The organism is Streptoalloteichus tenebrarius, from assembly GCF_024171885.1.
GTDB classification, from domain to species: Bacteria; Actinomycetota; Actinomycetes; order Mycobacteriales; family Pseudonocardiaceae; genus Streptoalloteichus; species Streptoalloteichus tenebrarius.
Map to the genome: position 1 here is coordinate 56,351 of NZ_JAMTCP010000023.1, position 47,059 is coordinate 103,409.

The following is a 47,059-nucleotide window of genomic DNA, read 5'->3' on the forward strand; positions in this document are numbered from 1 at the left end:
CGCCCATGGAGATGCCGGCGACCGCGAACGGGCGGTGCGCGGCGCCACCCAGCCGCCGTTCGGCCAGCCAGCGCGGGACCTCCTCCAACAGCATCGTCATGGGGTCGTCGTCGGGGCGGTTACGGTGCCAGTAGCTGTTGCCGCCGTCGACCGTGACGAAGGCGTAGGGCCGGGCGGCGCCCTCCGAGACCGCGCTGGAGAGCATCTCGGGCAGGGTGCCGATCGCGCGGGCGTTGCCGAACCGGCCGTGCAGCATGAGGCAGACCGGCAGGTCCCGCCTCGGGATGTCCCTGGGGTAGATGGTGACGAGGTCGATCTCCCGTCGCCGGGCCGCCGAGTACACGCGGTCGATCACGACGCCGGCACGCGCGGGGTCGGGGCCGGAGGTGGCGGCGCGCCGGGCGACCGACGGGGGTTCGCTCTGGCGGGTGGCGCTGGTGAGGACCAGACCGGCCAGCGCGGTGGTTCCGGCGGCGACGGTCGTGCCGAGCAGCACGCGTCGGCTCATGCCGCGCCGTGTCGTGTCGCCCCGCTCGCGCATCCCCCACCTCCGAGCCGTCCGGCTCATCGTGCGGCACCACGCCGCCCATGAGCCAGCCCGATGCCCGACCTGACACCGAGTTATGACCGAAGGGTGGGAATCCGGCCGCCGGGTGAGTCGGAAAACCGGCTAACCGGCCGATGTGGCGCGCAGTTGTCGGATCTCCGCCTCCGAGTAGCCCAACCAGGTGAGGATGGCGTCGGTGTGTTCGCCGAGCGCCGGAACGGCCGCGGCGGTCCACTCCCAGGACCCGGAGGACACCGGGGGCGTCAGCATCGGGACCGGGTCGGCCTCGGGCACCGGGACGCGCCGCCACCGGTCCCTCGCCGTGAGCTGCGGGTGGTCGAGCAGGTCGAGCACGCCCCGGGTGCGCGCCGCCGGGACGTCGGCCGCGTCGAGGGCGGCCAGCAGCTCGTCCGCGTCCATCCGGTCGAACACGAGCTGGAGTTCGGCGTGCAGGGCGGACCGGTTCGCGACCCGGTCGGACACCGTCCGGAAACGCGGGTCGTCAGCCAGCTCCGCCCGGCCGAGCACCTCCGCGCACAACCGGCGCCACTGGGGCTCGTTCTGCACGGCGAGATGGACCGCGCCGCCGTCGGCGCAGGAGAACGGGCCGTAGGGCGCGATGCTCGCGTGGTGCGCGCCGCTGCGCGGGGGCACGACTCCCGTGCCCGCGGCGTAGAGCAGCGGCTGGTGCATCCACTCCGCCAACGCCTCCATCAGGGACAGCCGCAGCGTGACGCCCTCCCCGGTGCGCTCGCGGTGCAGCAACGCGGCGAGGACCGCCGCGTGGAGCTGGACCCCGGCCGCGATGTCCGCCACCGAGATCCCGGCCCGCGCCCGCACCTCGCCCTCCCCGGTCAGCTCGATGAGCCCGGTCTCGGACTGCGCCAGCGCGTCGAACGCCTTCCGGGTGTCGTAGGGCCCTCCCTCGCCGTAGCTGGACAGCTCGCCCACCACGAGTTCGGGGCGGGCGGCGCGCAGGGTCTCCGCGTCCACGCCCAACCGCCGGGCGGCGGCGGGCGAGTAGTTGCACAGCACCACGTCGGCCCTGGCGAGGAGGCGGTCGAGCACCCGGCGGCCGTCGGGGTGCCGGACGTCGAGGGCGATCGACTCCTTGCCCACGTTGGTCCAGGCGAAGTAGGACGAGACCGCGCCGCACGCGCGGTCGTAGTCCCGCGCGAAGTCCCCGGAGCCCCGCCGCTCGACCTTGATCACCCGCGCGCCGAGGTCGGCGAGCAGGCGGGTCGCGTACGGCACCGCCACGGCGTGCTCCAACCCCACGACCACGGTCCCGGCTAACGGCTTCACCGTGCGGCCTCCATCTCCTGATCCGCGCCGACCACGACCCGCTCCGCTCCGGTGTAGACGTTCATGGTCTCGCCCCTGAGGAAGCCGACGAGGGTCATGCCCTGCTCCTCGGCCAGCTCCACGGCCAGCGACGACGGTGCCGACACCGCGGCCAGCACCGGTACCCCGGCCATCGCGGCCTTCTGCACCAGCTCGAACGACGCCCGGCCGGACACCAGCAGGACGCAGCCGGCCAGCGGCACGCGTCCGTCGAGCAGCGCCCAGCCGAGCACCTTGTCCACGGCGTTGTGCCGCCCCACGTCCTCCCGCACGGCGAGCAGTTCGCCGTCGGCCCGGAACAGCCCGGCGGCATGCAGTCCTCCTGTGCTGGCGAACACGCGCTGCGCCTCCCGCAGCGCTCCGGGCATCCCCGCCAGCGTTCTGGCGCTCACGCGCGCGCTGTCGGACGCGGGGGAGAAGCGCGTGCGCAGCCGGACCGCGTCGAGCGCCGCCTTGCCGCAGACACCGCAGGAGGACGTGGTGTAGAAGTTGCGCTCCACACCCGGGTCGGGCGGTGGGACTCCGGGAGCCAACGCCACGTCGAGGACGTTGTAGGTGTTGCGCCCGTCCGGCCCCTTGCCCGCGCAGTACCGGGCCGCCGCCACGTCCGAGACCGCGTGGATCACCCCTTCGGTGAGCAGGAAGCCGTGCGCCAGCTCGACGTCGTGACCGGGGGTCCGCATGGTCACCGCCAGCGCCTGGCCGCCGACCCGCAGCTCCAGCGGCTCCTCCACGGTCAGCGCGTCCGTGCGGCGGACGACGCGGTCCCCGTCGAGACGCAGCACCGGGCGCCGCGTCGTGACCCGACCCATGCCCATTCTCCTTCGGTGGTTCGTCACCCGGACGGGGCCGGGCACTACGGACGATCACGATCCGGCGGTTGCCGGTGGGCTGGCGGCCACGGGAACCAACCTCTTGCCAACCTCTGTTGTGATCGTTTAGGCGGTGGGGAGCGCGCAGGCCCCCCGACGCGCTCCCCAACACAGAACCGGTACTGCCCGGCCGCCGCCAGCAGTCGGGTGGAGCCCGCTACGGTGCGGTAGCGGGCTCCAACCGGACCACGACCGACTTCGAGGTCGGGGTGTTCGAGACCTCCGCCGTGGAGTCCAGCGGCACCAGCGCGTTGGCCTCGGGAAAGTACGCCGCCGCGCATCCCCGCGCGGTCGGGTAGGCGACCACCCGGAACCGCTCCGCCCGTCGCTCCACGACCGCCGCGCCCTCGGTGTCCGTCGGACCGCTCTCGCGCGCCGCGCCGTCCCGGGCCCACTCGCTCACCAGGTCCACCAGCTCGCCGTCGCCGAAGCCCAGCTCCGCCAGGTCGTCCGGGTGCACGAACACGACCCGACGGCCGCCGGAGACACCGCGGTAGCGGTCGTCCAGCCCGTAGATCGTGGTGTTGTACTGGTCGTGGCTGCGCATCGTCTGCAACAGCAGCCGACCGTGCGGGACCTTCGGCGCGTACAGCGGGTTCACCGTGAAGTTCGCCTTGCCCGTCGCCGTGGGGAAGCGGCGCTCGTCCCTCGGCGGGTGGGGGAGGATGAAGCCGTCCGGCTGCCGCACCTTCCGGTTGTAGTCCTCGCACCCGGGGACGACGCGGGCGATGCTCTCCCGGATCAGGTCGTAGCCCCGCTCGAAGTCCGCCCACGGCACCGGGTGGTCGTCGCCGAACAGCGCCCGCGCCAGGCGCGTGATGATCGCGATCTCGGACAGCAGGTGCGGGCTCGCCGGCCGCAGCCGGCCCCGCGACGCGTGCACGGTCGACATCGAGTCCTCGACCGTGACGAACTGCTCGCCGGTGGCCTGCTCGTCGCGGTCCGTGCGGCCGAGGGTGGGCAGGATCAGCGCGGTCCGGCCGTGCACGACGTGTGAGCGGTTCAGCTTCGTCGACACCTGGACGGTCAACGAGCAGGAGCGCAGGGCCTCCTCGACCACCTCGGTGTCCGGCGTCGCCGCGACGAAGTTGCCGCCGAGCCCGAGGAACACGCGGGCGCGCCCGTCGCGCATCGCGCGGAGCGCCTCCACGGTGTCGAAACCGTGCTCCCGGGGGACCTCGACGCCGAACTCCGCCTCCAACGCCGCCAGGAACGACTCCGGCATCTTCTCCCAGATGCCCATGGTGCGGTCGCCCTGCACGTTGGAGTGGCCGCGCACCGGGCACACCCCCGCGCCGGGCTTGCCGATCATGCCGCGGAACAGCAGCAGGTTCACGACCTCGCGGATCGTGGGCACCGAGTGCCGGTGCTGGGTCAGGCCCATCGCCCAGCACACGACCGTCCGCTCGGACTCCGCCAGCATCCGCCCGACGCGGGCGACCTGCTCACGGGGCAGGCCGGTCGCCGCGTCGACCTCGGCCCAGTCGACCGCGCGCACGTGCTCTGCCCACTCCGCGAAGCCGTGCGTGTGCTTCTCGACGAACTCCCGGTCCATCACCGTGCCGGGTGCCGCCTCCTCCGCCGCGAGCAGCAGGTGCCCCAACGCCTGGAAGAACGCCTGGTCGCCGCCCAGCCGGATCTGACAGAACTCGTCGGCCAGCGGCGTGCCCCCGCCGACGACCCCGGACGGGCGCTGCGGGTTCTTGAACCGCATCAGCCCCGCCTCGGGCAGCGGGTTGACCGCCACGATGCGGGCGCCGTCGCGCTTGGCCTCCTCCAGCGCCGTCAGCATCCGGGGGTGGTTGGTGCCGGGGTTCTGTCCCACGACGAGGATCAGGTCCGCCGAGATCAGGTCGTCCAGGCTGACCGAGCCCTTGCCGACGCCGATCGTCTCCGTCAGCGCCGCGCCCGACGACTCGTGGCACATGTTCGAGCAGTCCGGCAGGTTGTTGGTGCCGAAGCAGCGGACGAGGAGCTGGTACAGGAACGCGGCCTCGTTGCTCGTGCGGCCCGAGGTGTAGAAGACGGCCTCGTGCGGGCTGGACAGCGCGCGCAGCTCGTCGGCGATCAGCCCGAACGCCTCGGACCAGGCGATGGGCTCGTAGTGGGTCGCGCCGGGGCGCAGCACCATCGGGTGGGTCAGGCGGCCCTGCTGGCCCAGCCAGTAGTCGGTGCGCCCGGCCAGCTCGGCCACCGGGTGCTTGGCGAAGAACTCCGGCCCCACGCGGCGGAGCGTGGCCTCCTCGGCCACCGCCTTGACCCCGTTCTCGCAGAACTCGATGGCCTTGCGGTGCCCGGGCCGCTCCGGCCACGCGCAGCCGGGGCAGTCGAACCCCTCGCGCTGGTTGAGCAGCCGCAGGGTGCGCACCGTGCGCGTCGCGCCCATCTGCTCGAACCCGCGCTGGGCCGAGACCATCACGCCCGTGACCCCCGCCGCCCAGTCCTTGGGCTCGCGGATCTCCAGCTCGGCCTCGTCGATGTCCCGTTCCGGCGGCTTGCGGCTCATGCCGCCATCCTCCGCCCGCTCCCGCCCCCTGCACCAGTGACCCGCCCCCGCCACCTCCCCGCGACGGGGCGGTGTGACCCAGCTCGCCGTACCTCGCGGCCGGGTGGCCGCGTTCGAGAACGCCCGCGAACACGCCGTCGAAGCCCTGAGGTCCGCCGAGCGCGCCGAGGCCGCCGCCCGCGAGGAAGAACGCAAACATCGCGAGGAGGCCGCGAAACAAAGTGGTGGTGGGGACCATCCGGACCTGACGTCGGAGGAAGAGCGACTGCTCTACTCGATGGGTGGTCCCGACCTGGTTCAGGAGTATCGGGAGGGACTCGCCGGTGCCAACAAGTCGATCCTTCAGTTCTTGAAGGAGGTGGGCGCCGAGGTCCTACTCGAGGTCACAGGCATCAACGATCTCAAGAAGTGTTTCGGCGAGGGCAACATCGCGTCCTGTGTCTGGACCGTCGTGAACGCCGCCTCACTCGTCCTCATCATCGCGAAGCTGCCGTCGGTCGCCGCGGCGATCGGGAGGGTGATCGGAGGCGTCGCCAAGTTCCTTGAGGGAACCTCGTGGGGAAGAAGGATCCTCGAGAACGGGCGCCGGGTCATAGGGGAGGCGCGTGTCGCCTGCTCGCTGACAATGGGAACGGCGGGAAATTCTCACCTCTTCGCCACGGCGAGCGCGAACCCCACGTGTCCCAGGTTCTCCGTGGACTCCAATGGCGAGATCGTCGACCTCGTCACGCCGAAGGGCAGGATCGAGCTGCCAAAGAACCTCGACGGCGGCACGGCGCAGGAGGTGGGCAACCGGATCTGGGGAGGACATGGGCCGAAGATTCCCCGGGAGCTCATCGGGAAGCGCGGCCCGGAGGAACTCAGGAGAGCCGCGACCAAGCAGGACGCGCAGCGCCTTCAGGACTTCTACCGGTGGGTGGAGATAAATATGCCCAACAATCCCACGGCCCCGTCCCGCGTAAAGTTGTGCCAGGAGGTTATCGACGCATGGGGAGGCTGACCCACGTGGGCGGAGAGATCGTTCGACTGAAGGTCGGTGTTTCTGACGAAGCAGCGGGGACCGTGGGGTTCGAGCCGGTGGGAATGTTCTACGAACTTGGCCCGGGAGAATACCTCTACGCCTGCCTGAACGAGGTTCAGCTCAGGTCTCTGGAGGTGACCTCCTGGTCCGGGGGCGTCTCCCTCTGGGTGCGGGGCGAGTTCGTGGTGCTCGACAGTCGGGGCAACGTCCTCGACGAAATCTGGGGTGGATGAGGAGCCACGTAGCCCCACGGGACCGAAAGAGACGTGGGAAGGGAGGGAGCGATTTCTGGGGACGTAACTTCGGGTTTCCCGACTGATGGCCGTGGCCATGAGAGTGTTCCGAGTCCGAGTAGGCGCACGCCCCACCTTGGATGTTCCCGACTGGAGGAGGTTCGTGTGACATGTTCAAAAATCTCCGACGCGCGAGTTTCAGGAGCTCGTCGGACCTTGAGTCCGAGATGGCGGGTGTCAGTGTGAGAAGAAAATCTGTTTCGACCAGGAAAATTTTTGTTCTCCTGGTTGGGTTACTCTCTCTTTCTGTTGTCACCTCAACGCTTCCTGCGGCGGCGAACGAGGGTCCTGCGGCCAACGCGTCGGCGGAGCAGCCGAAGCAGACGGAGACGCCGGCGACGTTCGATGACAAGGTCCGGGCGGCCTCGGCGTTGGGCATCGTCGCGAGCAACGAGCTGCTCGTGCTGAACGACCGCAACTTCGTGTTCGCGTTGTGGCGGCAGGCCAAGGGCGCGGAGGTGCGCGCCTCGGCCGAGCTGGCGCTGGGCGGCACGGACGCGGACTGCGCCACGTGGATCAAGCTCGGCATTCACGACGCGGTGAAGCGGGACCAGAGCAACGAGCAGCGGGACGCCGAGGCGGCGCGGATCGCGCGTGAGCTGAAGCGCAACGCCGCGATGGTCATCGGCATCGAGCCCACGGCGGAGATGCTGGTCCTGAGCTACAAGGACTTCGTCTACGACCTGTGGAAGCGGGCGTCGGGGCCGAAGGTGAAGGCCGCGGCGCTGGACGCGTTCGGCAAGGACGAGGCCGGCCAGAAGGCGTTCCTGGCCGAGGGCATCCGCAAGGCCCACGAGCAGGACCAGCTCGACGCCATCGAGAAGGACCAGCAGGCCAACGAGGCGGAGAAGGCCCGGCAGAGGGACCGCGCCGCCAAGCAACGCGCGATGCGGCAGGTGCTCGGCGTCGAGCCGACCGACGGCATGCTCGCGCTGTCGGACGACAACTTCATCCGCGAGGTCTGGAACCGGGCCAAGCCGGACACCGAGGTGCAGTCCGCCGCCGTCGCGGCCCTGCGCAGCTCCGACCCGGCCGTGTGGAAGCGGTTCATCGACACCGGCATCTATGAGGCCAACGACCGCGACAAGGCCAACGAGCTGCGCAAGCAGGAGGAGGCCGACAAGCGGCGCCTGCTGGAGATCCAGACCAGGGCCGAGAAGAGCCTGGTCCACCCTGGTCTGGTCGACGCCGCCAAGGACGCGCTGGCCGCCGGGCCCGGCGCCGTCTCGTGGTTCCTCCGCATCGGCCAGTACGGCAACGCCCTGGTCCAGTCCCTCCAGGCGGACACGGTCGGCGTTCGCGGCTGGTACATCCGTCACAACTCGGACGGCCCCGCCCGGATCGATCCCGGCAACCCCGTGCCGGCCAAGGGGCTCGGCGCCGACGCCCACTGGCGCGTCCTGCCCGGCCTCGCCAACACCGAGTGCCACTCGTTCGAGGTCGCCGATCGCCCCGGCGTCTACCTCCGCCAGGAGAACCTCCGCGTGCTCGTGGCCAAGAGTGACGGCAGCGAGCAGTTCCGCCGGGACGCCACCTGGTGCTCTCGCCCCGGTCTGATGGGCGAGGCGGTCTCGCTGGAGTCCTTCAGCGCCAAGGGACGCTTCCTGCGGCACATCAATGCCGAGTTGTGGGCGGCCAACGACAGCGGCGAGCACTGGTTCGACAACCCGAAGCTGTTCAAGGTGGACGCCTCCTGGCGCGTGCACGGCTGGTACCCGGTGTCCACCGGCATCAGCCTCCGCTGGCTCAACGACGACACCCTGCGGCGTCGGGTCGGAAAGCCGGTCGAGGAGGAGAAGTCGGACGGCGACGTGCGGTGGCGCAACTACGAGAACGCCAGGCTGTACTGGACGCCGCAGACCGGCGCGCAGGCGATGCAGGGCGGGATCCTCGCGAAGTACGACCAGCTCGGCGCGCACAAGTCCGGCATCGGGGTGCCCACCACCGACGAGGCCTCGACGCCGGACGGCACCGGCCGCTTCAACCACTTCAGCAACGGCTGCTCGATCTACTGGACGATGCCGACCGGTCCGCACCTGGTGTGCGGCGCCATCCGTGAGAAGTGGGCGCAGCTCGGCTGGGAGCGCGGTCTCGGGTACCCGACGACCGACGAGTCCGCGGCGGCGGACGGTGTCGGCCGGTTCAACCACTTCACCAACAACGCGTCGATCTTCTGGCTTCCGGAGGTCGGCCCGCACGCGGTCTCCGGCGCGATCCGGGACAAGTGGTCGCAGCTTGGGTGGGAGCGTTCGTACCTGGGCTACCCCGTGAGTGACCAGGTGGACAGGGACGGCGTGCTCGTGCAGGAGTTCCAGCACGGTCGGATCGAGCACGACCCGAGGACCGGTAGGACCACCGACGTCCGCAAGTGACTTCCGTCGCCCCGGCCGCGTGACGTGATCCCGGCGCGGGTTGCGAGGTGAACGGCAGGGGCGGTCGTCCTGACAGGAAGCTGTCGGGATGACCGCCCCTGTCTTCGTTGACCGCTGTCCTCGTCGGCCAGGGGCACGGCGGGGTCAGTTGCCGCAGGCGTTCTCGTCGCTGATGGGGTTGGCGGGGTCGAAGTAGTAGGCCGAGTCGTGTTTGGCCGACCTGCCGTGGAGCCGGCGCTCGGAGATCGAAGGGGCGAGGAAGCCCTTCTTGATCTCTCCGCAGGCCATCGAGTAGGTGAAGCCCTCCGTCTTGGCGGGCCAGAGGCCCTTGATGCCGTTCCCTACGAGGTAGGTCGCCTCCCCACCGTTCGAGGGCCACGATGTCCATCGGCCCGGTCGGCTTCTCGTCGCCAGGGTCGAAGGCGTAGGCGATGACGTGGTTCGTGTGCACGGCGAGGGTGCCGTGCTCGCCGGGCTCGACCCACATCCGGCCGTTGACCTTCGGCTCGACCGGGAGGAGCCGGTGGCCCTTGCTGACCCGGGTGAGCAGCCAGGAAGTCTCGGCCACGTTGCCCTCGGCGAGCTTCGCGCGGATTTCGGTCAGGCTCTCCGGGTCGAGCTGCGCGAGGACGGGGTCGGGTGTGTGGTTCTCCAGGACCTGGCGGTCCAGGCGCGCGGTGGTGAGGAACCGCCGCACCTTCTCGGTTGCCTCGGCGACCTGCTCGGGCGAGTAGCCGGCGACGGGCGCGGACGGCGGGGCGACGAAGCCGGCGGCGCCGTCGGCCCATCCCTCGGCCGGGGTGCCGGCGAAGGGGCGGGCGAGGTCGACCTTGCGCACCGCCTCGACCGTGGACGGGGCGGTCGTCGAGGTGTGTCCCGTCGAGGTGCTCGGCGCGCTGACGGCGAGAAGGCTGTCGAGCCGACCGGACTGGTGGAGCGCCAGCCCGCCGGCGAGGGCCACGGCGGACAGGACGGCGACGACCTTGGGAAGGTGTCGGCGCGTCCCCGCGCGGCGGCGGGCCCGACGCGCGTCCCGGAAGGCGCGTCTTCGCGCCGCCCGCTGCCAGCGTTCGTCCTGGAGATCAGGGTGTTCCTCGATGGTCACGTGTGTCCCCCACAGTGATGAAGATCGGCAGAACCCTGGGCCGGGAGCCGGCGCGGGCGGCGGGGCAGGGGTGCGCGACTCTGGTGTCGGAACTGCCGTGCGGGCCACAATCGGGGGTTCGTAAACTCTCCGCGTGACCGAGACCCTTCCGCAGCAGGCCCGTGCCGACCTCCCGCCCCAGTGGAACCCGGCGGAGGTAGAGGGCGAGCTCTACGAGCGGTGGGTCGAACGCGGCTACTTCACCGCCGACGCGAGCAGCGACAAGCCGCCGTACACGATCGTCATCCCGCCGCCCAACGTCACCGGCACCCTCCACATGGGGCACGCGCTGGACCACACCCTCATGGACTCGCTGACCCGGCGTCGCCGCATGCAGGGCTACGAGGTGCTGTGGCTGCCCGGCATGGACCACGCCGGCATCGCCACCCAGAACGTGGTGGAGCGGGAGCTGGCCAAGGAGGGCCGGTCCCGGCACGACCTGGGCCGGGAGGCGTTCGTCGAGCGCGTGTGGTCGTGGAAGGCCGAGTACGGCGGCCGCATCCTCGACCAGATGCGCCGGCTGGGCGACGGCGTCGACTGGAGCCGCGAGCGGTTCACGATGGACGCGGGCCTGTCCCGCGCCGTCCAGACGATCTTCAAGCGGCTCTACGACGACGGCCTGATCTACCGCGCCGAGCGGATCATCAACTGGTGCCCGCGCTGCCGCACCGCGCTGTCGGACATCGAGGTGGAGCACAGCGAGGACGAGGGCGAGCTCGTCTCGATCCGCTACGGCGACGGCGAGAACGCGATCGTCGTGGCGACCACCCGCGCCGAGACGATGCTCGGCGACACCGCCGTCGCGGTGCACCCCGACGACGAGCGCTACCGGCACCTGGTCGGCACCGAGGTGGAGCTGCCGCTGACCGGCCGGCGCATCCCGATCGTGGCCGACGCGCACGTCGACCCGGAGTTCGGCACCGGCGCGGTCAAGGTGACCCCGGCGCACGACCCGAACGACTTCGAGATCGGCCAGCGGCACGACCTGCCGTCGCTGACCGTGATGGACGAGCGGGGCAACATCACCGTCCACGGCCCGTTCGAGGGCCTCGACCGGTTCGAGGCACGCCCCGCGATCGTGGCCGCCCTGCGCCAGCAGGGCCGGATCGTCGCCGAGAAGCGCCCCTACCTGCACTCGGTGGGCCACTGCTCCCGGTGCGACACCGTGGTCGAGCCCCGGCTGTCCATGCAGTGGTGGGTCAAGGTCGAGCCGCTGGCGAAGGCCGCCGGCGACGCCGTGCGCGACGGCCGCACCACGATCCACCCGCCGGAGCTGGCCAAGCGGTACTTCGACTGGGTCGACGACATGCACGACTGGTGCATCTCGCGGCAGCTCTGGTGGGGCCACCGCATCCCGGTCTGGTACGGGCCGAACGACGAGGTCGTCTGCGTGGGGCCCGACGAGCAGCCGCCCTCGGGCGAGGGCTGGCGGCAGGACCCCGACGTGCTGGACACCTGGTTCTCGTCGGGCCTGTGGCCGTTCTCCACGCTGGGCTGGCCGGAGCGCACCGAGGACCTCGACCGGTTCTACCCGACCAGCGTGCTGGTCACCGGCTACGACATCCTGTTCTTCTGGGTCGCCCGGATGATGTTGTTCGGCCTGTACGCCATGGACGGGCGGCAGCCGTTCGACAACGTCTTCCTGCACGGCCTGATCCGCGACGCCCAGGGCAAGAAGATGTCCAAGTCGCGGGGCAACGTGATCGACCCGCTCGACTGGCTGGACCGCTACGGCGCGGACGCGCTGCGCTTCACCCTGGCCCGCGGCGCCAACCCCGGCTCGGACATGGCGCTGGCCGAGGAGTGGGCCGCCGGCTCCCGCAACTTCTGCACGAAGCTGTGGAACGCCAGCCGGTTCGCGATGATGAACGGCGCCACCGTGGAGCGCGAGGTCCCCGCGCGCGACCGGCTCACCGACGCCGACCGGTGGATCCTGGACCGGCTCGACGCCACCGTCGCCGAGGTCGACGAGCTGTTCGAGGGCTTCCAGTTCGCCAAGCTCTGCGACGCGCTCTACCACTTCACGTGGGACGAGTTCTGCGACTGGTACGTGGAGCTGGCCAAGGTCCAGATCGCCGAGGGCGGCGACCGGGCCGAGGCCACCAGGGCCGTGCTCGGTCGGGTGCTCGACGTGCTGCTGCGCCTGCTCCACCCGGTGATCCCGTTCGTCACCGAGGTCCTGTGGACGACGCTGACCGGGCGGGAGTCGCTGGTCGTGGCCGAGTGGCCGACCCCGGCCGGGACGGCGGCCGACGCGGACGCCGACGCCGCCCGCCGGGTCGCCGGCGCGCAGAAGCTGATCACCGAGATCCGGCGGTTCCGCTCCGACCAGGGCCTCAAGCCCGGCCAGCGGGTGGCCGCGCGGCTGGTTGGCCTGGCCGAGGCCGAGCAGGCCGGGCACGAGGCCGCCGTCAGGGCCCTGGCCAGGCTGGACGCCCCGGTCGACGGCTTCACGGCCTCGGCCTCGCTGGAGGTCGGCCTCCCCGGCGGCACCGTCCAGGTCGAGCTGGACCTGTCCGGCGCGATCGACGTGGCGGCCGAGCGCAAGCGGCTGGCCAAGGACCTCGCCGCCGCCGAGAAGGAGCTGGCCGGCTGCGAGGCCAAGCTGGGCAACCCGAAGTTCACCGACAAGGCTCCGGCCGAGGTGGTGGCCAAGATCAGGAGCCGGCGGGAGTCCGCCCTGGCCGACATCGAGCGGCTCCGGGCGCGGCTGGCCGCCCTTCCGGAGGGCTGAGCGCCATGGCGAAGGTGGACCAGGAGGCGTTGGCGGAGCTGCGCGCCGTCGAGGCCGAGCTGGACCAGCGGTGGCCGGAGACCAGGATCGCGCCGTCGCTGGACCGAATCCGCCTGCTCACCGAGGTGCTGGGCGACCCGCAGCGCAACTACCCCGTGCTGCACGTCGCCGGCACCAACGGCAAGACGTCGACCTCTCGGATGATCGACGCGTTGCTCACCAGAGTCGGGCTGCGGACCGGGCGGTACACCAGCCCGCACCTCCAGCTCGCCACCGAGCGGATCAACGTCGACAACCAGCCGATCAGCCCCCAGCGGTACGTCGAGGTCTACCGGGACATCGAGCCCTACGTGCGGATGGTCGACGAGCGCGGCGACGTGCCGATGAGCAAGTTCGAGGTGCTCACCGGCATGGCCTTCGCCGCGTTCGCCGACGCGCCGGTGGAGGCGGCGGTGGTCGAGGTGGGCCTGGGCGGCACCTGGGACGCCACCAACGTCGCCGACGGCAGGATCGCCGTGGTCTGCCCGGTCGGCATCGACCACGTCGAGTACCTCGGGCCGGACATCGCCAGCATCGCCGCCGAGAAGGCCGGGATCATCAAGCCCGACTCGGTGGCGGTGCTGGCGGCGCAGGAGCCCGAGGCGGCGCGGGTGCTGCTGGAGCGCTGCGCCGAGGTGGGCGCCACCGTCGCCCGCGAGGGCATGGAGTTCGGGGTCCTGGACCGCCGGCTCGCCGTCGGCGGGCAGATGCTGCGGTTGCAGGGGCTCGGCGGCGTCTACGACGAGGTCTTCGTGCCGCTGCACGGCGAGCACCAGGGCCGCAACGCGGCGCTCGCGCTCGCCGCCGTGGAGGCGTTCTTCGGCGCCGGCGAGGGGCGACAGCTCGACGTCGACGCGGTGCGCGACGCGTTCGCCTCGGTCCAGTCGCCGGGCCGGATGGAGCGCGTGCGCAACGCGCCCACCGTGCTGGTCGACGCGGCGCACAACCCGCACGGCGCCCGCGCGCTGGCCGCGGCGCTGAGCGGCGAGTTCGCGTTCCGCCGGCTCGTGGCCGTCGTCGGGGTGATGGGCGACAAGGACGCCCGCGGCATCCTGGAGGCGCTGGAGCCGGTGGTCACCGAGGTGGTGCTCACCAGGAACTCCTCGCCGCGCTCCATGGACCCGGACGACCTCGCGGTGCTGGCGCGGGAGATCTTCTCCGACGACCGGATCGTCGTGGAGACCCGCCTCGACGACGCGATCGAGACCGCCGTGGGCCTGGCCGAGGAGACCGAGGACCCGGACGAGCCGATCTCCGGCGCCGGCGTCGTCGTGACCGGGTCGGTGGTGACGGCGGGGGAGGCCCGCGCGTTGTTCGGCAAGGAACCGGCGTGAGCGGGGAGGCCCCGAGGTGACCGAGCAGTCCGCGCCCCAGCCGCCGGCGAGGGACCCGTGGAAGGGGCTGCGCGGCGTCATGGCCGGCACCCTGGTCATGGAGGCCATCGTCGTGGGCCTGGCGCTGCCGGTGGTGCACCGCTTCGGCGGCGGGCTGTCGTCCACCAACGGCGTGCTCGTCGTCGGCCTGGCCGTGGCGATGGTGCTGGCCAGCGGCTTCGTCGGCCGGTCGTGGGGCCTCGGGCTCGCGTTGGCGCTCCAGGCGCTGATGGTGCTCACGTTCTTCATCTCGCCGGCGTTGGGCGCGCTCGGCGTGCTGTTCGCGCTGGTGTGGGCGTGCATCCTCTGGCTGCGCCGCGACGTGGCGCGGCGGCTGTCCCAGGGGACATCCCCCGGCCCCCGCTGACCAGCCCCGCTGACCGGCCCGCCCTCAGAACGGGGGCGGCGCCGGCTGGTCGCGGAAGCGGGCCGAGACGATGAGCGTGATCGCCACGCCGAGGACGGCGTAGATGGCGAGCACCCACAGCGGCAGGGCCAGCGCGGCCCCGTCGAAGTAGGCGACGTTGCGGGTGGCGCTGGTGCCCGCGCCCGTCGGCAGGTACGGGCCGATGACCCGCCAGAAGGTGGGCAGCAGGGCCTGCGGGAAGGGCCCTCCCGAGCTGGGGTTGCCGAGCACGACGAAGAACAGGATCGCCACGCCGATGCCGACCAGTCCGGCGAGGACCTGGAGCGCCATTGTCGCCGCCGCGGTCGCGAAGACGATGAGCGCGCCCAACGCCCACAGGCCGACCAGGCTGTCCGGCAACGCGTCGAGCATCGGGCCGACGATGAGCGCGCCGCCGAGCCCGGAGACGATCGCGTAGAGCGCCAGCGCCAGCAGGCGGATCACGGCGCGGCTGGGGTTGGCGGGGCGGGTCCCGCTGCTGAGCCCGAGGATCGCCGCCACCAGGTAGCCGCCGACGATCCAGCCCACGACCAGGTAGAACGCGGACAGGCCGCGGCCGTCGCCCGAGGCGACGGGTTTGACGTCGGAGACGGTGAGCCGGCGCCCCTGCTCGGTGTAGACGCGGCCGACGATGCCGCCGACGGCGTCGGCGAGCGCCGGACCGCCGGCCCCGGTCACCAGCAGCCGGTCGCTGTCCTTGTCCGGCTCGATCACCAGCGCCGCGTCGACCTCCCTGCGGTCGATCTGACGCCGGGCCGCGCTCTCGTCCAGCACGCTGCGCGCGTCCAGTGGCTCGTCGGGCAGCCCGTTCAGGCGGCCGACGAGGTCGACCGCGTTCTGTGGCGGGGCGACGACCGCGAGCGGGATGTGGTGCGGCTGCGGGTGATGCAACGCCCCGACGTAGGACACGATGAACGACAGTTGCAGCAGGAGGACCCCGACCACGAGCAGGACGGCGCGCAGGGTGACCGCGTCGCGCAGCCGTCGGCCCAGTGCGATCGGAGCCGTTGGCGGCTCGTCCAGCTCCGTCACGGGCACCACCTCCCGACCCCGGGATCGTCGGACGACCAGCGGGGACCGGCCAACCGACACGCATGCCCCGCCGGCCGGCTTCATGCGAAGGGGTGATTCGCGTTCATCTCGGCGTCGCCTGCCCGTCGTCGGGCCCGACTAAGAACCCGGCTATGGAGAACCCGCGTTCCCTCGACCGTCGCTCCCTGCTGCGGGCCGGCGCCGTCGGCGCCGCCGCGCTCGCCGGCGGGCTGGTCGTCCCGTCCACCGCGCTGGCGGGCCCCGCCGCCGCCCCAGCCCTGGTGCGGGGCGACCGCCCCCGGCTGACCCACGGCGTGCAGTGCGGCGACGTCACCAGCGACGGCGCCCTGGTGTGGACCCGTGCGGACCGCCCGTCGCGCATGCTCGTCGACGTCTCGTTCGACCCGTCGTTCCGGGTCACGCGCACCTACCGGGGGCCGCTGCTCACGCCCGACACCGACGGCACGGGCAAGCTCCGGATCAACCACCTGCCGCCGGGGCGGCGCGTGCACTACCGGGTGCGCGCCGAGGACCTGGACGGCCGCGCCTGCGGCGAGCCGGTCGCCGGCAGCTTCCGCACCGCCCCGGTCGGCAGGGACGGGGTGCGGTTCGTGTGGTCGGGGGACATCGTCGGCCAGGGATGGGGCATCAACCCCGACCTCGGCGGGATGACCATCTTCTCGGCGATGGCCGCCCGCCAACCCGACTTCTTCCTGTGCAGCGGGGACACCGTCTACGCCGACAGCCCGCTCGCCGAGACCGTCACCATGCCGGACGGGCGACGCTGGCGGAACCTGGTCACCCCGGAGAAGTCCAAGGTGGCCGAGACGCTCGCCGAGTTCCGCGGCCAGTTCGCCTACAACCTGCTCGACGAGCACTACCGCCGGTTCGCCGCCTCCGTGCCCCAAATCAACCAGTGGGACGACCACGAGGTCACCAACAACTGGTACCCGGGCGAGGTGCTCGCCGACGACCGGTACACGGAGAAGCGCGTCGACGTGCTCGCCGCCCGCGCGTTCCAGGCGTTCCACGAGTGGGTACCGCTGGACCCGAAGCGGGCCGTGGACGGGCGGGTGTACCGCAGCTTCCCGTTCGGTCGGCACGTCGAGGTCTTCGTGCTCGACATGCGGACCTACCGGGACGCCAACTCGCCGGGCACGGCCGGCCCCGAGCGAATCCTCGGCGAGGCGCAGGCGCGGTGGCTGGTGGACGCGCTCAGGCGCAGCCACGCCACGTGGAAGGTGATCGCCGCCGACCTGCCCCTCGGCCTGGTGGTGCCGGACGGCACCGCGCAGGAGGGGATCGCCAACGGGCAACCGGGCGCGCCGGCGGGCCGGGAGGCCGAGATCGCCTGGGTGCTGCGGGAGATCGCCCGTCGCCGTGTCCGCAACGTCGTGTGGCTGACCGCTGACGTGCACTACACGGCCGCACACCACTACTCGCCCGACCGGGCGGCGGTCCGGGACTTCGACCCGTTCTGGGAGTTCGTGTCCGGGCCGCTGCACGCGGGGGCGTTCGGCCCGAACAAGCTCGACCCGACGTTCGGGCCCGAGGCGGTCTTCGTCCACGCGCCGCCCGCGGCGAACACGTCCCCGTGGGACGGCTTCCAGCACTTCGGCGAGGTCGAGGTGGACGGGCGCAGCGGCGACCTGACCGTGCACCTGCGTGACGCGAAGGGCGCCTCGCTCTGGTCGAAGACACTCCGGCCCCAGCGCTGACCGCCAGCGCTGACCGCTCCCCGGGCATGGCACCCTGACGAGCCACGCCCGGGGACGCCCGCGCCGTCCCCACCCCGCCGTCCGGCACACTCGGACGGGCGATGACGCCCGGAGCGCGATCGCCCCGGCGCGGAGCGTGCTGGTCCTGGTCCGGTGACCTGGCCCACGCCCCGGCCGGATACGCTTCGCGTGGTTTCTCGTACCACCCCTCACGAAGGAGTTAGGACCCCGTGACCGAGCGCACCCTGGTCCTGGTCAAGCCGGACGGCGTCAGCCGTGGCCTGGTCGGCGAGGTGATCTCCCGGATCGAGCGGAAGGGCCTGAAGCTGGTCGCGCTCGAACTCCGCGCCGTCGACCGCGGCCTGGCGGAGCAGCACTACGCCGAGCACGACGGCAAGCCGTTCTTCGAGTCCCTGCTGGAGTTCATCACCTCCGGCCCGGTGGTCGCGGCCGTCGTGGAGGGCCCGAGGGCCATCGCCGCGTTCCGGCAGCTCGCCGGCGGCACCGACCCGGTGGAGAAGGCCACCCCGGGCACCATCCGCGGCGACTTCGCGCTGGAGACCCAGTTCAACCTGGTGCACGGCTCGGACTCGGCCGACTCGGCCGCGCGCGAGATCAAGCTGTGGTTCCCCGACCTGTGAGCCGCTGAACTCGCCTTCCCGGGCGGAACCGCGTGAGGGCCGGGTGTCGCGTCGCCGACACCCGGCCCTCACCCTGTCGGCGTCCTGCGGGGACTCGTGCGCGGGCCGAAATTCGCTCCGGAATGTCGGAGGAGCCGGATACTGTCGCCTCTGTGATCCGGGACACGGCTCTGGTGCGCGCCAGCGGACTCGTGAAGCGCTTCGGCGACTTCGAGGCGGTCCGCGGCATCGACGTCGAGGTCCACAGGGGAGAGGCCTTCGGTTTCCTGGGACCCAACGGCGCCGGCAAGTCCTCGACCATGCGCATGATCGCCTGCGTGTCCCCGCGCACCTCCGGCGACCTGCGGGTGCTGGGCGGCGACCCGGACGTCGACGGGCCGCGCATCCGGGCCCGCATCGGCGTGGTCCCGCAACAGGACAACCTCGACAACGAGCTGACCGTCCGGCAGAACCTGCACGTCTACGGCCGCTACTTCGGCCTGCCCCGCGCGCACGTGCGGGCCAGGGCCGAGGAGCTGCTCGACTTCGCCCAGCTCACCGAACGCGCCGACGACGAGGTCGAACCCCTCTCCGGCGGGATGAAACGCCGCCTGACCATCGCCCGCTCCCTGGTCAACGACCCGGAGCTGCTGCTGCTCGACGAGCCGACGACCGGCCTGGACCCGCAGGCGCGACACCTGCTGTGGGACCGGCTGTTCCGGCTCAAGCAGAACGGCGTCACGCTCATCGTGACCACGCACTACATGGACGAGGCCGAGCAGCTCTGCGACCGCCTCGTCGTCATGGACGACGGTCGCGTCGTCGCCGAGGGCTCCCCCGCCGAGCTGATCCGCGCCCACGCCAGCCGCGAGGTCGTCGAACTGCGGTTCGCGCCCGGCCACCAGGAGCGGGCCGTGCCCGTCGCGCGGGAACTGGCCGAACGGGTCGAGGCCCTGCCCGACCGGCTCCTGCTCTACACCGGCGACGGCGAGGCCGCGCTCGCCGCCGCCCACCGGCGCGGCCTCCAGCCGGTGGCCACCCTGGTGCGCCGCGGCACGCTGGAGGACGTCTTCCTCCACCTCACCGGACGCAGCCTGGTGGACTGACGATGACCACCACGACCAGCGGCGTCGGCGCCACCGCCCCACCCTCCGGCCAGGTCCCCGGCCCCGTCCGGGGGCCGCTGCTGGTGGTCGAGGGTCTGTGGACCTGGTACCGGCGACACTGGCGCTCCACCCTCGTCTCCAGCGTGCTCCAGCCCCTGCTCTACCTGGTCGCGATGGGCGTCGGCCTCGGCAGCTTCGTCGACGGCGGCGGCCGCGCGGCCCGCGCCGTGCCCGAACTCGCGACCGTCTCCTACCTCCAGTACATCGCCCCGGCGCTGCTCGTCGCCGCCGCGTTGCAGAACGCGACGGGGGAGGCCACCTACCCCGTGCTGTCCGGCTTCAAGTGGCAGAGGAACTACTGGGCGGTGGCCGCCACCCCGGTCACCCCGCACCAGCTCGCCCACGGCGCGCTCCTGTGGATCGCGATCCGGGTGGCCGTCTCCGGAGCCGCCTACCTGCTCGTCGCCGCCCTGTTCGGCGCGGTCGCCGGGGTCGGCGCGCTCGCCGCGCTGGCCGTCGCCGTCCTGACCGCCATGGCCTTCGCCGCGCCTCTGGCCGCGTTCTCCGCCTCGATCCGCTCCGAAGGACAGCCGTTCAACGTCGTCTTGCGGTTCGTGGTGCTGCCGATGACCCTGTTCGCGGGCACCTTCTTCCCCGTCGAGCAGCTCCCGGCGCTCGTGCGGCCCCTGGCCTGGATCGCCCCGCTGTGGCACGGCACCGAACTGGCGCGCGGGGCGGTGGTCGGCGAGGTCTCGGCCGCCGCCGCGACGGGCCACGTCGGCTACCTGGTGTCGTTGCTGGTCGGCGGCGTGCTGCTGACCCGGTGGCGGTTCCGAGTCCGGCTGACGGCGTGAGGGGGAGCGGTGACCCAGGACGTGCTGACCCGACCCCCCGGGGAACCGCCGCCCCCGCCGGCGCGGTCCGGGCTCCTGCCCCGGGTGCTGCCGCCCGGCCTCTACGCGGGCAGGGCCCACACGCTCGTCGAACGGTCGCTGCTGGTCAACCGCCGCACGTGGATGGCGGTGGTCAGCGGGTTCTTCGAACCGCTGTTCTTCCTGCTCGCCCTCGGCCAGGGCCTCGGAGCGCTCGTCGGCGAGGTGACCGGTCCCGACGGGCAGCCGCTGACCTACGCCGAGTTCGTGGCGCCCGCGCTGTTGGCCGCCTCGGCCATGAACGGCGCCATCTACGACGCCACGTACAACATCTTCTTCAAGTTCCGCTACGCCAAGCTCTACGACGCGGTGCTCGCCACGCCGCTCGGGCCGGTCGACGTCGCGCTCGGCGAGATCTCGTGGGCCCTGATCAGGGGCGGGATGTACTCGGGCGGCTTCCTGGTCGTCATGCTCGGCATGGGCCTGGTCGGCTCGTGGTGGGCCGTGCTGGCGTTACCGGCCGCCCTGCTCGTGGCCTTCGCCTTCGCCGCGGTGGGCATGGCCGCCACCACCTGGTTGCGCTCCTGGCAGGACTTCGAGTTCGTGCAGCTCGCCCTCGTGCCGATGTTCCTGTTCTCGACGACCTTCTACCCGCTCACGGTCTACCCGCGTCCCGTCCAGGTGGCGGTCGAGGTGTTCCCGCTCTACCACGCCATCGAGCTGATGCGCGGGCTGGCCACCGGGGTGGTGCACTGGGGCATGCTCGGACACGCCGCCTATTTCCTGGTCCTCGCCGCGCTGGGGGCCGTGGTGGCCTCGCGGCGGCTCGGCAGGCTCCTGCTGCGCTGAGTCGGCGTCGGCGACGCCGGTACCCTGGGGCGTTGTGAGTGTCGAGTCCGTGTTCCCCAGGCTTGAGCCGCTGCTGCCGCTCGTGTCCAAGCCGGTCCAGTACGTCGGCGGGGAGCTCAACGCGACCGTCAAGGACTGGGACGCCACCGCGGTGCGCTGGTGCCTCATGTACCCCGACGCGTACGAGGTCGGCCTGCCCAACCAGGGCGTCATGATCCTCTACGAGATCCTGAACGAGCAGCCCGACGTGCTGGCCGAGCGCACCTACGCGGTCTGGCCGGACCTGGAACGCCTGATGCGCGAGCACGGCGTGCCCCAGTTCACCGTCGACGCCCACCGCCCCGTCGGGGCCTTCGACCTGTTCGGCGTGAGCTTCGCCACCGAGCTGGGCTACACCAACCTGCTGACCGCGCTCGACCTGGCCGGCATCCCGCTGCACGCCGTGGACCGCACCGAGGACCACCCGGTCGTCCTCGCCGGCGGGCACGCCGCGTTCAACCCCGAGCCCATCGCCGACTTCCTCGACGCCGCCGTGCTCGGCGACGGCGAGGAGGCGGTGCTGGAGATCACCGACATCACCCGGCGCTGGAAGGCCGAGGGCCGGCCCGGCGGCCGGGAGGAGCTGCTGCTCCGGCTCGCCGAGACCGGCGGCGTCTACGTCCCGCGCTTCCACGACGTGGAGTACCTGCCCGACGGCCGCATCCAGCGGGTCGTGCCGAACCGGGACCGGGTGCCCTTCCGCGTGTTCAAGCGCACCACCATGGACCTCGACGCGTGGCCGTACCCGAAGCAGCCGCTCGTGCCGCTGGCCGAGAGCGTCCACGAGCGGATGAGCGTGGAGATCTTCCGGGGCTGCACCCGGGGCTGCCGGTTCTGCCAGGCCGGCATGATCACCCGCCCGGTGCGGGAGCGCTCGATCGAGGGCATCGGCGCGATGGTGCAGCGCGGCCTGGCGGCCACCGGCTTCGAGGAGGTCGGCCTGCTGTCGCTCAGCTCGGCCGACCACTCCGAGATCGCCGACATCACCAAGGGCCTGGCCGACCGCTACGAGGGCACCAACACCAGCCTGAGCCTGCCCAGCACCCGGGTCGACGCGTTCAACGTGGACCTGGCCAACGAGCTGTCCCGCAACGGCCGCCGCTCCGGCCTGACCTTCGCGCCGGAGGGCGGCAGCGAGCGCATCCGGCGCGTGATCAACAAGATGGTGTCGGAGGAGGACCTCATCCGCACCGTCACCACCGCCTACGCCAACGGCTGGCGGCAGGTGAAGCTGTACTTCATGTGCGGTCTGCCGACCGAGACCGACGAGGACGTGCTCCAGATCGCCGAGATGGCCAAGGAGGTCATCCGGGCGGGCCGGGAGGCGTCCGGCCGCAAGGACATCCGCTGCACGATCTCCATCGGCGGTTTCGTGCCGAAGCCGCACACGCCGTTCCAGTGGGCCGCGCAGTGCGACCCCGACACGGTGGACGCCCGGCTGCGCAAGCTGCGCGAGGCCGTCAACTCCGACCGGAGCCTCGGCCGCAACATCGGCATGCGCTACCACGACGGCAAGCCCAGCCTGATCGAGGGGCTGCTGTCGCGCGGCGACCGGCGCGTGGGCCGCGTCATCGAGCGCGTCTGGCGCGAGGGCGGCCGCTTCGACGGCTGGAGCGAGCACTTCTCCTACCAGCGCTGGGTCGACGCGTGCGCCACCGAGCTGGAGCCGCTGGGTGTCAGCCTCGACTGGTACACCACGCGGGAGCGTGAGGAGACCGAGGTGCTGCCCTGGGACCACCTCGACTCCGGTCTGGACAAGGAGTGGCTCTGGGCGGACTGGCAGGACGCCCTCGACGAGCGGGAGCAGGACGACTGCCGCTGGACGCCGTGCTTCGACTGCGGCGTCTGCCCGGCCATGGGCACCGACATCCAGGTCGGCCCGACCGGCAGGAAGCTCCTGCCGATCACCCCGGTCGGCCAGGGCTCCCCGGTGCGCAACCCCGCCCTCACCGGCGGCTGATCACGGTCCTCACCTCGCCGTGGGCGGTGGGAGCACGCGCTCCCACCGCCCACGCGTCTTCCGGCTGGACTGCCCCGCCCCTCGTCGACGGCGTTGTCCACGACCTCCCAGGTGAGGGGGTGCGGACCCCGCACGCCCCCGCACGTTCTGCCACCAACCCCTCACCAACGCTGGTGCTCCCGTCGCCCTGGGCTACCCCACCCCGCATTTTCGCCCAAAACACTGTTATCGGGGGGAACCCCTAATTTTATTTTCGCAGACGGGTCTGACATTCTCTGGGATGGGCTTGGTCCTGGCCGGGTGAGCCGTGGGTGGTGGTGAGGAGAGTTTTCGCAGCTAGCGGCGCTCGTCAGTGAGTTGGCTGCCGCTGTCGCCTATTCATCAGGACATCCCGTTGTTGTGAAACAATGCGCTCGCGAGGGTGAGTCATCAGCCACGCGATGGCGAAAATGTCAGCCTCCCAGAGGAGCCTGGAATCAGGGGGTCCCCCCAGGCGCACGAATGGGTGACTCCTCGACAGACGTGCTCGGGCGGGAGACAGCCCGTCGGTCCCGCGATTCTCAGCGCGATCGCCGATCGCCGATCGCCGCCGGGCAGGTCAGTCCTCGCCCGACGTCACTGCCGCCAGGGCGTCGACGATGCCGTGCCCGTAGAAGCCGTTGTACGAGGTGGCCCCGTGGCACACCGCGTCCTGCGCGCCGTCGCCGTTGAGGTCGTAGTCCGCCGGGCAGGGCACCGGCCGGGCCTGCGCGTTCAGGAGCCGGGCGAGCTGGCTTGCCGTGGCCGACGGATGCGTCGACGCGAGCAGCGCGGCGACACCCGTCACGTGCGGCGTCGCCATCGACGTGCCGCACGTGTAGTCGTAGCCACCCGGCACCGTGGACAACACACAGCCGTTCCCGCCGGCCGTCGGCTCCTGCCGGTAGTCGCCGCCCGGCGCGGTCACCTGCACCACGCCCAGGCCGTACGAGCTGTATCCCGCCTTCAGCCGCTTCGCGCCCACCGAGGACACGGCGACCACGCCCCGCACCTTCGCCGGCAGCACGTCGCAGGCGCTGTCCACCGGATGCCCGTCCTCGTCCACCGTCGCGCCACGGCCAGGACGGCTGAGGTCCACACCCGCGTTCCCCGTGGCGGCCACCACGAGCACGCCCCGGTCGTTCGCGTACTCGACCGCGCGGCGCACGGCCTCGTGCACCACGCGCTCACCCTCCCGGTTGCGGCAGGTCAGCATCCACGGGTCGACGTAGTAACTGTTGTTGACCACACGCATCCCGGTCTCAGCGGCCCACAGCAACCCGCACACCGCGTACTCGGGGAAGATGTATCCCTGGTCGTCGACGACCTTCACCGAGGCCAACCGCACACCAGGGGCGACACCGGTGACCCCGCGCCCGTCGTCGGCAGCGGCGATCGTGCCGGCCACGTGCGTGCCGTGCACCGAGGTGGTCGGAGCCCACGCCGCCGGGCTCGGGTTCGGCCGACCCGTGAGACACCCCACGGACAGGCTGGGGTCCACGGCGCGCGCGAGGTCCGGGTGCGTGGCGTCGACACCCGAGTCGAGCACGCCGACCACGACGTCCCGACTGCCGGGGTTGACGCGACGGGCCTGGTCGGCCCTGATCATCGCCATGTCCCACTGCTCGCCGGAGCGGTCGGCGGCGGTCGGCGCTCCGCGCCGGGGGCGGCTCTCGCCACGCGGGCTCGTCTCGTCCTGCCGTCGGGTCCGCTCCCGACGCGCCAGCACCGTGCCCTGCGCGCTGAACGCCCGGTCCACGCCGAACCGTTCGCCGAAGGAGGGGTCGGGCGACGTGGCCACCGCCACCGCCACCTGCGGGTAGTACACGGTCGTCGCGCCGCACTTCGCCGTGATCTCCGCCTCGGCCTTCTCCGTCGCGGTGCCGCGGGGGAAGAGCACGACGTACCGCAGCGTCGGCCCCCGCTGGACGCAGGCGGCGCCGTCGTGCTCGGTCGCGGTCTCCGGGCGGGCGGCCGCGGCCGGCGCGGGGGCCAGCCACCCGACGGTGAGCAGGGTGACGCCGATCATCGCGGCCCGTGCGCTGTGGGCCAGGGGCACGGGGACCTCCTGATCGGGCATCTCGGGCGGACACGGTCGGGGCGGTCCGGCGGGACCGCTGCGCCGGACCGTAACCAGAGGGCCACCCGCAGACAAGCCACTCCGCCCCGGCCGCACCGGGAGGTACCGTCCTGGTGGACACGTGGAGACGTCCATGAGGAGCAACCCCTGAGCCGCCAGCACCAGCCCAACCCGTCCGCCCCGGCGGTCCAGCGGATCCGCATCCGCTACGCCAAGCGCGGACGGCTGCGCTTCACCTCGCACCGTGACGTGGCCAGGACGTTCGAGCGCGCGCTCCGCCGCGCCGGCGTCCCGATGGCGTACTCGCAGGGATTCAGCCCCCACCCCAAGGTGTCCTGGGTCGGCGCCGCGCCCACCGGCGTGGCCAGCGAGGCCGAGTACGTCGAGATCCAGGTCGTCAGGGAGATCGACCCCGAGGCGCTGCGCCGCGAGCTGGACCGGTCCCTCCCGCCCGGCCTGGACGTGCTGGAGGCGGTGACGGCCAGGGCGGCCGGCGGGTCACTGGCCGACCGGATCGAGGCGAGCCTGTGGCGGATCGAGCTGCCGGGGGTCGCGCCGGAGGACCTGGCCGAGGCGACGCGCCGGCTGCTCGCGGCCGAGCGGGTCGAGGTGGAGCGGCTCACCAAGGACGGGCGACGCACCCTGGACGCCAGGGCGGCCGTGGTGAGCGCGGAGGTCGTCGCCGGGGACGAACCGGTCACCGACGGTGATCAACTACCGGCGGAGCCAACCGCCCAGGTGGCCGATTGGCCGGAGTGGGCGCGGCCGTGTGGGATACTCGTTGCGGTCGTACGGCAGACCACACCTGCGGTGCGACCCGACGACGTGCTGAGCGCGCTCCGCGTCGTCGCCGACCTGGTGCCGCCAGTACCCGCGAAGGCGACCCGGATGGCCCAGGGCCGGCTCGACGACAGTGGGGTTCCCGGAACCCTCGTCGACCCGCTCGCCGCGGACCGCGCGGCGTCGCCGACGGCCACCCCGTCCGGGGTGGACGACCCGGCGGTTCGGTAGGGATGGGAGGCCCTGCCCGTAGGCGGGGAGCGGGGACCCGGTCGGCACGCCGTTGACGCCACCCGCCGTCTGCGCGCCCGGGCACCACCCAGTGCCCCGGGGACCGGGCGGTTCGAAGGATTCCCGCCGCGTCCGCGCGGCGGAGACTGGACGAAGGAAGAAGGCCCCCGCGCGGCCGCGTCCGCACCGGACGCGCCCGGGGGCGGAGGAGCTGCATGTCGAACAACGACGTGCCCGCCGCGAACGCTGGCGGGCATTCGACCACATCCACCGGCGGTGAGCGGGCCACAGCGGCCGGCTCGGAGACCACCGCGGCCACAGCGCCCTCGGCGCCCACGGCGCCCTCGCCGGCCGCGGCCCCGGCCGGCGACCACCCCGGCGTTCCGGAGCTGCCGCCGAAGCTGCGGGTCCACGCGCTGGCGAAGCTGCTCGGCATGAGCAGCCGCGAGGTGATGTCGGCGCTGTCCGAGCTGGGCGCCGAGGTGCGCAGCGCGCAGTCGAGCATCACCAGGGACGTCGCGCTGCGCGTCGCCGAGGCGCTGCTGCCCGAGCCTGAGGAGCCCGGCGAGGAGCCGGGTGAGGTCTACGAGCCCGCCGAGCCGTCCGCGCGGCAGGCGGCCGCCCCGCAGCCGGTGGCGCCGCTCAGCCCGGTGTTCGCGCCGCCGCCCGCCCTGTTCCTGCCCCCGACCCCGGCCCGCCCGGCCGAGCGGGTCGAGGAGCCGGCGAGGGGCGAGGCCCGCGAGGAGGCCGAGAAGGTCGAGAAGACCGAGAAGGCCGCCCCCGAGGCGGTCGCGCCGGCCGCCGAGGAGGCCGGCCAGGACACCGACGAGGGCGACGCCGCCAGCCGTCGCCGTCGCCGTCGTGGCCGTCGGGGCCGCGGCCGGGGCCGTGGGGGCCAGGGCGACGAGACCACGGCCGACGAGACCGAGACCACCGAGGCGGAGGAGACCGCGCAGGCGGAGGCCGAGCGGGCCGGCGAGGCCGAGGAGACCGGCGCGGAGCGCGCCGCCGAGGCCGGCGAGGCCGAGGAGGTCGCGGAGGCCGAGGGCGAGGAGCCCGCGACCCGCCGTCGTCGCCGTCGCCGGCGGCGCAAGGGCGCGGCCGAGGACGAGGTGACGCCGCGCGAGGACGACCCGGTCAACACCGTGGTGCACGTCAGGGAGGCGCGGCCCGAGCCGACCAGCTCCGACGACGAGGTCCGCGCGGTCAAGGGCTCGACCCGGCTGGAGGCCAAGCGCCAGCGCCGCCGGGACGGCAGGGAGGCCGGCCGGCGCCGCGCCCCGGTGCTGTCCGAGGCGGAGTTCCTGGCGCGCCGCGAGGCCGTGGACCGCCGGATGGTGGTCCGCGAGCGCGGGGACATGACGCAGATCGCCGTCCTGGAGGACGGGGTGCTCGTCGAGCACTTCGTGACCTCCTCCGGCTCCGGCTCGATGGTCGGCAACGTCTACCTCGGCCGGGTGCAGAACGTGCTGCCCAGCATGGAGGCGGCGTTCGTCGACATCGGGCGGGGCCGCAACGCCGTGCTCTACGCCGGCGAGGTGGACTGGGACGCCGCCGGCCTGGAGGGCAAGGCCCGCAGGATCGAGCAGGCGCTCAAGACCGGCGACAGCGTGCTCGTGCAGGTCACCAAGGACCCGATCGGGCACAAGGGCGCGCGCCTGACCACCCAGATCAGCCTGCCCGGCCGGTTCCTGGTCTACGTGCCGGGCGGCGGGGCCACCGGCATCAGCCGCAAGCTGCCCGACACCGAGCGCAAGCGGCTCAAGGAGATCCTCAAGCGGATCGTCCCCGACAACGCGGGTGTGATCATCCGCACCGCGTCGGAGGGCATCAGCGAGGAGGAGCTGGCCCGCGACGTCCGGCGGCTCCAGGCGCAGTGGGAGGTCATCAAGGAGAAGGCCGACCAGCCCAACGCCGCGGCCCCCCAGCTCCTGTACGAGGAGCCGGACCTGCTGATCAAGGTCATCCGCGACCTGTTCACCGAGGACTTCTCCGGCCTGGTCGTGCAGGGCGGCGACGCGTGGGACACCATCGAGGCCTACGTGCGGCACGTGGCGCCCGACCTGGTGCCGCGGCTGCGCCGCCACGTCGCCAACACCGACGCGTTCACCGAGTACCGCATCGACGAGCAGATCACCAAGGCGCTGGACCGCAAGGTCTGGCTGCCCTCGGGCGGCTACCTGGTGATCGACCGCACCGAGGCGATGACGGTCATCGACGTCAACACCGGCAAGTTCACCGGGTCGGGCGGCAACCTCGAGGAGACCGTCACCCGCAACAACCTGGAGGCGGCCGAGGAGATCGTCCGCCAGCTCCGGCTGCGGGACGTCGGCGGCATCATCGTCATCGACTTCATCGACATGGTGCTGGAGTCCAACCGCGACCTGGTGCTGCGGCGGCTGACCGAGTGCCTCGGCAGGGACCGCACCCGCCACCAGGTGGCCGAGGTGACTTCGCTCGGCCTGGTGCAGATGACCCGCAAGCGGGTCGGCACCGGGCTGCTGGAGGCGTTCAGCACCACCTGTGAGCACTGCCGCGGCCGGGGCCTGGTCGTCTCGACCGAGCCGATGCACCAGCACAACGGCGGTGCCAAGAACGGTGCCGCCGAGGGCGGTCGCCGGCGTGGCCGGGGCCGGGGGCAGGAGCCGGCCGCGCAGCCGGAGCCCGCGGCACCCGTGGAGGAGCCGGCGGCGTCGGAGCCGGCCGCCGAGCCCGCTCCCGCCAAGGAGGAGCCGAAGGTTCCCGCCGCCAGCGTCGCCAGCGCTGCTGGTGGCGACGAGGCCGCTGGCGACCGTCGCCCCGCCGAGCGGGCCGAGGGTGACGGCAGGGTCGAGGCCGAGCCGGCGGCGTCGGAGCCGGCCGCGGAGCCCGAGCGGACCTCCAGGTCGGTCGCCGTGACCGCGCCGAGGTCGGACGAGTCCCCCCGGGAGCGGGAGGAGCGGGCCGCTCCCGCCGAGTCGGGCGTCACGCAGGCCCCTGGCGCGGTGTCCGTGGCCGCGGCCCAGCCCGTGGAGCGGAGGGAGCCGGCGCCGGTGACGGTGACCACCCGGACGCGGCGCCGTCGCGCGGCCGCCCGCCCGGCCGGACCGCCGAGCAGCGTCGTCCAGGAGGGCTGAGAGCCCGGACGGCGCAGGCCGAACCATGACCGAGGGGTGGCTCTCGGGCGCGACAGGTGCCCGAGAGCCACCCCTCGGTGTTTCCGTGCCTGTTGGCCCAGCTCGGGCTGAGGCAGCCCCAGGGGCTCGGTGCCGCCGATCCGGGATGCCGCGATGAGGCGGTTCCCACGTTGTCGGCCTGCGACTGGTCCCAGGAACTGGGTGCGTTCTTGCGCCTTCTCCGTGCCACGTGCTCGGTACGGCGACGGCTCGGCGAGGACGGGACGGGCTGGTTGTCGAGCGCTGGCCGAACGCCGCCAGGTTCGACGCGGGCCTGAGCCCCGGGCGGGACTTCACGCTGGTCACGGCGTTGACGCCCCGGTCTGCCGGCGACCCGAAGACGATCAGTCGGAGGTGGCGTCTACGATCTGACCCCGGGAGCGCCGCATGCGCTGCGCTGCCTGCCTCACCTGACAGCTCCCGTCGTGCCGCGAGCACAACGGACCCCGGTTTGACCCCGTTCGACGCGGCCCCGTAACCTGTAGTTCGGCCCGCTGTTCGGCGGGCCGCGTTGTGCGCCGTGCGACGCACCGGCCGTCCGCGGGCCAGCCCGGTGAGGCAGCCAGTGGGTCAGCGCGCGCGTCGATCGCAACGATCATCGCAGCAACGCCGAGCAGCAGGAGACTTCCGGACCGATGTACGCCATCGTCAAGACGGGCGGCAAGCAGTACAAGGTTGCTGTCGGAGACGTCGTCCAGGTCGAGAAGCTCGACGGCGAGCCGGGCACGGAGGTCACCTTCCCCGCGCTGCTCGTCGTCGACGGCTCCGACGTCATCGCGGACGCCGCGGCCCTCGGGAAGGTGTCGGTGACCGGCAAGGTCGTCGAGCACACCAAGGGCCCGAAGATCCGTATCCACAAGTTCAAGAACAAGACCGGCTACCACAAGCGGCAGGGTCACCGTCAGCCCCTGACCCGCGTCGAGGTCACCGGCATCACCAAGTGAGGATCTGACCAGCCATGGCACACAAGAAGGGCGCGTCCAGCTCCCGCAACGGCCGTGACTCCAACGCCAAGCGACTCGGCGTGAAGCGCTTCGGCGGTCAGGTCGTCAGCGCCGGCGAGATCCTCGTCCGGCAGCGGGGCACCAAGTTCCACCCGGGCGACAACGTCGGTCGCGGCGGCGACGACACGCTGTTCGCGCTGGCCGCGGGTGCGGTCGAGTTCGGCGTCAAGCGTGGTCGCAAGACCGTGAACATCGTCCCGGCGCAGGCCTGAGAGCCCGCCCGAGACAGCTCAGCAAGCAACCCCGGCGAGGGGCGGGTCCGGATGCTCCGGCCCGCCCCTCGCCGCGTTCCGGCGTGATGGTCCGTCGCCGGCCCGAGGGGCCGTCCGGCGGGGCGGGGACGTCGTGATGAAGGGAGGACCGCCGTGTCGCGGTTCGTCGACCGCGTGGTCATCCACGTGGCGGCCGGTGACGGCGGGAACGGCTGCGCCTCCGTGCACCGGGAGAAGTTCAAGCCGCTCGGCGGCCCCGACGGGGGCAACGGGGGCAGGGGCGGGGACGTGGTCCTGGTCGTCGACGCCAACGTGCACACGTTGCTCGACTTCCACTACCGCCCGCACGCCAGCGCCGGCAACGGCCGCCAGGGACAGGGCGGCAACCGGGACGGCGCCAACGGCGAGGACCTGGAGCTGAAGGTCCCGGACGGCACGGTCGTGCTCACCGAGGACGGCGAGGTGCTCGCCGACCTCACCGGGCACGGCACCCGTCTGGTGGCGGCGCAGGGCGGCCGGGGTGGCCTCGGCAACGCCGCGCTGGCCTCCAAGGCCCGTAGGGCCCCCGGCTTCGCCCTGCTGGGTGAGCCCGGCGAGCAGCGGGACCTGGTGCTGGAGCTGAAGTCGGTGGCCGACGTCGGTCTGCTCGGCTTCCCCTCGGCCGGCAAGTCCTCGCTCATCGCGGTGCTCTCCGCCGCCCGGCCGAAGATCGCGGACTACCCGTTCACCACCCTGGTGCCGAACCTCGGCGTGGTGACCGCCGGCGAGACCGTGTTCACCGTGGCCGACGTGCCCGGCCTGATCCCCGGCGCGAGCCAGGGCCGCGGCCTGGGCCTGGACTTCCTGCGGCACATCGAGCGGTGCGCGGTGCTGGTGCACGTCGTGGACTGCGCGACCTACGAGCCGGGGCGCGACCCGCTGTCGGACATCGACGCGCTGGAGGCCGAGCTGGCCCAGTACACGCCGTCGCTGGGCGGCGAGCTGGCCGACCGGCCGAGGGTCGTCGTGCTCAACAAGATCGACGTCCCCGAGGGTCGCGACCTGGCCGAGATCGTGCGGCCGGAGATCGAGGCCAGGGGCCTTCCGGTGTTCGAGGTCTCGACCGCCACCCGGGAGGGCCTGCGCGAGCTGACCTACGCGCTGGGCCGGATCGTCGAGGAGTACCGCTCCTCGCGGCCCGCGCCCGAGCCCACCCGCGTCGTGCTGCGGCCGAAGGCCGTCGACGACGCCGGCTTCACCGTCGAACCCGACCCGGACCGACCCGGCGGGTTCGTGGTGCGTGGCGAGCGCCCCGAGCGGTGGGTGCGGCAGACCAACTTCGACAACGACGAGGCCGTCGGCTACCTGGGCGACCGGTTGGCCAGGCTCGGCGTCGAGGACGCGCTGGCCGAGATGGGCGCGGTGCCGGGTTGCCCGGTCACCATCGGCCGGATGACCTTCGACTGGGAGCCCTCCACGCCGGCCGGGATCGCCACGGTGATGACCGGTCGCGGCACCGACCCGAGGCTGGAGCGCTCCGACCGGGTCAGCGCCGCCGAGCGGAAGGCGGCCAAGCGCGCCCGTCGCGGCCTGCCGCCGTTGCCCGGCATGGACGACTTCGACGACGACGAGGAGTAGTGATCGGCGGCGTGGCGACGCTGGCAGCGCCTTCGGCGACCCGGCGGGCGGTGGCCGCCGCCGGCCGGGTGGTGGTCAAGGTCGGCTCCTCCTCCCTGACCACGGCGGAGGGGGGACTGGACCCGGACCGGCTGGCGGCGCTCGTCGACGCCGTCGCCGGCCGGCGCGCGGCGGGCAGCCAGGTCGTGCTGGTCTCCTCCGGGGCCATCGCCGCCGGCCTGGCCCCGCTGGGGGTGCGGCGCCGCCCCCGCGACCTCGCCACCCAGCAGGCCGCCGCCAGCGTCGGCCAGCTCCAGCTCGCCCACGCCTACGCCGCCTCGTTCGCCCGGCACCAGCTCACGGTCGGCCAGGTGCTGCTCACCGCCGACGACGTGTGGCGCAGGGCGCACTACCGCAACGCGCAACGCACCTTCTCGCGCCTGCTCGCGCTCGGGGCGGTGCCGGTGGTGAACGAGAACGACACCGTCGCCACCGAGGAGATCCGGTTCGGGGACAACGACAGGCTCGCGGCGTTGGTGGCGCACCTGGTCGGCGCGGACGCGTTGGTGTTGCTGTCCGACGTGGACGCCCTCTACGACGGCGACCCCCGGCGGGGCGGCGCGCGGCGGATCAGCGAGGTCAACGGCGAGTCCGACGTGGACGGTGTCGACGCCGGAGGCGCAGGGGCCTCGGGTGTGGGCACCGGCGGCATGGCCTCCAAGCTCGCCGCGGCCCGCCTGGCCGCCTCCGCGGGCATCCCGGTCCTGCTGGCCTCGGCCGCCGACGCCGACCGGGCGCTGGGACCGGCCGACGTGGGCACGGCCTTCGCGGCCACCGGGCCCCGGCTGTCGGCCCGCAAGTTCTGGCTCGGCCACGCGGCGGGGGCGTCGGGTCGGTTGCACCTGGACGACGGGGCGGTCGCCGCGGTGGTCGGCCGCCGCCGTTCGCTGCTGGCCGCGGGGATCACGGGCGTCACGGGTGACTTCGACGCCGGGGACGTCGTGGAGCTGCTGGACCCGTCCGGCCGGGTCGTGGCGCGGGGCGTGGTCGCGTTCGACGCGGCGGAGCTTCCCGGCCTGATCGGCCGTTCCAGCCACGAACTCCCCGCCGAGCAGCGCCGCGAGGTCGTCCACGCCGACGACCTGGTCCCGCTCACCGCCGGCTAGAACCCGATCGGGGACCCGCCGCGTCACCGGCGCGCCACTGACACCTCTCTGAAGACAGCCCCCACCCATCCCGGGGGGGCGAGCCCCGCTCCAGCCTATCGTCGATCACCCGCACGAACCCGCCCGGTGCCGTCGCCTGTGGAGGAAATCAGGTGACTGTGGACAACTACGCAGAGACAACTTCAGAGACAACTTCCACCGAGAGCACGGGCGTTCTCGATCACCTTCGGGTGACCGCACGTCTCGGCTGAGCGACCCAGCCGTCCCGGTCCCGGTCCCTGATTACTGTCGAGTGACTTCGGTCGGTGGTCGAAGGCCGCCAACGAATCACCCCGAGGCCCACCCGGCCCCGGAGCCCTTCAGCAGGACGATCAGTTGGTGGTCGCGAGGGCGAAGGGGAGCACCGCCGGCGCGCCCGCCCCGCGCAACAGGCGCGCGGCCACGGTCATCGTCCAGCCCGAGTCGACACAGTCGTCCACGAGCAGCACCGGCCCGTCCACCTCCCGCACCGCGTGCGCGACGTCCTCCGGCAGAGCCAGGGACGCGTGGAGCGAGGCCAACCGCTGGGCGCTGTTGGCGTTCGACCGCGCTCCGCCCCGACTGGTCACCCGGCCCAGGAACGGCAGACGGCCGATGCTCGCCAGCCGTTGGGCGAGGCTGGCGACGAGCTGGGGACGACGGTGCGACTCGATGGCGACGACCCCGGCGGGGCGCCGTTCCCAGCCCCACGCCGCCAACACCTGCACACATGCGTTGAAGACGTCGTCCGGCACGGGCTGGTCGACGCTGCCGGCCCCCAGGAGCTCGCGCAGCCGGTTGCCCCAGCCGATGTCGGTCAACCGTCCCAGCGCCCGCCCGACGCTCGCCGCCTCGGTGGCGGCGATGCGTCCGGTCAGGGGCACGCCGAGCGCGGCCATCCCGGTCGGCCACTGCTTCCGGGGCTCCAGCTCCACCCCGGGGCGCCGCAGGCGCTCCCGGGCCGCCGCGATCTCGGCGTCGTCGACCTGCGCGGAGCGTCGCCGTCCCGTGCAGTTGTCGCACCGCCCGCACGGCGCCGCGTGCGGGTCGTCGAGCTGCCGCAGCAGGAACTCCATCCGGCACCCGTCGGTGGCCTGGTAGTCGAGCATCGCCTGCTGCTCGCGGCGGCGGGCCTCGGCGACCCGCGCGTACCGCTCCGCGTCGTACTCCCACGGCACGCCGGTGGCCTCCCAGCCGCCGCGCACCCGCCGCACGGCCCCGTCGACGTCGAGGACCTTGAGCACGACCTCCAGCCGCGTCCGGCTCAGCTCCACCCTCGGTTCGAGCGCGGCCGTGGACAGCGGCCCCGGCGCCTCGGCCAGGGCCGCCAGGAGCTGACGCACCACGGGCTCCGGGGGGAACGCCAGCGAGGCGAAGTAGTTCCAGATGTCGCGGTCCTCGCGGCCGGGCAGCAACAGCACCTCGGCCCGCCGCACGCCGCGACCGGCGCGGCCGATCTGCTGGTAGTAGGCGATCGGCGAGGACGGCGCCCCGAGGTGCACCACGAACCCCAGGTCGGGCTTGTCGAACCCCATCCCGAGCGCCGAGGTCGCGACCAGCGCCTTCACCCGGTTCGCGAGCAGGTCCGCCTCGGCCTGCTGGCGCTCGGCGGGGTCGCTGCGCCCCGAGTAGGCGACCACGGCGTGGCCGCGTTCGCGCAGGTAGGAGGCGACGTCGTCCGCCGCGGCCACGGTGAGGGTGTAGACGATGCCCGAGCCGGGCAGCTCGGACAGCTTCTCGGCCAGCCACGCCAGCCGTTGCTCGGCGCCCATCGGGGCGCCGTCCTCGCGGCGCACCACGCCCAGGTGCAGGCTCTCCCGGTCGAGCGCGCCCCGCAGCACCAGCGCCGCCTGGTCGCCCAGCCCGAGCTGTTCGGCCACGTCCCGCACCACGCGGTCGTTGGCCGTCGCCGTGGTGGCCAGCACCGGGACGTCGGCGGGCAGCTCGGCGATGAGCGTGCGCAGCCGGCGGTAGTCGGGGCGGAAGTCGTGCCCCCAGTCGGAGATGCAGTGCGCCTCGTCGACCACCAGCAGCCCGGCCGCCGCGCTGAGCTGCGGCAGGACCGCGTCCCGGAAGTCGGGGTTGTTCAGCCGTTCCGGGCTGACCAGCAGCACGTCGACCTCGCCGGCCGCGACCCGGGCCTCGACGTCGTCCCACTCCTCCTGGTTGGCCGAGTTGATCGTGGCGGCGCGCACGCCGGCGCGGGCCGCGGCGTCGACCTGGTTGCGCATCAGCGCGAGCAACGGCGACACGATGACGGTCGGCCCCTCGCCCAGCTCGCGCAGCAGCGCGGTGGCCACGAAGTAGACCGCGGACTTGCCCCAGCCGGTCCGTTGCACGACCAGCGCCCGCCGCCGGTCGACCACCAGCGCCTGGATGGCCGTCCACTGGTCCTCGCGCAGGCGGGCCCCGTCGCCGGCCAGCGCGCGCAGCCGCTCCTCGGCCAGTTCCCGCAGTGCGTGCTCGTCCACGCGCACCTGCCTACCGCATGCCCCCGACACCCCCGCAAATCGGTCGGCCGCTCGGGCTACCCTGGCCCCCGTGACCACGCTCACCGCCGCCGACTCCGCCGTGGACCGCGACGACCTGCGGGAACAGGTGCACGCCGCGGCCGGCCGGGCCAGGACCGCCGCCGCCGAGCTGGCCCTGCTCACCCGTCAGCGCAAGGACGAGGCGCTCCTGGCGATGGCCGACGCGCTGGACGCGCGCGCCGCCGAGGTGCTGGCGGCCAACGCCGAGGACCTCGACCGCGGGCGCGCCGCCGGGCTCGGCGAGGCGTTGCTGGACCGGCTGGCGCTCAACGAGAGCCGGGTCGCCGGCATCGCGGGGGGTCTGCGGCTCGTGGCGGGGCTGCCGGACCCGGTCGGCGACGTCGTGCGCGGCGGGATGCTGCCCAACGGGCTGGAGCTGCGCCAGGTGCGGGTGCCGTTGGGGGTCGTCGGCATCGTCTACGAGGCGCGTCCGAACGTGACGGTGGACGCGGCTGGGCTGGCGCTCAAGGCGGGCAACGCCGTGCTGCTGCGCGGCTCGTCGTCGGCGGAGCGGTCCAACACCGCCCTGGTGGCGGTGCTGCGGGACGCGTTGACGAAGGTGGGCCTGCCGGCCGACGCGGTGCAGATGCTGCCCTGCCACGACCGCGCCAGCGTGCATCACCTGATCACCGCTCGCGGGTTGGTGGACCTGGTGATCCCTCGGGGCGGCGCCGGTCTGATCGACGCGGTGGTGCGGGGCGCGACCGTGCCCACGGTCGAGACGGGCGTGGGCAACTGCCACGTCTACGTGGACGCCTCCGCCGACCCCGAGCTGGCCGAGCGCATCGTGGTCAACGCCAAGGCCCGCCGGCCGAGCGTCTGCAACGCGGCGGAGACCTTGCTCGTGCACGCCGACCTCGCCTCGGAGTTCGTGCCCCGGGTGGTGCGCGCCCTCGCCGAGGCGGGGGTGACCGTGCACGCCGACGAGCGGTTCGCGGGGCTCGCGGGCGACGCCGGGTCGGTGGTGCCGGCCGAGGATGGCGACTGGGATACCGAGTACCTGTCGCTGGACATCGCGGCGCGGGTGGTCGACTCGCTCGACGACGCCGTGCGCCACATCGCCGAGCACGGCACCGGCCACACCGAGGCGATCGTCACGGGCGACGTGAAGGCCGCGCGGGAGTTCACCGCGAGGGTGGACGCGGCGGCGGTCATGGTCAACGCCTCCACGGCGTTCACCGACGGCTTCGAGTTCGGCATGGGCGCCGAGATCGGCATCTCCACCCAGAAGCTGCACGCCAGGGGTCCGATGGGGTTGCCGGAGCTGACCTCCACCAAGTGGGTCGTGTGGGGGGAGGGGCACGTCCGTCCCACCTCGTGAGCCGCGGGTGGACGGGGACGGGGACGGGACGGTGAGCGGGCGGAGCGGGCCGACGCGGCGTAGGGACGCCGGGGCGACCAGGGCCGCCCTGCTGGAGGCCGCGGCCGCGTTGTTCGCGGAGCAGGGCTACGAGCGCACGACGGTGCGGGAGGTCGCCGCGCGGGCCGGCGTGAACCAGGCGTTGCTGTTCCGCTACTTCGGCTCCAAGGAGGAGCTGTTCGCCGAGGTCCTGGCCGCGCAGAACGACGAGCTGCTGGCGGGCCCGGCCGAGACGCTCCTGCCCAGGGTGTTGGCCGACCTGCTACGGGACACCGACCCGGCGTGGGTGCGACGCGCGCTCCAGGCGGTGTTGCGGTCGGTGGGGCACGCGGGCGCGGCGGAGTTGCTGCGGGAACGACTGGGCGCGGCCTACGGGAGCCGGCTCGCGTCGTTGAGCAGCGAACCGGACGCCGAGCTGCGCGCCGACCTGGTGATCGCCTGGTTGTTCGGGATCGGGCTGCTGCGCTCCGTGGTCGGGAAGCGGCCGCTGGCCGACGCCGACCCCGACCAGGTGACCGCGCTCGTCCTCCGAACGGCTCGCCACCTTCTGGGTGATCCGCCCGCCGCCGGTTCGGGCGATTGATCGACTCGCTTCGCCGCCTTACGTTGCCCGTTGGTAAGCGCGTGCTTACATCGCGCCCGCGGCCGACGAGGAGGTCGACGATGACCGAGAACGCCACCGCCGACGACCAGCCCCTGCCCTACCCCTTCGGGAACGGGCGCCAGATCGAGCTGGAACGGCGCTACGCCGAGCTGCGGGAAGCCCCGGGGCTGGCGCGGGTCCAGCTCCCCTACGGACGGGACTGCTGGCTGGCCACCCGTTACGAGGACGCCAAGATCGTGCTCGGCGACCCCCGGTTCAGCCGGGCCGCCGCCGTGGGGCCCGACGTGCCCCGCCCGAACCCGGAACAGCCAGGGGAGGGCGGCATCCTCATGCTCGACCCGCCCGAGCACACCCGGATCAGGGGCGTGGCCAGCCGCGCGTTCACCGCGCGTCGCGTGGAGCGGATGCGGGAGCACACCAGGGAGATCGTCGAGCGGCTCGTGGACGAGATGGTGGAGCGCGGAGCGCCCGCCGACCTCGTCGAACACGTCGCGCTGCCCCTCCCGGTGATGGTGATCAGCGAGATGCTCGGGGTCCCCTACTCGGACCGCGACGACTTCCAGCGCTGGTCCAACGCGTTCCTGTCGACCTCCCTGCTGCCGCCCGAGACCGTCATCGAGTACGGCAAGGCCCTGCGTGACTACATGACGGGCCTGGTGGAGCAGCGCCGTGCCGCGCCGACCGACGACCTGCTCAGCGCGATGCTGCGCGCCAGCGACGAGGAGGAGCGGATCACGCAGGACGAGCTGGTCAACCTCGCGATCGCGATCCTGGTCGCCGGGCACGAGACGACCGCCACCCAGCTCCCCAACTTCGTCTACGTGCTGGACCGCGAGCGGGACCAGTGGGACCTGCTCCTCGAACGGCCCGACCTGGTGCCGCGCGCCGTCGAGGAGCTGGTGCGCTGGGTGCCGCTGGGCGTCTCCTCGGCCTTCCCCCGGTACGCGCGGGAGGACGTGGAGGTCGGAGGCGTGCTGGTGCGGGCGGGCGAGCCCGTGCTGGCCTCGGTCGCGTCGGCCAACCGCGACCGGCGCGTCTTCGCCGATCCCGACCGGCTCGACATCCTCCGTGAGGACAATCCGCACATCGGGTTCGGCCACGGCCCCCACCACTGCCTGGGCGCGCAGCTCGCCCGGATGGAGTTGCAGGAGGGGCTGCGCGCGTTGCTCCGCAAGGTGCCGACGCTGCGGGTCGCGGTGGGCGAGGACGAGCTGGACTGGAAGGACGGCATGTTCGTGCGGGGCTTCCGCACGCTGCCGGTGACGTGGTGAGGAGGGCCGCCGATGAGCGGACAGCGCTGGTTGGTCGAGGTGGACCGGGACGTGTGCATCGGCAGCGGGATGTGCGCGGGGTCGGCCCCGGCGTTCTTCGAGCTGGTCGACGGGCGGTCGCGGCCGCTGCACGGGGAGGTCGACGCGGACGACGAGGTGCTGGGCGCCGCCGAGTCCTGCCCGGTGGAGGCGATCCTGGTGCGTGAGGTGGGCACCGGCCGGCAGCTCGCCCCCGAGGAGTGACCGCGGGCGGGTGGGCGCCCTCGCCGCGATCGCGGTTGGCGAGGGCGCCCGTCGCGTCACACCCGGACCACCACCTGGTCGAGGGTCTTGCGCACCAGGTCGGGCACCACGGCGTCGGGCGCGGGGTAGCCGACCGGGATGACCGCGAAGGCCTTCTCGTTGCGGGGGCGGCCGAGGACCTCGGACAGGAACCGCATGGGGCTGGGGGTGTGCACCAGCGCCGCCAGCCCGGACAGGTGCAGCGCCGTGATCAGCATGCCGACGGCGATCCCCACCGACTCGTCGACGTAGTAGTGCTTGTAGCTGCTGCCGTCGGGGCGCAACGCGAACCGTTGCTGGAAGACCACGATCAGGTGGGGAGCGTCGGTGATGTGGGGCTTGTTCTCGTCGGTGCCCAGGGGCGCCAACGCCGAGAGCCACTCCTCGCCGAGCCGGCCGGCGTAGGAGCGGCGTTCCTCCTCCTCGGCGGCCTCGCGGATGCGGCGCCGCACCTCGGGGTCCTGCACCAGCACGAACGTCCACGGCTGCTGGTGCGCCCCGGAGGGCGCGGTGTTCGCCACGGCGATGGCGTCGAGCACCACCTGCTCGGGCACCGGGTCGGTGGAGAACATGCGGACCGTGCGCCGTTCGTCCATCCGCTGGCGTAACTCGCGCGCCCGCGCCAACGACTCGTCGGCGGGCATGCGGGACGGCCGGTAGGGCACGGGCCGGTAGGGCTGGCCGTGCATCGGGGTCCAGGTCCTCATGGCGGTGAGTATGGTCGTGGTCACACCCGGGCAGCACACCCGAAAGAGTGAGGTCTGGACCACTCGGGGTCGGGTGGGCGCGGACCTCGCGCGGGGCGGCGACCGGACGCCGTGCGGGGGCCGGATGTCGGAGCCGCCGGCGGCCGTCTCGTAGGCTGACCGGTCATGTCGGAGCCAACGACCGAGCCGGACCGGCCCTGCGGTCACACACCGCGACGGCTCGGCGTGATGGGTGGCACCTTCGACCCGGTCCACCACGGGCACCTGGTGGCCGCGAGCGAGGTGCAGGCGCGCTTCCACCTCGACGAGGTCATCTTCGTGCCGACCGGGCAGCCGTGGCAGAAGACGCAGCGCGCGGTGAGCGCGCCCGAGGACCGCTACCTCATGACGGTCGTCGCGACCGCGTCCAACCCGCGGTTCTCCGTCAGCAGGGTGGACATCGACCGGCAGGGCGCCACCTACACCGTGGACACCCTCACCGACCTGCGTCGCCAGTACCCGGACGACGAGCTGTTCTTCATCACCGGCGCGGACGCGCTCGCGCAGATCCTGTCCTGGCACCGCGCCGACGAGCTGTTCGACCTCGCCCACTTCATCGGCGTCACCCGCCCCGGGTTCGACCTCAACGACCACCACCTGCCCCGGGGCTCGGTGAGCCTGATCGAGGTCCCCGCCATGGCGATCTCCTCCACCGACTGCCGCGCGCGCGTCGCCGCGGGGCTGCCGGTCTGGTACCTCGTCCCGGACGGGGTGGTGCAGTACATCTCGAAGCGCCGCCTGTACCGGTCGTGCTAACCGGCCAGCCAGCATGAGCGGGTACCCTGGGTAACTCGTCCGGACCAGTCCCCGCGCGCGGAAACCGCACCGAGGTCCGGACGGGGAGGAGAGACGTGGCAGCGACCGAGGAGGCACGTCGGCTCGCGCTGGTCGCCGCGCAGGCGGCGGCGGACAAGAAGGCCAGCGACATCGTCGTGCTCGACGTGTCCGACCAGCTCGTGATCACCGACTGTTTCGTGATCGCCTCGGCGCCCAACGAGCGGCAGGTCCAGGCGATCGTGGACAACGTCGAGGAGAAGATGCGCGGCGCCGGCACCAAGCCGGTGCGGCGGGAGGGCGCCCAGGAGGGGCGCTGGGTGCTGCTCGACTTCGTCGACGTCGTCGTGCACGTGCAGCACACCGAGGAGCGCACCTTCTACGGCCTGGAGCGGCTGTGGAAGGACTGCCCGCGCATCGAGTTCGCCGACGCGGCTCTGGCGGGACGGGCGACCGACGAGGCGGACGAGGACACGACGGCGTGACGCTCACGCGGCTGGTGCTCTGGCGGCACGGGGAGACCGACTACAACGCGACCGGGCGACTCCAGGGCCACTTCGACTCGCACCTCACGGACGTCGGCCGCGCGCAGGCGCGTCGCGCCGTGCCGGTGCTGGTCGGGTTCGCCCCCAGCATCGTGGTGAGCTCCGACCTGGCGCGCGCCGCGGACACCGCCGGCGTGTACGCCGAGGAGGCGAGGGTCCGGGTCCGGCTGGACAAGCGCCTGCGGGAGACCCACCTCGGTGAGTGGCAGGGGCTGACCCAGGCCCAGGTCGAGGCCCGGTGGCCCGGCGCGCTGCGCACGTGGCGCACCGACCCGCGGTGGGCGCCTCCCGGCGGCGAGGCCCGCGTCGAGGTGGCCGCGCGCGGCGCCGAGGTCGTGGCCGAGCTGGACGCCGAGGTCGACGGCACCGCCCTGCTGTGCGCGCACGGCGGCCTGATCAGCGCGGTGACCGGCCGCCTGCTGGGCCTGCCGTTGGAGACGTGGCCGCTGCTGGGCGGCATCACCAACTGTCACTGGACCGTGTTGACCCGTCGCAGTGATGGGGACGGCCAGTGGCGACTCACCGCGTACAACGCGGGGCTGGGCGGTTGACCGGAGCGGGGCGGCCGGCCGGCGGCCCTCGCCTGTTGGTCCTGGGCGACTCGCTGGCCTTCCACGGCCCCGCCGGTCCGCTGCCCGCCGACGACGCCCGACTGTGGCCGAACGTCGCGGCCGCGGCGCTGGGCGGGGTCGCCGACCTGGTGGCGGGCATCGGCTGGACCGCGCGGGACGTCTGGTGGGCGCTCACCAGGGACCCCAGGGTCTGGGCGCTCCTCCCGGCCGTCGACGTGCTCGTCCTGGCCGTGGGCAGCATGGACACGCTGCCCTCGCCGTTGCCCACGGCGCTGCGCGAGGGCATCCGCTACCTGCGGCCGGACCCCTTGCGACGGTGGGCGCGGCGAGGATATGTCGCCGCGCAACCACATCTGGCCCGCCTGCTGCGGGGTCGGCCGGTCGCGTTGCCACCCGCGCTGACCGTGCGCTACCTCGACCGTTGCTGGCGGGCCGTGCGGGCCCTGCGTCCTGACCTGCCCGTCGTCGGCGTCGTGCCCTCGGTGCACCGCTCCGCCGCCTACGCCTACGTCCACACCGGCCACGCGCCGGCCGTCGCGGCGGTCCGCGCCTGGTCACACCGACGGGACGTTCCCCTGCTCGACCTGCCCACGCTGGTCCGTCCCCACCTCGCCGGGGCGGACGCCAACCCGGACGGAATGCACTGGGGATGGGCCGCGCACCGCCGCGTCGGGGACGCGCTGGCGGAGACGATCACCCACCTGCCGCCGCGCCGTTAGCCCGGAGGGTGGCTACCCGGTCGTAGGCTCGGTGACCATGCCGGTAGCCGTCGTCACCGACTCGACCGCGTACCTCCCCGAGGGCCTGACTGAGCGCTACCACGTTCGGGTGGTACCCCTGCACGTGACCGTGGCCGACCAGGCACGCCTGGAGGGGGTGGACCTGGGGCCCGCGGAGCTGGCCGAGGCGCTGGGCCGCCGCCGGCCCGTGCGCACCTCGATGGCCACCCCGGCCGAGCTGGCCGCCACCTACCGCCACGCGCTGGACTCCGGCGCGGACGGCGTGGTCTCCGTCCACCTGTCCGGGGCGCTGTCGGGCACGTTCGAATCCGCCAGGGCCGCCGCCGACCAGGTGGCCCCCGACCGGGTGCGGGTGGTCGACTCCCGGTCGACCGCCATGGGCCTCGGGTTCGCCGTGCTGGCGGCCGCCATCGCCGCCGGCGCGGGAGCCGACGTCCGGCGCGCGGCGCGGGTGGCCACCGAGGTCGCGGCGCGCACACGGACGCTGTTCTGCCTGGAGACGCTGGAGTGGCTGCGTCGGGGCGGCCGGATCGGGGCGGCCCAGGCGTTGCTGGGCACCGCGTTGTCGATCAAGCCTCTGCTGCATGTCGAGGACGGCCGCATCGTGCCCCTGGAGAAGGTGCGCACGTCCAGCCGGGCGGAGGCAAGGCTGCTCGACCGGGCCGTCGAGGCGGCAGGGGACGGCCCGGTCGCGGTCGCGGTGCACCACCTCGGCACGCCCGAGCGGGCCGAACGCGTCGCCGGTCAGATGCGGGAGCGACTGCCCCGGCTGCGGGACTGCTTCGTCTCGGAGGTGGGCGCCGTGGTCGGCGCGCACACCGGCCCTGGCGCGCTGGGCATCGTCGTGCTCCCAGGCGGGCTGTGATCAGAACTTGGGACGACTAGGGCCCTCATCGACCACGCCTCGCGTGGCCGAACCCACCATGCTCCCACCCACCACCGACACTTCCCCCAGCCATCACCCGTAAGAGAAGCCAGTTATCCACAGGCTTCGCAGCCATCCACAACTGGATCACTGCCAGGTGCCCCGACCGCCGGCCTTCCCTACCGTCGGCGTCATGTTGGACACGCTCCGATCCCGCGACGACACCGACACCACCCGGGCCCGGCTGGCCGCCCTGGCGGCGCGCACGAGTGCCCACTCGCGGCCGTCCTCGTTGATGAACGAGGAACCCGGCCGCGGACCCGACCCGCCGCCCGACATGGCCGCCCGTCCCGAACACGGGGTGGTGCGACGCGACCGCGTGGGCCGATGGCTCGAACGCTGGGTTCCGGTAGGTCTGCGCACTGCTCGATGGACGCCGGGCCGACGTTCCGCGGTGGCGCTGTGCTCCGCCGTGGGCGTGGTCGCGGTCCTGATCGGCGTGGCGCTGTGGGTCCGACGCCCGGTCGTGGAAGCGGCCCCCGCGCTGCCGCCAGTCCCGAGCACGGCCGCGCGGCTGCCGTCGTCTCCGCCGTCAGCGCCATCCCCACTGTCCACTTCGGACCACTCCATCGTCGTGAGCGTGGTGGGGCGGGTCCACCAGCCGGGGCTGCTCACGCTGCGGGAGGGCGCGCGGGTGGCCGACGCCGTGACGGCGGCGGGCGGGGTCCTCCCGGAGACGGACACCAGCGGCCTGAACCTCGCCCGACGCCTCGCCGACGGCGAACAGGTCCACGTGGGCGTCATCCCGCACCCCGAGGCGCTGGCGGACGGCGGTGTCGTCGGCCCCGGCTCGGGAGCCGGAGGAGCCGGCGGCCCCCGGGGCAAGGTCAACATCAACACCGCGGGAGCCCAGCAACTCGACACGTTGCCGGGGGTCGGCCTCGTGACGGCCCAACGGATCGTGGACTGGCGGACGAAACACGGTCCATTTCGGACAGTCGAGCAGTTGCGGCAGATCGACGGGATCGGCGAGGCCCGGTTCCAACGGCTGAGGGAACTGGTGACGCTGTGAACGGCGGGCCGGTCTCCCGCGAACCCGCCCGGATCGGGCCGATCCTGTTCTCCTCCACGGAAGACGACATGACCACGGCCCTCGACCTCCGCCTGGTTCCCGCCGCGGCGGCCGCGTGGGCGGTGTCCCTCCTGGGATTGCGAGCCGGCTGGACCGCCTCGGCATGGTGCGGCGTGGTGGCGCTCGCCGTCGGGGCGCTGGCGTTGCTGAGAAAACGACGAACCCGAGCAGTGAGAGGGGTGTTGGTGGTGTGTGGGGTGACGGCCGCCATGGCGGCGGTGGTGACGGTTCGGGTCAGGCACGTGGCCGAACACCCGGTGCGCTCGGCGGCCGAACAGGGCCTGCCCGCCCTGCTCCGGGTCGAGATCGACGACGATCCCACGCCGCTGCGCTCACCCGGGTACGGCGAGCGGCCAGCGGGGAGCGATCGGGTGTCGGTGCTGGTCGGGTTACGTCAGGTCGAGATCACCGATCGGACCGGGCGCACCACGGACCTCGGCGGTCAGGGGGAGCGGGTTCTCCTTCTTGCTCCCAGCGACTGGGGCGGCCTGCTCCCGGGGCAGGAGGCGACAGCGCGCGGTGAGCTGGCGCCGGCCACGCGCGGCGACCTGGTCGTCGCCGTGCTGAGGGTGCGGGGACCGCCGAACGAGGTCACCGCAGCGCCCTGGTGGCAGACCTCGGCCGGCGCCCTGCGCGAGGGCCTGCGGAACGCCTCCCGAACACTCGACCCGGAACCCGCGGGGCTGGTGCCGGCGCTCGTCGTCGGAGACACCACGGCCCTGCCGGAACGGGTGGTCGGCGAGTTCCGCGCCGCGGGCCTCACCCACCTGTTGGCGGTCAGCGGGGCCAACCTCGCGATCGTCTGCGGGGCCGTGCTCCTGGTGTGTCGGCTGCTCCGGCTGGGCCCCCGCACCTGTGGCGTGCTGGCGGGACTGGCGGTCACCGGGTTCGTCGTACTGGCCCGCCCGGAGCCGAGTGTGCTCCGCGCGGCGGTGATGGCGGGAGTCGCGCTGTTGGCCCTCGCGGTCGGACGACCACGCTCGGCCCTCCCGGCCCTGGCCGGATCGGTCCTGGTCCTGCTCCTGGTCGACACCGGCCTCGCTGCCGCGCCGGGGTTCGCCCTGTCGGTGCTCGCGACGGCGGCGCTCGTCGTGATCGCACCGTGGTGGGCGGACGCCCTCAGCCGACGCGGCGTGCCGTCGGGATTCGCCGAGGCGCTGGCGGTCCCCGCGGCGGCGCACCTGGTCACCGCTCCGCTGGTGGTCGCGTTGTCCGGCAAGGTCAGCCTGGTCGCCGTGGTGGCCAACCTGCTCGCGGCTCCGGCGGTGCCACCGGTGACGATCCTCGGGGTGCTGGCGGCGGTGGTGGCGCCGGCGCACCTGGCTGCCGCCGAGGTGCTGTTGTCGGTCGCGGGTCCACCCGCCACCTGGCTGGTCCAGGTCGGACGGTGGGCGGCGGCGGTGCCGGGCGCGGAGTTCGCGTGGCCGTCCGGCGTGTTCGGCGGCCTCGCCCTGGCGGTGGTGGCCCTCGCGGTGTTGGTGGCGCTGCGGTTCCCGCGCGCTCGGGTGCTGTTGGCGGTGGTGCTGGTCGGTGTCGTGCTCGCCGTGGTGCCGACGAGCGTGTTGCGTCCTGGTTGGCCGGTGTCGGGGTGGGTGGTGGTGGCGTGCGATGTGGGACAGGGAGACGCGGTCGTGGTGGCGACGGCCGAGCCGGGCCGGGCGGTGGTCGTGGACACCGGGCCGGAGCCCGGGGCGGTCGACGGGTGCCTGCGCCGGCTGGGCGTGCGGCGCATTCCCCTCGTCGTGCTCTCCCATCTCCACGCGGACCACGTCGGCGGCCTGTCCTCGGTGCTCGACGGCCGCGAGGTGGGGGCGGTCGCGCTCGGTCCGCTCCACCACCCCGAGTGGGCCGCGCGGGAGGTCCGGCAGACCGCCGCCCGGGCTCAGGTTCCCCTGGTGGGGCTCGGCATGGGCGACCACCTGGAGTGGCCGGGGCTTCGGCTGGAGGTGCTCGGCCCCAGGGACGCTCCCGTCGGCCCCCCGCCGAACGCGGACGCCGGAACCCCGGTCAACGACGCGTCGCTCGTCCTCCGGGCCACCACGCCCGCCGGACGGGTCCTGCTCACCGGAGACGTCGAACTGGCTGGCCAGAGCGCGCTGCTCACGGCCGGAACCGATCTGACAGCGGAGGTGCTCAAGGTCCCCCACCACGGATCGCGGTCCACCCTGCCGGCGTTCCTGGCCGCCGTGCGCCCCCACGTCGCGCTGATCAGCGTGGGGGCCGGAAACCGGTACGGCCACCCCAGTCGCCTGGTCGTTGACGCGCTCACCGACGCCGGCGCCCGTGTCCTCCGCACCGACCACGACGGTGACATCGCGGTGCTGTCCGCCGAGCAGGGAACAGCGACAGCCCGACGCGGCGACCCACGCGCTCCGCCGCGCTGAGCGACCTCACGGCGCGTGGCCGCCCCGCGCAGCGGCGGCCACGCGCCCCAAAACCAACACTCACGGGGGATCGGGGGAGGGGAGGGGGCGGGGGGGGGGGGGGCCCGGGGGGGGGTTGTCGCTCGGAGGGGTGGTTGACGGGGAGG

At 73.1% G+C, this 47,059-nt stretch carries 39 protein-coding genes (1 of these 39 only partly in view); 30 read left to right on the forward strand and 9 right to left on the reverse strand.

The features are described 5' to 3' along the window. The 4 genes from LX15_RS19135 to LX15_RS19150 all read right to left on the reverse strand — a co-directional run. A protein-coding gene (locus LX15_RS19135; RefSeq protein WP_253670983.1) for an alpha/beta hydrolase crosses the window boundary here: on the reverse strand, positions 1–568 show its 5' portion. 353 nt of this gene lie to the left of the window's left edge; 568 of the gene's 921 nt are visible here — the first part of the coding sequence; its start codon is at positions 566–568; its stop codon lies off the left edge, out of view. 102 nt (positions 569–670) lie between these two features. Next, positions 671–1,852, reverse strand: a complete 1,182-nt coding sequence (locus LX15_RS19140; protein WP_253670984.1) for a CaiB/BaiF CoA transferase family protein — start codon at positions 1,850–1,852, stop codon at positions 671–673. Beyond that, entirely contained in the window at positions 1,849–2,703 is an 855-nt protein-coding gene (fdhD, locus tag LX15_RS19145; protein WP_253670985.1) for a formate dehydrogenase accessory sulfurtransferase FdhD, read from the reverse strand. The genes LX15_RS19140 and fdhD overlap by 4 nt, the downstream gene beginning before the upstream one ends. A gap of 217 nt (positions 2,704–2,920) precedes the next feature. After that, positions 2,921–5,269, reverse strand: a complete 2,349-nt coding sequence (locus LX15_RS19150; protein ID WP_253670986.1) for an FdhF/YdeP family oxidoreductase — start codon at positions 5,267–5,269, stop codon at positions 2,921–2,923. A 103-nt stretch (positions 5,270–5,372) separates the two neighbouring features. Here LX15_RS19150 and LX15_RS19155 point away from each other — a divergent pair, with 103 nt between their 5' ends. The 3 genes from LX15_RS19155 to LX15_RS19165 all read left to right on the forward strand — a co-directional run bounded on the left by LX15_RS19155 (position 5,373) and on the right by LX15_RS19165 (position 8,955). Then, positions 5,373–6,269, forward strand: coding sequence for a hypothetical protein (locus LX15_RS19155; protein WP_253670987.1), 897 nt, complete (start codon positions 5,373–5,375; stop codon positions 6,267–6,269). Continuing rightward, positions 6,257–6,523 carry a hypothetical protein gene (locus tag LX15_RS19160; protein ID WP_253670988.1) on the forward strand — a complete coding sequence of 89 codons (267 nt, stop codon included), beginning with the start codon at positions 6,257–6,259 and terminating at the stop codon, positions 6,521–6,523. The genes LX15_RS19155 and LX15_RS19160 overlap by 13 nt, the downstream gene beginning before the upstream one ends. 431 nt (positions 6,524–6,954) lie before the next feature. Beyond that, positions 6,955–8,955, forward strand: coding sequence for an AbfB domain-containing protein (locus LX15_RS19165; protein ID WP_253670989.1), 2,001 nt, complete (start codon positions 6,955–6,957; stop codon positions 8,953–8,955). A gap of 144 nt (positions 8,956–9,099) precedes the next feature. Here the strand turns inward: LX15_RS19165 and LX15_RS19170 are convergent, their stop codons facing one another. Continuing rightward, complete coding sequence (locus tag LX15_RS19170; protein WP_253670990.1) at positions 9,100–9,243, reverse strand: hypothetical protein; 144 nt, start codon at positions 9,241–9,243, stop codon at positions 9,100–9,102. Positions 9,244–9,418: 175 nt separating this feature from the next. Between LX15_RS19170 and LX15_RS19175 the strand changes: the two genes are divergently transcribed. From LX15_RS19175 to LX15_RS19190, 4 genes are all read left to right on the forward strand, one after another. After that, on the forward strand, positions 9,419–10,078 hold the full coding sequence (locus tag LX15_RS19175; RefSeq protein ID WP_253670991.1) for a hypothetical protein: 660 nt from the start codon (positions 9,419–9,421) through the stop codon (positions 10,076–10,078). Between the two features lie 115 nt (positions 10,079–10,193). Then, entirely contained in the window at positions 10,194–12,833 is a 2,640-nt protein-coding gene (locus LX15_RS19180; protein WP_253670992.1) for a valine--tRNA ligase, read from the forward strand. 5 nt (positions 12,834–12,838) lie between these two features. Beyond that, positions 12,839–14,206, forward strand: coding sequence for a bifunctional tetrahydrofolate synthase/dihydrofolate synthase (gene folC / locus LX15_RS19185; RefSeq protein ID WP_253670993.1), 1,368 nt, complete (start codon positions 12,839–12,841; stop codon positions 14,204–14,206). A 16-nt stretch (positions 14,207–14,222) separates the two neighbouring features. Further along, entirely contained in the window at positions 14,223–14,612 is a 390-nt protein-coding gene (locus tag LX15_RS19190; RefSeq protein WP_253670994.1) for a DUF4233 domain-containing protein, read from the forward strand. A gap of 24 nt (positions 14,613–14,636) precedes the next feature. On the opposite strand, the gene LX15_RS19195 is transcribed toward LX15_RS19190, so the two are convergent. Next, positions 14,637–15,683 carry an ABC-2 transporter permease gene (locus LX15_RS19195; RefSeq protein WP_253670995.1) on the reverse strand — a complete coding sequence of 349 codons (1,047 nt, stop codon included), beginning with the start codon at positions 15,681–15,683 and terminating at the stop codon, positions 14,637–14,639. A 152-nt stretch (positions 15,684–15,835) separates the two neighbouring features. Here LX15_RS19195 and LX15_RS19200 point away from each other — a divergent pair, with 152 nt between their 5' ends. The 6 genes from LX15_RS19200 to LX15_RS19225 all read left to right on the forward strand — a co-directional run bounded on the left by LX15_RS19200 (position 15,836) and on the right by LX15_RS19225 (position 22,847). Then, complete coding sequence (locus LX15_RS19200; protein WP_253670996.1) at positions 15,836–17,401, forward strand: alkaline phosphatase D family protein; 1,566 nt, start codon at positions 15,836–15,838, stop codon at positions 17,399–17,401. 230 nt (positions 17,402–17,631) lie between these two features. Continuing rightward, complete coding sequence (ndk, locus tag LX15_RS19205) at positions 17,632–18,042, forward strand: nucleoside-diphosphate kinase (RefSeq protein ID WP_253670997.1); 411 nt, start codon at positions 17,632–17,634, stop codon at positions 18,040–18,042. A gap of 122 nt (positions 18,043–18,164) precedes the next feature. Continuing rightward, complete coding sequence (locus tag LX15_RS19210; protein ID WP_372502755.1) at positions 18,165–19,127, forward strand: ABC transporter ATP-binding protein; 963 nt, start codon at positions 18,165–18,167, stop codon at positions 19,125–19,127. 2 nt (positions 19,128–19,129) lie between these two features. Continuing rightward, positions 19,130–19,981 (forward strand): ABC transporter permease, encoded by an 852-nt coding sequence (locus LX15_RS19215; RefSeq protein ID WP_253670998.1) that lies wholly within the window; start codon positions 19,130–19,132, stop codon positions 19,979–19,981. Between the two features lie 9 nt (positions 19,982–19,990). Further along, the gene (locus tag LX15_RS19220) at positions 19,991–20,848 is read left to right on the forward strand and encodes an ABC transporter permease (RefSeq protein ID WP_253670999.1); all 858 of its coding nucleotides are present in this window, start codon (positions 19,991–19,993) and stop codon (positions 20,846–20,848) included. A 34-nt stretch (positions 20,849–20,882) separates the two neighbouring features. Next, positions 20,883–22,847 (forward strand): TIGR03960 family B12-binding radical SAM protein, encoded by a 1,965-nt coding sequence (locus LX15_RS19225; protein WP_253671000.1) that lies wholly within the window; start codon positions 20,883–20,885, stop codon positions 22,845–22,847. Between the two features lie 598 nt (positions 22,848–23,445). Here the strand turns inward: LX15_RS19225 and LX15_RS19230 are convergent. Then, on the reverse strand, positions 23,446–24,924 hold the full coding sequence (locus LX15_RS19230) for a S8 family peptidase (protein WP_253671001.1): 1,479 nt from the start codon (positions 24,922–24,924) through the stop codon (positions 23,446–23,448). 222 nt (positions 24,925–25,146) lie between these two features. Between LX15_RS19230 and LX15_RS19235 the strand changes: the two genes are divergently transcribed. The 6 genes from LX15_RS19235 to proB all read left to right on the forward strand — a co-directional run bounded on the left by LX15_RS19235 (position 25,147) and on the right by proB (position 33,089). Further along, positions 25,147–25,956 carry a TIGR03936 family radical SAM-associated protein gene (locus tag LX15_RS19235; protein ID WP_253671027.1) on the forward strand — a complete coding sequence of 270 codons (810 nt, stop codon included), beginning with the start codon at positions 25,147–25,149 and terminating at the stop codon, positions 25,954–25,956. A gap of 215 nt (positions 25,957–26,171) precedes the next feature. Next, on the forward strand, positions 26,172–29,072 hold the full coding sequence (locus tag LX15_RS19240; protein ID WP_253671002.1) for a translation initiation factor IF-2 N-terminal domain-containing protein: 2,901 nt from the start codon (positions 26,172–26,174) through the stop codon (positions 29,070–29,072). Between the two features lie 674 nt (positions 29,073–29,746). Further along, positions 29,747–30,055 (forward strand): 50S ribosomal protein L21, encoded by a 309-nt coding sequence (gene rplU, locus LX15_RS19245; RefSeq protein WP_073482288.1) that lies wholly within the window; start codon positions 29,747–29,749, stop codon positions 30,053–30,055. Positions 30,056–30,069: 14 nt separating this feature from the next. Beyond that, entirely contained in the window at positions 30,070–30,327 is a 258-nt protein-coding gene (gene rpmA, locus LX15_RS19250; protein ID WP_253671003.1) for a 50S ribosomal protein L27, read from the forward strand. Positions 30,328–30,480: 153 nt separating this feature from the next. Next, positions 30,481–31,944, forward strand: coding sequence for a GTPase ObgE (obgE, locus tag LX15_RS19255; protein WP_253671004.1), 1,464 nt, complete (start codon positions 30,481–30,483; stop codon positions 31,942–31,944). Then, positions 31,944–33,089: a glutamate 5-kinase gene (gene proB / locus LX15_RS19260; protein WP_253671005.1), complete on the forward strand. Its 1,146-nt coding sequence runs from the start codon at positions 31,944–31,946 to the stop codon at positions 33,087–33,089. The genes obgE and proB overlap by 1 nt, the downstream gene beginning before the upstream one ends. Positions 33,090–33,460: 371 nt before the next feature. On the opposite strand, the gene LX15_RS19265 is transcribed toward proB, so the two are convergent. Beyond that, positions 33,461–35,578, reverse strand: coding sequence for a RecQ family ATP-dependent DNA helicase (locus tag LX15_RS19265; protein ID WP_253671006.1), 2,118 nt, complete (start codon positions 35,576–35,578; stop codon positions 33,461–33,463). A 70-nt stretch (positions 35,579–35,648) separates the two neighbouring features. Here LX15_RS19265 and LX15_RS19270 point away from each other — a divergent pair, with 70 nt between their 5' ends. From LX15_RS19270 to LX15_RS19285, 4 genes are all read left to right on the forward strand, one after another. Continuing rightward, a complete protein-coding gene (locus LX15_RS19270; protein WP_308213489.1) occupies positions 35,649–36,959 on the forward strand; it encodes a glutamate-5-semialdehyde dehydrogenase in 1,311 nt (436 codons plus the stop codon). Positions 36,960–36,990: 31 nt separating this feature from the next. Then, positions 36,991–37,581, forward strand: a complete 591-nt coding sequence (locus LX15_RS19275) for a TetR/AcrR family transcriptional regulator (RefSeq protein WP_253671007.1) — start codon at positions 36,991–36,993, stop codon at positions 37,579–37,581. 80 nt (positions 37,582–37,661) lie between these two features. Then, positions 37,662–38,873, forward strand: a complete 1,212-nt coding sequence (locus LX15_RS19280; protein ID WP_253671008.1) for a cytochrome P450 — start codon at positions 37,662–37,664, stop codon at positions 38,871–38,873. Positions 38,874–38,885: 12 nt separating this feature from the next. After that, on the forward strand, positions 38,886–39,116 hold the full coding sequence (locus LX15_RS19285) for a ferredoxin (protein WP_253671009.1): 231 nt from the start codon (positions 38,886–38,888) through the stop codon (positions 39,114–39,116). A 56-nt stretch (positions 39,117–39,172) separates the two neighbouring features. On the opposite strand, the gene LX15_RS19290 is transcribed toward LX15_RS19285, so the two are convergent. Continuing rightward, positions 39,173–39,862 (reverse strand): nitroreductase family protein, encoded by a 690-nt coding sequence (locus LX15_RS19290; RefSeq protein WP_253671010.1) that lies wholly within the window; start codon positions 39,860–39,862, stop codon positions 39,173–39,175. A gap of 165 nt (positions 39,863–40,027) precedes the next feature. On the opposite strand from LX15_RS19290, the gene nadD reads away from it, so the two are divergent. The 7 genes from nadD to LX15_RS19325 all read left to right on the forward strand — a co-directional run bounded on the left by nadD (position 40,028) and on the right by LX15_RS19325 (position 46,913). After that, positions 40,028–40,657, forward strand: a complete 630-nt coding sequence (gene nadD, locus LX15_RS19295) for a nicotinate-nucleotide adenylyltransferase (RefSeq protein WP_253671011.1) — start codon at positions 40,028–40,030, stop codon at positions 40,655–40,657. A 95-nt stretch (positions 40,658–40,752) separates the two neighbouring features. Then, the gene (gene rsfS, locus LX15_RS19300; RefSeq protein ID WP_253671012.1) at positions 40,753–41,160 is read left to right on the forward strand and encodes a ribosome silencing factor; all 408 of its coding nucleotides are present in this window, start codon (positions 40,753–40,755) and stop codon (positions 41,158–41,160) included. Continuing rightward, positions 41,157–41,771, forward strand: a complete 615-nt coding sequence (locus LX15_RS19305) for a histidine phosphatase family protein (RefSeq protein ID WP_253671013.1) — start codon at positions 41,157–41,159, stop codon at positions 41,769–41,771. Before rsfS ends, LX15_RS19305 begins: the two co-directional genes overlap by 4 nt. Then, positions 41,768–42,511 carry a diglucosylglycerate octanoyltransferase gene (gene octT, locus LX15_RS19310; protein WP_253671014.1) on the forward strand — a complete coding sequence of 248 codons (744 nt, stop codon included), beginning with the start codon at positions 41,768–41,770 and terminating at the stop codon, positions 42,509–42,511. Before LX15_RS19305 ends, octT begins: the two co-directional genes overlap by 4 nt. A gap of 37 nt (positions 42,512–42,548) precedes the next feature. Beyond that, the gene (locus LX15_RS19315; RefSeq protein WP_253671015.1) at positions 42,549–43,397 is read left to right on the forward strand and encodes a DegV family protein; all 849 of its coding nucleotides are present in this window, start codon (positions 42,549–42,551) and stop codon (positions 43,395–43,397) included. Positions 43,398–43,590: 193 nt separating this feature from the next. Beyond that, positions 43,591–44,469, forward strand: coding sequence for a ComEA family DNA-binding protein (locus LX15_RS19320; protein ID WP_253671016.1), 879 nt, complete (start codon positions 43,591–43,593; stop codon positions 44,467–44,469). A gap of 68 nt (positions 44,470–44,537) precedes the next feature. Next, positions 44,538–46,913, forward strand: a complete 2,376-nt coding sequence (locus LX15_RS19325; protein WP_253671017.1) for a DNA internalization-related competence protein ComEC/Rec2 — start codon at positions 44,538–44,540, stop codon at positions 46,911–46,913. The last annotated feature ends 146 nt before the right edge of the window (positions 46,914–47,059 follow it).

Excerpts from the sequence above, each read along its gene's own strand:
- fdhD (WP_253670985.1), bottom strand. The coding sequence starts at position 2,703 with ATGGGTCGGGTCACGACGCGGCGCCCGGTGCTGCGTCTCGACGGGGAC.
- LX15_RS19150 (WP_253670986.1), bottom strand. The coding sequence starts at position 5,269 with ATGAGCCGCAAGCCGCCGGAACGGGACATCGACGAGGCCGAGCTGGAG.
- LX15_RS19160 (WP_253670988.1), top strand. The coding sequence starts at position 6,257 with ATGGGGAGGCTGACCCACGTGGGCGGAGAGATCGTTCGACTGAAGGTC.
- LX15_RS19170 (WP_253670990.1), bottom strand. The coding sequence starts at position 9,243 with ATGGCCTGCGGAGAGATCAAGAAGGGCTTCCTCGCCCCTTCGATCTCC.
- folC (WP_253670993.1), top strand. The coding sequence starts at position 12,839 with ATGGCGAAGGTGGACCAGGAGGCGTTGGCGGAGCTGCGCGCCGTCGAG.
- LX15_RS19200 (WP_253670996.1), top strand. The coding sequence starts at position 15,836 with ATGGAGAACCCGCGTTCCCTCGACCGTCGCTCCCTGCTGCGGGCCGGC.
- LX15_RS19210 (WP_372502755.1), top strand. The coding sequence starts at position 18,165 with ATGTCGGAGGAGCCGGATACTGTCGCCTCTGTGATCCGGGACACGGCT.
- LX15_RS19215 (WP_253670998.1), top strand. The coding sequence starts at position 19,130 with ATGACCACCACGACCAGCGGCGTCGGCGCCACCGCCCCACCCTCCGGC.
- LX15_RS19240 (WP_253671002.1), top strand. The coding sequence starts at position 26,172 with ATGTCGAACAACGACGTGCCCGCCGCGAACGCTGGCGGGCATTCGACC.
- rplU (WP_073482288.1), top strand. The coding sequence starts at position 29,747 with ATGTACGCCATCGTCAAGACGGGCGGCAAGCAGTACAAGGTTGCTGTC.
- rpmA (WP_253671003.1), top strand. The coding sequence starts at position 30,070 with ATGGCACACAAGAAGGGCGCGTCCAGCTCCCGCAACGGCCGTGACTCC.
- LX15_RS19280 (WP_253671008.1), top strand. The coding sequence starts at position 37,662 with ATGACCGAGAACGCCACCGCCGACGACCAGCCCCTGCCCTACCCCTTC.
- LX15_RS19285 (WP_253671009.1), top strand. The coding sequence starts at position 38,886 with ATGAGCGGACAGCGCTGGTTGGTCGAGGTGGACCGGGACGTGTGCATC.
- LX15_RS19290 (WP_253671010.1), bottom strand. The coding sequence starts at position 39,862 with ATGAGGACCTGGACCCCGATGCACGGCCAGCCCTACCGGCCCGTGCCC.
- nadD (WP_253671011.1), top strand. The coding sequence starts at position 40,028 with ATGTCGGAGCCAACGACCGAGCCGGACCGGCCCTGCGGTCACACACCG.
- LX15_RS19315 (WP_253671015.1), top strand. The coding sequence starts at position 42,549 with ATGCCGGTAGCCGTCGTCACCGACTCGACCGCGTACCTCCCCGAGGGC.
- LX15_RS19320 (WP_253671016.1), top strand. The coding sequence starts at position 43,591 with ATGTTGGACACGCTCCGATCCCGCGACGACACCGACACCACCCGGGCC.
- LX15_RS19325 (WP_253671017.1), top strand. The coding sequence starts at position 44,538 with ATGACCACGGCCCTCGACCTCCGCCTGGTTCCCGCCGCGGCGGCCGCG.